54 protein-coding genes, 1 tRNA gene, 1 other RNA gene and 2 pseudogenes (1 of these 58 running past the window's edge) are annotated in these 56084 nt (G+C 63.8%); 40 read left to right on the top strand and 18 right to left on the bottom strand.

The window, feature by feature from the left end; all coding sequences use genetic code 11:
- The 8 genes from Q8M85_RS16790 to Q8M85_RS16755 all read left to right on the top strand — a co-directional run.
- Positions 1-490: the 3' portion of a substrate-binding domain-containing protein gene (locus Q8M85_RS16790; protein WP_305546691.1), read on the top strand. It extends 482 nt beyond the left edge of the window; 490 of the gene's 972 nt are visible here — the last part of the coding sequence; its start codon lies beyond the left edge, outside the window; the stop codon is at positions 488-490.
- A 77-nt stretch (positions 491-567) separates the two neighbouring features.
- Complete coding sequence (locus tag Q8M85_RS16785; protein ID WP_305546689.1) at positions 568-1572, top strand: ABC transporter permease; 1005 nt, start codon at positions 568-570, stop codon at positions 1570-1572.
- Complete coding sequence (locus Q8M85_RS16780; RefSeq protein ID WP_305546687.1) at positions 1572-2387, top strand: ATP-binding cassette domain-containing protein; 816 nt, start codon at positions 1572-1574, stop codon at positions 2385-2387. The genes Q8M85_RS16785 and Q8M85_RS16780 overlap by 1 nt, the downstream gene beginning before the upstream one ends.
- Positions 2388-2488: 101 nt before the next feature.
- Positions 2489-2800 carry a MocE family 2Fe-2S type ferredoxin gene (locus tag Q8M85_RS16775; protein WP_305546684.1) on the top strand — a complete coding sequence of 104 codons (312 nt, stop codon included), beginning with the start codon at positions 2489-2491 and terminating at the stop codon, positions 2798-2800.
- Position 2801: 1 nt separating this feature from the next.
- The gene (locus Q8M85_RS16770) at positions 2802-3575 is read left to right on the top strand and encodes a TIM barrel protein (RefSeq protein WP_305546682.1); all 774 of its coding nucleotides are present in this window, start codon (positions 2802-2804) and stop codon (positions 3573-3575) included.
- A gap of 18 nt (positions 3576-3593) precedes the next feature.
- Positions 3594-4403, top strand: a complete 810-nt coding sequence (locus Q8M85_RS16765; RefSeq protein WP_305546680.1) for a 3-methyl-2-oxobutanoate hydroxymethyltransferase — start codon at positions 3594-3596, stop codon at positions 4401-4403.
- 30 nt (positions 4404-4433) lie between these two features.
- A complete protein-coding gene (gene iolG / locus Q8M85_RS16760; RefSeq protein ID WP_305546678.1) occupies positions 4434-5435 on the top strand; it encodes an inositol 2-dehydrogenase in 1002 nt (333 codons plus the stop codon).
- Positions 5436-5665: 230 nt separating this feature from the next.
- Positions 5666-6532 carry a MurR/RpiR family transcriptional regulator gene (locus Q8M85_RS16755; protein ID WP_305546676.1) on the top strand — a complete coding sequence of 289 codons (867 nt, stop codon included), beginning with the start codon at positions 5666-5668 and terminating at the stop codon, positions 6530-6532.
- Here Q8M85_RS16755 and Q8M85_RS16750 read toward each other — a convergent pair.
- Genes Q8M85_RS16750 through iolD form a run of 3 tightly spaced genes read right to left on the bottom strand, consistent with a single transcriptional unit; the run spans position 6519 to position 10096 of the window.
- Positions 6519-7331 carry an SDR family oxidoreductase gene (locus Q8M85_RS16750; protein WP_305546674.1) on the bottom strand — a complete coding sequence of 271 codons (813 nt, stop codon included), beginning with the start codon at positions 7329-7331 and terminating at the stop codon, positions 6519-6521. The two genes, Q8M85_RS16755 and Q8M85_RS16750, sit on opposite strands and share 14 nt — an antisense overlap.
- Complete coding sequence (gene iolE / locus Q8M85_RS16745) at positions 7328-8221, bottom strand: myo-inosose-2 dehydratase (RefSeq protein WP_305546672.1); 894 nt, start codon at positions 8219-8221, stop codon at positions 7328-7330. Before iolE ends, Q8M85_RS16750 begins: the two co-directional genes overlap by 4 nt.
- A gap of 3 nt (positions 8222-8224) precedes the next feature.
- Entirely contained in the window at positions 8225-10096 is a 1872-nt protein-coding gene (gene iolD, locus Q8M85_RS16740) for a 3D-(3,5/4)-trihydroxycyclohexane-1,2-dione acylhydrolase (decyclizing) (RefSeq protein WP_305546670.1), read from the bottom strand.
- A gap of 108 nt (positions 10097-10204) precedes the next feature.
- Between iolD and iolG (Q8M85_RS16735) the strand changes: the two genes are divergently transcribed.
- From iolG (Q8M85_RS16735) to Q8M85_RS23430, 12 genes and pseudogenes are all read left to right on the top strand, one after another.
- Positions 10205-11212: an inositol 2-dehydrogenase gene (iolG, locus tag Q8M85_RS16735; protein ID WP_305546668.1), complete on the top strand. Its 1008-nt coding sequence runs from the start codon at positions 10205-10207 to the stop codon at positions 11210-11212.
- Positions 11212-12651, top strand: coding sequence for an NAD-dependent succinate-semialdehyde dehydrogenase (locus tag Q8M85_RS16730; protein ID WP_305546666.1), 1440 nt, complete (start codon positions 11212-11214; stop codon positions 12649-12651). The genes iolG (Q8M85_RS16735) and Q8M85_RS16730 overlap by 1 nt, the downstream gene beginning before the upstream one ends.
- On the top strand, positions 12648-13457 hold the full coding sequence (locus tag Q8M85_RS16725; RefSeq protein ID WP_305546664.1) for an HpcH/HpaI aldolase/citrate lyase family protein: 810 nt from the start codon (positions 12648-12650) through the stop codon (positions 13455-13457). Before Q8M85_RS16730 ends, Q8M85_RS16725 begins: the two co-directional genes overlap by 4 nt.
- Positions 13457-14431 carry a hydroxyacid dehydrogenase gene (locus tag Q8M85_RS16720; RefSeq protein WP_305546662.1) on the top strand — a complete coding sequence of 325 codons (975 nt, stop codon included), beginning with the start codon at positions 13457-13459 and terminating at the stop codon, positions 14429-14431. Before Q8M85_RS16725 ends, Q8M85_RS16720 begins: the two co-directional genes overlap by 1 nt.
- On the top strand, positions 14428-15546 hold the full coding sequence (locus Q8M85_RS16715; protein WP_305546660.1) for a Gfo/Idh/MocA family protein: 1119 nt from the start codon (positions 14428-14430) through the stop codon (positions 15544-15546). Before Q8M85_RS16720 ends, Q8M85_RS16715 begins: the two co-directional genes overlap by 4 nt.
- A complete protein-coding gene (locus tag Q8M85_RS16710; protein ID WP_305546658.1) occupies positions 15543-16517 on the top strand; it encodes a Gfo/Idh/MocA family protein in 975 nt (324 codons plus the stop codon). The genes Q8M85_RS16715 and Q8M85_RS16710 overlap by 4 nt, the downstream gene beginning before the upstream one ends.
- 18 nt (positions 16518-16535) lie before the next feature.
- The gene (locus Q8M85_RS16705) at positions 16536-17357 is read left to right on the top strand and encodes a TIM barrel protein (RefSeq protein ID WP_305546657.1); all 822 of its coding nucleotides are present in this window, start codon (positions 16536-16538) and stop codon (positions 17355-17357) included.
- A 198-nt stretch (positions 17358-17555) separates the two neighbouring features.
- The gene (gene xylF / locus Q8M85_RS16700; RefSeq protein ID WP_305546655.1) at positions 17556-18578 is read left to right on the top strand and encodes a D-xylose ABC transporter substrate-binding protein; all 1023 of its coding nucleotides are present in this window, start codon (positions 17556-17558) and stop codon (positions 18576-18578) included.
- Between the two features lie 78 nt (positions 18579-18656).
- The gene (locus tag Q8M85_RS16695) at positions 18657-19958 is read left to right on the top strand and encodes a sugar ABC transporter permease (protein WP_305546653.1); all 1302 of its coding nucleotides are present in this window, start codon (positions 18657-18659) and stop codon (positions 19956-19958) included.
- Positions 19955-20731: an ATP-binding cassette domain-containing protein gene (locus tag Q8M85_RS16690; RefSeq protein ID WP_305546651.1), complete on the top strand. Its 777-nt coding sequence runs from the start codon at positions 19955-19957 to the stop codon at positions 20729-20731. The genes Q8M85_RS16695 and Q8M85_RS16690 overlap by 4 nt, the downstream gene beginning before the upstream one ends.
- 43 nt (positions 20732-20774) lie before the next feature.
- Positions 20775-21845 (top strand): Gfo/Idh/MocA family protein, encoded by a 1071-nt coding sequence (locus Q8M85_RS16685; protein WP_305546649.1) that lies wholly within the window; start codon positions 20775-20777, stop codon positions 21843-21845.
- Positions 21846-22107: 262 nt separating this feature from the next.
- Positions 22108-22341, top strand: a pseudogene (locus Q8M85_RS23430) (inositol 2-dehydrogenase); the annotation flags it as partial.
- A gap of 344 nt (positions 22342-22685) precedes the next feature.
- Here Q8M85_RS23430 and ffs read toward each other — a convergent pair.
- Positions 22686-22784, bottom strand: an RNA gene (gene ffs / locus Q8M85_RS16680) — signal recognition particle sRNA small type.
- Between the two features lie 164 nt (positions 22785-22948).
- Here ffs and Q8M85_RS16675 point away from each other — a divergent pair.
- Together Q8M85_RS16675 and Q8M85_RS16670 are read left to right on the top strand one after the other, a co-directional pair.
- A complete protein-coding gene (locus Q8M85_RS16675) occupies positions 22949-24322 on the top strand; it encodes an aminopeptidase P family N-terminal domain-containing protein (RefSeq protein ID WP_305546647.1) in 1374 nt (457 codons plus the stop codon).
- 63 nt (positions 24323-24385) lie between these two features.
- Positions 24386-26410 carry an NADPH-dependent 2,4-dienoyl-CoA reductase gene (locus tag Q8M85_RS16670; RefSeq protein ID WP_305546645.1) on the top strand — a complete coding sequence of 675 codons (2025 nt, stop codon included), beginning with the start codon at positions 24386-24388 and terminating at the stop codon, positions 26408-26410.
- 77 nt (positions 26411-26487) lie between these two features.
- Here the strand turns inward: Q8M85_RS16670 and Q8M85_RS16665 are convergent, their stop codons facing one another.
- Positions 26488-26745, bottom strand: a complete 258-nt coding sequence (locus Q8M85_RS16665; protein WP_305546643.1) for an EF-hand domain-containing protein — start codon at positions 26743-26745, stop codon at positions 26488-26490.
- 370 nt (positions 26746-27115) lie between these two features.
- On the opposite strand from Q8M85_RS16665, the gene Q8M85_RS16660 reads away from it, so the two are divergent.
- Positions 27116-28021 (top strand): LysR family transcriptional regulator, encoded by a 906-nt coding sequence (locus tag Q8M85_RS16660; RefSeq protein WP_305546641.1) that lies wholly within the window; start codon positions 27116-27118, stop codon positions 28019-28021.
- 27 nt (positions 28022-28048) lie between these two features.
- Here the strand turns inward: Q8M85_RS16660 and Q8M85_RS16655 are convergent, their stop codons facing one another.
- Genes Q8M85_RS16655 through Q8M85_RS16645 form a run of 3 tightly spaced genes read right to left on the bottom strand, consistent with a single transcriptional unit; the run spans position 28049 to position 30427 of the window.
- A complete protein-coding gene (locus Q8M85_RS16655; protein WP_305546639.1) occupies positions 28049-28993 on the bottom strand; it encodes an OmpA family protein in 945 nt (314 codons plus the stop codon).
- A gap of 22 nt (positions 28994-29015) precedes the next feature.
- Positions 29016-29711: an N-acetyltransferase gene (locus Q8M85_RS16650; protein WP_305546637.1), complete on the bottom strand. Its 696-nt coding sequence runs from the start codon at positions 29709-29711 to the stop codon at positions 29016-29018.
- A complete protein-coding gene (locus Q8M85_RS16645) occupies positions 29708-30427 on the bottom strand; it encodes a molybdopterin-binding protein (protein WP_305546635.1) in 720 nt (239 codons plus the stop codon). Before Q8M85_RS16645 ends, Q8M85_RS16650 begins: the two co-directional genes overlap by 4 nt.
- 91 nt (positions 30428-30518) lie before the next feature.
- Between Q8M85_RS16645 and map the strand changes: the two genes are divergently transcribed.
- The gene (gene map / locus Q8M85_RS16640; RefSeq protein ID WP_305546705.1) at positions 30519-31352 is read left to right on the top strand and encodes a type I methionyl aminopeptidase; all 834 of its coding nucleotides are present in this window, start codon (positions 30519-30521) and stop codon (positions 31350-31352) included.
- 103 nt (positions 31353-31455) lie between these two features.
- On the opposite strand, the gene Q8M85_RS16635 is transcribed toward map, so the two are convergent.
- Both Q8M85_RS16635 and Q8M85_RS16630 read right to left on the bottom strand, forming a co-directional pair.
- Complete coding sequence (locus Q8M85_RS16635; protein WP_305546633.1) at positions 31456-32220, bottom strand: molybdopterin-dependent oxidoreductase; 765 nt, start codon at positions 32218-32220, stop codon at positions 31456-31458.
- Positions 32213-33004: a cytochrome b/b6 domain-containing protein gene (locus Q8M85_RS16630; protein WP_305546631.1), complete on the bottom strand. Its 792-nt coding sequence runs from the start codon at positions 33002-33004 to the stop codon at positions 32213-32215. Before Q8M85_RS16630 ends, Q8M85_RS16635 begins: the two co-directional genes overlap by 8 nt.
- Positions 33005-33140: 136 nt before the next feature.
- Between Q8M85_RS16630 and accD the strand changes: the two genes are divergently transcribed.
- Together accD and Q8M85_RS16620 are read left to right on the top strand one after the other, a co-directional pair.
- Entirely contained in the window at positions 33141-34061 is a 921-nt protein-coding gene (gene accD / locus Q8M85_RS16625; protein WP_305546629.1) for an acetyl-CoA carboxylase, carboxyltransferase subunit beta, read from the top strand.
- Positions 34062-34063: 2 nt separating this feature from the next.
- A complete protein-coding gene (locus Q8M85_RS16620; RefSeq protein WP_305546627.1) occupies positions 34064-35335 on the top strand; it encodes a folylpolyglutamate synthase/dihydrofolate synthase family protein in 1272 nt (423 codons plus the stop codon).
- A 55-nt stretch (positions 35336-35390) separates the two neighbouring features.
- Here the strand turns inward: Q8M85_RS16620 and Q8M85_RS16615 are convergent, their stop codons facing one another.
- Together Q8M85_RS16615 and Q8M85_RS16610 are read right to left on the bottom strand one after the other, a co-directional pair.
- A complete protein-coding gene (locus Q8M85_RS16615; RefSeq protein WP_305546625.1) occupies positions 35391-36017 on the bottom strand; it encodes a TetR/AcrR family transcriptional regulator in 627 nt (208 codons plus the stop codon).
- Between the two features lie 56 nt (positions 36018-36073).
- Complete coding sequence (locus Q8M85_RS16610) at positions 36074-36247, bottom strand: hypothetical protein (RefSeq protein WP_305546623.1); 174 nt, start codon at positions 36245-36247, stop codon at positions 36074-36076.
- A 155-nt stretch (positions 36248-36402) separates the two neighbouring features.
- Here Q8M85_RS16610 and mbfA point away from each other — a divergent pair, with 155 nt between their 5' ends.
- A complete protein-coding gene (mbfA, locus tag Q8M85_RS16605; protein ID WP_305546621.1) occupies positions 36403-37380 on the top strand; it encodes an iron exporter MbfA in 978 nt (325 codons plus the stop codon).
- Positions 37380-38072 carry a nitroreductase family protein gene (locus Q8M85_RS16600; RefSeq protein WP_305546619.1) on the top strand — a complete coding sequence of 231 codons (693 nt, stop codon included), beginning with the start codon at positions 37380-37382 and terminating at the stop codon, positions 38070-38072. Before mbfA ends, Q8M85_RS16600 begins: the two co-directional genes overlap by 1 nt.
- Positions 38073-38075: 3 nt before the next feature.
- Here Q8M85_RS16600 and Q8M85_RS16595 read toward each other — a convergent pair whose 3' ends face one another.
- From Q8M85_RS16595 to Q8M85_RS16585, 3 genes are read right to left on the bottom strand one after another with little or no spacing between them, the layout of a single operon-like run.
- The gene (locus Q8M85_RS16595; RefSeq protein WP_305546617.1) at positions 38076-39113 is read right to left on the bottom strand and encodes a protein phosphatase 2C domain-containing protein; all 1038 of its coding nucleotides are present in this window, start codon (positions 39111-39113) and stop codon (positions 38076-38078) included.
- Positions 39094-39939 (bottom strand): FHA domain-containing protein, encoded by an 846-nt coding sequence (locus Q8M85_RS16590; RefSeq protein WP_305546615.1) that lies wholly within the window; start codon positions 39937-39939, stop codon positions 39094-39096. Before Q8M85_RS16590 ends, Q8M85_RS16595 begins: the two co-directional genes overlap by 20 nt.
- Before the next feature lie 38 nt (positions 39940-39977).
- A complete protein-coding gene (locus Q8M85_RS16585) occupies positions 39978-41594 on the bottom strand; it encodes a serine/threonine protein kinase (protein WP_305546613.1) in 1617 nt (538 codons plus the stop codon).
- 373 nt (positions 41595-41967) lie between these two features.
- Here Q8M85_RS16585 and Q8M85_RS16580 point away from each other — a divergent pair, with 373 nt between their 5' ends.
- The 8 genes and pseudogenes from Q8M85_RS16580 to Q8M85_RS16545 form a co-directional block, all read left to right on the top strand.
- A complete protein-coding gene (locus Q8M85_RS16580) occupies positions 41968-42903 on the top strand; it encodes an AEC family transporter (RefSeq protein WP_305546611.1) in 936 nt (311 codons plus the stop codon).
- Entirely contained in the window at positions 42900-43730 is an 831-nt protein-coding gene (fghA, locus tag Q8M85_RS16575; protein ID WP_305546609.1) for an S-formylglutathione hydrolase, read from the top strand. The genes Q8M85_RS16580 and fghA overlap by 4 nt, the downstream gene beginning before the upstream one ends.
- On the top strand, positions 43708-44193 hold the full coding sequence (locus tag Q8M85_RS16570) for a CAP domain-containing protein (protein ID WP_305546607.1): 486 nt from the start codon (positions 43708-43710) through the stop codon (positions 44191-44193). The genes fghA and Q8M85_RS16570 overlap by 23 nt, the downstream gene beginning before the upstream one ends.
- A 131-nt stretch (positions 44194-44324) precedes the next feature.
- On the top strand, positions 44325-44780 hold the full coding sequence (locus tag Q8M85_RS16565) for a hypothetical protein (RefSeq protein WP_305546605.1): 456 nt from the start codon (positions 44325-44327) through the stop codon (positions 44778-44780).
- Between the two features lie 79 nt (positions 44781-44859).
- Complete coding sequence (locus tag Q8M85_RS16560) at positions 44860-45795, top strand: DMT family transporter (protein ID WP_305546603.1); 936 nt, start codon at positions 44860-44862, stop codon at positions 45793-45795.
- Positions 45785-46408 carry an HAD family phosphatase gene (locus tag Q8M85_RS16555; RefSeq protein ID WP_305546601.1) on the top strand — a complete coding sequence of 208 codons (624 nt, stop codon included), beginning with the start codon at positions 45785-45787 and terminating at the stop codon, positions 46406-46408. Before Q8M85_RS16560 ends, Q8M85_RS16555 begins: the two co-directional genes overlap by 11 nt.
- Complete coding sequence (locus Q8M85_RS16550; RefSeq protein ID WP_305546599.1) at positions 46405-47310, top strand: ornithine cyclodeaminase family protein; 906 nt, start codon at positions 46405-46407, stop codon at positions 47308-47310. Before Q8M85_RS16555 ends, Q8M85_RS16550 begins: the two co-directional genes overlap by 4 nt.
- A gap of 217 nt (positions 47311-47527) precedes the next feature.
- A pseudogene (locus Q8M85_RS16545) lies at positions 47528-47701 on the top strand (IS5/IS1182 family transposase); the annotation flags it as partial.
- Positions 47702-47810: 109 nt separating this feature from the next.
- On the opposite strand, the gene Q8M85_RS16540 reads toward Q8M85_RS16545, so the two are convergent.
- Positions 47811-50408, bottom strand: coding sequence for a DUF3131 domain-containing protein (locus Q8M85_RS16540; protein ID WP_305546597.1), 2598 nt, complete (start codon positions 50406-50408; stop codon positions 47811-47813).
- An 86-nt stretch (positions 50409-50494) separates the two neighbouring features.
- Between Q8M85_RS16540 and Q8M85_RS16535 the strand changes: the two genes are divergently transcribed.
- Positions 50495-53830 carry a polysaccharide deacetylase family protein gene (locus Q8M85_RS16535; RefSeq protein WP_305546595.1) on the top strand — a complete coding sequence of 1112 codons (3336 nt, stop codon included), beginning with the start codon at positions 50495-50497 and terminating at the stop codon, positions 53828-53830.
- Between the two features lie 19 nt (positions 53831-53849).
- Here Q8M85_RS16535 and Q8M85_RS16530 read toward each other — a convergent pair whose 3' ends face one another.
- Positions 53850-54443, bottom strand: coding sequence for a hypothetical protein (locus Q8M85_RS16530; RefSeq protein WP_305546593.1), 594 nt, complete (start codon positions 54441-54443; stop codon positions 53850-53852).
- A 430-nt stretch (positions 54444-54873) separates the two neighbouring features.
- Here Q8M85_RS16530 and Q8M85_RS16525 point away from each other — a divergent pair, with 430 nt between their 5' ends.
- The 3 genes from Q8M85_RS16525 to Q8M85_RS16515 all read left to right on the top strand — a co-directional run bounded on the left by Q8M85_RS16525 (position 54874) and on the right by Q8M85_RS16515 (position 55802).
- A complete protein-coding gene (locus tag Q8M85_RS16525) occupies positions 54874-55017 on the top strand; it encodes a hypothetical protein (RefSeq protein ID WP_305546591.1) in 144 nt (47 codons plus the stop codon).
- 117 nt (positions 55018-55134) lie between these two features.
- Positions 55135-55371 (top strand): transposase, encoded by a 237-nt coding sequence (locus tag Q8M85_RS16520; protein WP_305546589.1) that lies wholly within the window; start codon positions 55135-55137, stop codon positions 55369-55371.
- Positions 55372-55442: 71 nt separating this feature from the next.
- Positions 55443-55802, top strand: a complete 360-nt coding sequence (locus tag Q8M85_RS16515; RefSeq protein ID WP_305546587.1) for a hypothetical protein — start codon at positions 55443-55445, stop codon at positions 55800-55802.
- A gap of 144 nt (positions 55803-55946) precedes the next feature.
- On the opposite strand, the gene Q8M85_RS16510 is transcribed toward Q8M85_RS16515, so the two are convergent.
- Positions 55947-56023 (bottom strand) — tRNA-Met (locus Q8M85_RS16510).
- Positions 56024-56084: the final 61 nt, after the last annotated feature.

Raw genomic sequence — 56084 nt, 5'->3', positions numbered from 1 at the left:
GAACACCCTGCCCGGCGCGGCCAACACCGAAGCGCGCTGCAAGGGCGTGATCGAAGGCGTTGTCGCCGCCGGTGGCAAAGGCACGCAACTGCCGCTGCCGACCACCAGCTTCGGCGATGCGACTGCCGTGGCCGAGGCGATCAAGGCCGAGCTGATCAAGGACGGAACGGTCGACGGCGTCATCACCATCTCGGCAGGCGATGCGGACAGCGCCGCGATTGCGGTTTCGCAGGCCGGTCAGGCGGCCCCTGCGATGCTGGGGTCGTTCGACATGAACCAGGCCGGTCTGGACCGCATCAAAGGCGGCACGCAGGCGTTTGCCATCGACCAGCAGCCCTATCTGCAGTCGTTCCTGGCGGTCAGCCTGCTGGCATCGTCCATCGACTTCGGCACCGATCTGCCGGTGTTCCCGGTGCTGACCGGCCCGGGCATCGTTGATGCCTCCAACATCGACGCCACGCTGGCCGGTGTGAAACTGGGCGCGCGCTAAGACACCTCTGCCCGGCTCGCACACAGATGCGGGCCGGGTCTCGCCGACCTTTCCCAACTCAAAACAGGGGGCAGCCGATGTCCAGCATTTCCCTTGGCGGGCTCTTGCGCCGCCCCGAGGCAGGGGCCGCCCTTGGCCTGATCGCCGTCCTGATCTTCTTCGCCATCTTCGGCGGGCTGACCTTCCTGAAACCGGCGGGCATGGCAAGCTGGCTGAACGTCGCCGCGAACCTGGGCGTCATCGCCATTCCGCTGGGTCTGCTGATGATTGCCGGTGAACTGGACATCTCGGTCGGTGCCATGGTGCCGTTCGGAGCGATGACCGTGGCCGTCATCTCGGGCCACTACGGCCTGCCGATCTGGTTGGGTATCGCCGTGGCGCTGAGCTTTGGCATGGTGGTCGGCCTGGTGAACGGGTTTCTGGTCATCAAGACCGCCGTGCCGTCACTGATCGTCACACTGGGCAGCCTCTTCGCGGTGCAGGGCATCGTGCTGGGTCTGACGGTGCTGATCACCAAATCCACCTCGGTCGCGCTGACCACAGAAGGCCCGGCCAAGGCGATCTTTGGTGACTTCGTGATGGGCGGTCAGTTGCAGGTGATGGTGCTGTGGTGGCTGGCCCTGACGGCGCTTTACATCTTCTTCGTCCACTTCAGCCCCTTCGGAAACTGGATCTTCGCGATGGGAGGCGACAAGGTTTCCGCCCGCAACGCAGGGATCCCGACCGACCGGCTGACGATGATCCTGTTCGTCCTCTCCTCCACCTCGGCGGCCTTTGTCGGCATGTGCCAGGCGATCCTATACAACTCGGCGCAAGTGGCGGGCGGGCAGAGCTTCATCTTCAACTCGATCATCGCGGTCGTGGTGGGCGGGGTGCTGCTGACAGGGGGCTTCGGGTCGGTGGTGGGCATCTTCTTCGGCACCATCACCTTCGCGGTGGTCACCCAAGGCATCTACTACACCGATTTCGACCGGAACTGGTCGTCGCTGATCATCGGCGTCCTCCTCTTGGGCGCGGTTCTGATGAACAACACCTTCCGCAAGATGGCGCTGTCCTATGCGCCGAAGAAAGGGGGCAAGTGATGGCTGCTCCGATCCTCGCGCTCCGCGGTGTGAACAAAAGCTTCGGTCCCATCGACGTTCTGCACGACATCACGCTGGAGGTCCGCCCGGGCGAGGTCCTCTGCCTTCTGGGCGACAACGGCGCAGGCAAGTCGACGCTGATCAAGATCATGTCGGGTGTGCACCAGCCGACTTCTGGCGTTATCGAGATGGATGGCGCGCCTATGACCTTCCCCACCCCGCGCGCTGCGCAGGAGGCCGGTATTTCCACCGTCCACCAGTTCGGCGGAACCTTTCCGCTGATGTCGATCGGGCGGTCGTTCTTCGTGGGGGTCGAACCGACCAAGGGCTGGGGGCCGTTCAAGGTCTATGACAGGAAGACGGCCAACAGCGTCGCGGTGAAAGCCGTGCAGGATATGGGCATCACCCGCATCACCGATGGCGACCGGCTGGTCGGTGGCCTCTCGGGTGGCGAGCGACAATCGCTGGCAATCGCCCGCGCCGTCCATTTCGGTGCGCGCGTCCTGATCCTGGACGAACCCACGGCAGCTTTGGGCGTCAAGCAGGCCACCCACGTCCTGCGCATCGTGAACGAGGCAAAGCGCCGGGGCCTTGCGGTGATCTTCATCACCCATCAGGTGATGCACGCGATGGCCGTCGGCGACCACTTCGCCGTTCTGATCCGCGGGGCCGTCGCCGCTGACTTCAAGAAGGGCGAGAAGACCCGTGAAGAGATAACCGACCTGATGGCCGGTGGCGCCAGCATGGCCAGCCTGGAAGCCGAGATTGAAGGCTACATGGCTGCCCACGACGGCCACCCGCCTCCGCCCGCGTAACAGTCTACCCGTCGGACGCCTGGGCTTCCGCCCACGCGCCGACTTCTGCCCCGGCCCAGCCCTTCCCTCGGGCCGGGGCACTTTCAACCCCGAGAGAAGCCATGCCCAACTGGATCCGCGCCTGCGCCACCGACGACATCGACCTTGATGACCTGATCCGCTTCGACCACGGGTCGCAGACCTTTGTCCTCATACGCTCCGAAGATGACACCTTCCACGCGATGGACGGGATCTGCAGCCACGAGAAGGTCCATCTCTGCGATGGCCTTGTCATGGATGGCACCGTCGAATGCCCCAAGCACAACGCCACCTTCGACTACCGCACCGGCGAGGCCAAGCGCGCGCCCGCCTGCATCAACCTGAAAACCTTCCCCGTCCGCGTGCAGGACGGCGAAGTCTGGATCGAGGTCTGACATGACATTCCAACTTGCCGCCTGCGCCGAGATGCTGTGGCGCGACCGCCCGATCGCTTGGCGCGCCAGCCGCCTGAAGGAGATGGGCTTTGGCGTGGGCTTGTGGAACTGGCCGAACTGGGAGCTTGCCGCGCTGGAAAAGACCGGGGCCACGTTCACGATCATGAACGGCTACCTTCAGGGCCGCCTGACCGACACCGAGGGCTGCGAGATGCTGCTGGCCTCGGCCCGCGAAACCTCAAAGGTCGGAAAGCGGCTGGGCGTCCATCGGTTGAACCTGCACGGCACCGGCCTTGGCGACAAGGGCATCCCGATCCCGCAGATCGGCGCCTTTGCCCCCGGGATGGAGCAGCGCGCCCGCGACACCCTGCACCGCATCTGCGATCTGGCCGAAGCCGAGGGTCAGGTGTTCACTTTGGAAAACCTCAACCCCTTCGACCATCCAGGCTGCCCCTTCGGATCGACCTCTGCCGTCCTGGGCCTCGTCAGCGCCGTGAACCGCCCGCAGCTCAAGATCAACCTCGACCTCTACCACACCCAGATCGGAGAGGGCGACCTGATCCGCTGGTGCGAGGCCTGCCTGCCCTGGATCGGTGAGGTTCAGGTCGCCGACAACCCCGGACGCTGTGAGCCGGGGACGGGAGAGATCAACTATGCCGGTGTTGCCAAGGCGCTGAAAGCCATGGGCTACACCGGTCCCGTCGGCATGGAAGCCAACGCCAAGGGCGATGAGGAGGCTGCCCTCGAAGCCTTCCGTTCCGCCTTCACGGTTTAAAGGAGGCACGGTGTAATCATGGTCCACAAAGCCAACCGCCCCACCGTCCACGACATGCGCGCAATGAAGGCACGGGGGCAGAAGATCTCCATGCTCTACGTCACCACGCTGGAGGAAGCTGCAGCGGCAGACGCGGCCGGCATCGACATGCTGTCCATTGAGTCCCGCTTCTTCAGCCCCGAAATGCGCGAAGCAGCGGGCAAGTGCTTCGTTCAGGTCGGCCTGCCCTTCGGTCCCCACGGCAAGCTCGCCACCGCCGAGGACTACCTCCGCGCCGCCTTCCACTTCACCGCGATGGGCGGCGACTGCTTCTACTGCGCCGCCTCCTTGGACATCCAGAAGGCCCTTTGCGACAACCATATGCCGGTCGTCGCTCACGTCGGCCTGATCCCCAGCTTCATCACCTGGACCGGCTGGCGCGCTGTGGGCAAGACCGCGACCGAGGCGCGGGCCGTCTGGGACCACGTCAAGCAACTGGAAGCCATCGGAGCCTTCGGGGCCGAGTTGGAGGTCGTGCCCGACCGGCTTGGCGTGTTCATTTCGAAGAACACGTCGATGATCATGCTTGGCATGGGCGCAGGGCCGGGGGCGGACGCGCAATATCTTTTCGCCGAAGACGTCCTTGGCTGCACCGATGGCCACCGCCCACGCCACGCCAAGACCTACCGCAACTTCGCCGCCGAATACGCCCGCCTGCAAGCCGAACGCATCGCCGCGTTCAAGGAGTTCATCGCGGACGTCAACACCGGCGGCTACCCGCAGCCACAGCACAATGTCGCCATGGCGGATGCCGAATTCGAAACCTTCAAGGCCGGCCTCAATCAATAGTCTCGGTCACCAACCTCAAGGAACTCAACCATGCTGAAAGTCGGCCTTCTCGGCGCCGGGCGTATCGCCGGCGTCCACGCCACCGCCATCGCCACGAACCCTGGCTCGACCCTCGCCGCCGTGTCGGACATCAACACGGAAGCCGCCGCCAAGCTGGCCGCGCAATACGGGGCCGAGGCGCGCACGACGGACGCGATCCTGAACGACCCCTCTATTGACGCGGTTCTGATCGCCACCTCGACCGACACCCATTCCGACCTGATCGAACGCGCGACGGGGGCCGGAAAGGCCGTGCTCTGCGAAAAGCCGGTGGACCTGTCCCTCGCTCGCGCGCAAGCCTGCCAGAAGGTTGCGGTCAAGAACGGCAAGCCGGTAATGATCGGCTTCAACCGCCGCTTCGACCCGAACTTCGCCGCCCTGAAGACTGCATTGGACAAGGGCGAGATCGGCAAGGCCGAGCTTCTGTCGATCACCTCATTCGACCCCGCCCCGCCGCCTATCGCCTACATCAAGGTCTCGGGCGGGCTTTTCCGCGACATGATGATCCATGACTTCGACATGGCGAACTTCCTGATGGGCGCGGCCCCGGTGACCGTCAGCGCTGTCGGCTCCTCGATCGTCGACCCCGCCATCGGCCAGGCCGGAGACGTGGATACCGCTGTCGTGACCCTCACCTACGCCGACGGCCGCATCGCCGTGATCAAGAACTCCCGCCGGGCCGTCTATGGCTACGACCAACGGGTCGAACTGTTGGGTTCCGAAGGGCTTCTTCAGGCGCAGAACATGCTGGAGAACACCGTGGTGAAATCGACGGCCGCAGGCGTTACAGGTGCGAAGCCGACCTACTTCTTCCTGGAACGCTACATGCCCGCCTACGCGGCCGAGTGGGCTGCCTTCGTGACCGCGGTGAACGCAGGGTCGGCACTGCCGGTAACGCTGGATGACGGTGTGGCTGCCCTTGCGATGGCCGAGGCGGCAACGATGTCCGCAAAAACCAGAAGCCCGGTAGATCTCACTTCTATTCTGCCGTGACCTCTCAGCACACGTTGCATGAATCGATAACCTTGGAGGTCAGGGCCACGTATCCCGGCGAGACGAACTGTCGCTTTCCGGGATATGTTTTCTTGCCTGAGCAAAGGCGAGCCGTGTGTCGATCGCAGATCTGGCGGCAACTCCATTTCGCACCAATCAGTGCATTTCTGGCCAATTGACAAAGTTTTCTGCGCAGTGCTCCATATGCAAGGAATGAACTGGAGCTGTATATGTCTTTTCGACCACCGGAGACCTACGAGGAGTTGATCCGGCTGATCCACGATCGGTACGACGACATGTCCAAGTCCTACCAGAAGATCGCGCTTTACCTGACGCAGAATCCGAATGACGTCGCGGTGCTGTCAGTCAACGCCATCGGCGCGAAGTGCGGGATCCATGCATCCAGCTTTGTGCGGTATGCGCAGTCCCTGGGCTACAAGGGCTTCAAGGATCTGCAGGTCATTTTCCAGCGCCGCCTGACCACCGCGGCCCCTGGGTTTGATGCCCGTGTTCGCGCGCTGGAAACCGAACTTGGTGGTGCGCGTGAAGGCGAAATGGGGCTCCTGTCCGACCTTGTCACGCGAGACGTGGCATCGCTGCAGGAACTTCTTGCAAACATCGATCCCGATGCGCTTGCGAGTGCCGCAAACATGATCGAGGCGGCGGATACGATTTATCTGGTCGGCCAGCTGCGATCTGCCCCCGTAGTCGAGCTTCTGCGCTATGTGCTGACCATGCTGGGCAAGCGGACGGTGCTGCTTGACGCGAGCGGTGGTTTGGCCACGCATATGGCAAAGGTGGCGCGGACGACAGATGTCCTGTTCTTGGTGTCCTTCCGCTTCTACGCGACCGAGGTGGTCAATGTCGCCGAAGAGACGGCTGCGCGCGGCGTGCCGATCCTGGCGATCACGGACAGCACGCTGTCGCCCTACGCCAAGCTGGCGAAAGTGCTTTTTGCTGTGCCAGAGCATGAATACACCTTCTCGCGCAGTCTGGCTGCGCCGATGTGCCTGGCGCAGGCGATCTGTGTCGCCGTTGCGGCCCGGCTGCAGAAGGACAGCGCCGAGCCACGGATTCCGGTGGTCACAGGGCCATAGGGCCTTTCGGCACAGGCATCCCCTCGGCCACGGCACCCCAGACAGATTGGTCGAAGTTCACGATGGCCCCAGTCATCAGGCCCGCATCGTCCGAGACGAGGAAGTTCACGGCGCGCGCGGCTTCGTTCGGATCGACGAGGCGGCCAAACGGGAGAGTAGCGGCGGCCTTCTTCTCCCAGTCCGGGTCGCCGCCCTCGGCCTGGATCTCGCGTTCGTGGTCCGAGGCCATCCAGCCGACGTTCAACTGGTTCACCCGGATGCGGTTGGCCATGACGGAGAAGGCGGTGTTGGCGGTCAACGTGGTCAGAGCGCCCTTGCTGGCGCAGTAGGCGTTGATGAAGGGCTGACCCGCCAGGGCTGAAATCGAGCCTATGTTGCAGATCGCACCCTGGATGCCCTTGGCGATCATCAGCTTGATCGCCTCTTGCATCAGGAAGTAGGGGCCACGAACGTTGGTCGCGAACAGAGCGTCGAAGGTCTCGGGCGTGGTGTCGATGATGGTGCCGCGCGCGGTCGATGCCCCGGCGTTCACCAGCACGTCGAGGCGGCCGAAGTGGCGGTCGGTCTCGGCAATGACCCTTTGGCAGTCTTCGATGCGGGCGAAGTCGGCCTCCACGAATAACGCCGGGACAGAGTGGCCATCGATGATGCTTCGCGCGACGGTCGCTCCTCGATCGGCGTTGCGGCCAGTGATGACCACGGCCTTGGCCCCGGCGGCGGCAAGCCTGCGGGCAATCGCTGCCCCCAGGCCCTGCGTGGCACCAGTGACGACGCAGACCTTGCCGTCCATCCGGTTCATTGCACGACCTCGTATCCAGCCGCGGCCATGACACGTAGAAGTTCCTTGTGGCCCTTCTTGGCCATCTCCAGGGGCGGCGAGACCTTGGGGTCCTGTTCCGCCTCGACGACGAACCAGCCCTCGTAGCCTTTGCCTGCCAGCGCCTTGACAATGGCCTCGAAGTCCAGCGACCCGTCGCCGGGGACGGTGAAGGCACCTTTCACCACGGCGTCGAGGAAGCTTTCCTTTGTGCGGTCCAGCCCGTTGATGACGCCCATCCGCACGTCTTTGGTGTGGACATGAGTGATGCGCTTCCAGTGGTTTTCGATCACCCGAAGGTTGTCGCCGCCGCCAAAGGCCATGTGACCCGCGTCGAACAGCAAGGGCACCGTGGAATGCTTCATGAAAAGGTCCAGCTCGGGCTCGGTCTCGATCACGGCGGCCATGTGGTGATGGTAGCTGATCGGCATGCCGTTGGCGGCGCACCAGTCCGCAAAGTCGCTGATCTTGCGGCCATAGACGGCCACTTCAGCCTCGGTCAGCCTGGGCTTGGTGGCCAGGGGGGCGGACTTGATGCCCTGAACCGAGCGCGCGGTTTCGCCGTAGACGATGCAGGGTGCCTTGGCCGCCTTGAAGAACGTGTGCTGCTGGGCGATGCGGTCCTTCTCGACCTCGATGTCGCCGTCCAGAAGCAGGCCCGAGAACCATCCGCCGCAGACCGAGATACCGTATTTCTGCAGGATCGGGCCAAGCTCGGCCATGTCCATCGGGAAGCGGCGGCCGGTTTCCATGCCGGTGAACCCGGCGCCCGAGGCCTGACGCAGACATTCCTCCAGGCTTACATCGTCGCTGAGTTCCGCCAGGTCGTCGTTCCACCAGGCGATTGGGGCAATTCCAAGTTTCGCTTTCATTCTTCAGACTCCAACGCGCTGCTTGGCGCGAATTTCTTCCTGATGGGCGCGGGCCTTGTGGACGCTTTCGCGGTCCGAGACCTCGGGCACCCCCACATCCCAGTCGGCATCGCCCGGCACCCAGGCGTAGGCGTCGGTCACGATGGAGATGACGGTCGTCCGGTCATTGCCCTTGGCCCACTCCAGAGCGGCCTCAAGATCGGCCAGGCTTTCGCAGCGGCGCGCGGCGGCTCCCATCGATTCCGCATGCTTGGCAAAGTCGACGTGCAGGGGGTTGGCCTTGTCGGTGATCCGGCAGTCCTTCAAGAGGTTGTTGAACCCCGGCACGCCCTTGAACTGCTGCAAGCGGCTGATGACCGCGTAACCGCCGTTGTCGCAGACCACGACGATCATCTTGTGGCCGGAAAGCACCGTCGAATAGATGTCCGAGTTCATCATCATGTAGGTGCCGTCGCCCAGCATGACGATAGGGGTGCCGCCCAAGCCGCCCGGCCCGGATTGCGCCATCGCGCAGCCCCAGCCTGCAGCGATCTCGTAGCCCATGCAGGAGAAGCCGAATTCCAGGTCGAACGAGTTCGGTGCCTTCACGCGCCAGCCCTTCGCTACCTCGCCCGGAATTCCACCGGCGGCGGCGATCAGGGTGTCCTTCTCGCCCGCGGACTTGTTCACGATGTTCACGACCTGGGCATAGGTCGGGATCGGGGCGTTGGTCGGCGTCTGGTGGTCGTCGAGAAGCGCGTCCCATTCGGCGAAGATCGCCTTGGCGTGGGGAAGGTGCCCGGCGGGTGCTTTCCAGGCGCCAAGGTTGGCGTCCAGGTCGTTCACGCCTTCCAGCGCATCCCCCACGACCGCGAGGGCACGGTGCTTCAGGGCGTCGAAGCGGGCCGCGTTGATCGAGATGAAGCGGGCATCGCGGGAGAAAGCAGTCCACGAGCCGGTGGTAAAGTCCTGCAGCCGGGTGCCGATGGCCAGGATCACGTCGGCCTCGGCCGCCAATGCATTGGCGGAAGTGGAGCCGATGATGCCGATGGGGCCTGCGTGGACCGGATGGTAATGGGTCAGGCCACCCTTGCCAGCAATGGTCTCCACGACCGGGATGCCGCGTTCGGCCGCAAAGCGGGCGAGGGCACCTTCGGCCCCGGAATAGCGCACGCCACCACCGGCGATGATCAGCGGCTTCTTTGCGGTCTTCAGCAGGGCTGCGGCATCGGCCACTGACTTGCGGTCAGGACGCGGGCGCGGGATGGCCCAGGTGCGTTCCGCGAAGAACTCGACCGGGTAGTCGAAAGCCAGCTCCTGCGTATCCTGCGGCAGGGCGAGGAAAGCCGGGCCGCAATCGGCTGGGTCGAGCATGGCGCCAACGGCCTGTGGCAGCGACTGGATGATCTGCGCCGGATGGGTGATGCGGTCCCAGTAGCGGGTGACAGCCTTGAAGGCATCGTTCACCGTCAGGGTCGGGTCGTTGTAGTGTTCCACCTGCTGCAGAACGGGGTCCGGCAGGCGGGTGGTGAAAGTATCCCCGGCGATCAGAAGGACGGGCAGCCGGTTCGCGTGGGCCGTGCCCGCCGCCGTGACCATGTTCAGCGCGCCCGGCCCGATGGAGGACGTCGCGATCATGATCTGCCGTCGGCGTTTGGCCTTGGCGAAGCCGATCGCCGCAAGGGCCATCGACTGTTCGTTCTGACCGCGCCAGGTGGGAAGGGTGTCCTGCACCGCCTCTAGCGCCTCGGACAGGCAGGTCACGTTGCCATGACCGAAGATGCCGAACACCCCGGCGAACAGGGGGATGCGCTGCCCGTCGATCTCGGTCATCTGCGCGGTCAGCCAACGCACCAGCGCCTGCGCCATAGTCAGGCGAATCGTCGAGTGTTCCATAAGCCATCTCCTCCCTCGAATGTGGAGACAGCATAACCGCATGCATTATGGGTTGACAATAGACGTTAATGGCAATGAGTATTGCGCCATTGAATCGGGAGGACGAAAATGATCCGGATCGCTGTGCTCGGCTGCGGGCGCATTGGCGTGATGCACGCTGCCAATATCGCGGCGCACCCGCGGGCCACCCTTGCGGGAGTCTTCGACATCCACGCGCCCGCTGCACAGGCGGTGGCGGCGAAAACCGGTGCCAAGGTCTTTCCGTCGGCGGAAGCGATCTTTGCATCGGCGGACGTTGACGCGGTGCTGATCGCCACGGCCACGGATACCCACGCCGATCTTCTGGAGCTGGCCGTTGCGGCCGGCAAGCCGATCCTGTGCGAAAAGCCCATTGACCTGAGCCTTGCCCGCGTGAACGCATGCGCAACGAAGATTGCGGGAGCGCAGGTTCCGATCCAGCTTGGCTTCGTCCGACGCTTTGATCCGGGCCACGCCGCCGTGCGCAAAGCCATCGAGGCTGGTGATATCGGCAAGGTGCATCAGGTTGTCATCACTTCGCGCGATCCGGGGCTGGCCCCGGAAGCCTATCTGCAAGTCTCGGGCGGCATCCTGCGCGACATGACCATTCACGATCTGGACATGGCGCGCTTCATCCTGGGTGAGGAGGTGACCGAGGTCTTCGCCACCGGCTCGCGCCTCGTCGACCCGGCGCTGATGGAAAAGCTGGGTGATCATGACACGGTGACCGTGGTCCTGAAGACCGCAAGCGGCAAACAGGCGATCATCACCAACTCGCGTCGTGCGACGTATGGCTACGACCAGCGGGTCGAGGCTCTCGGCACCAAGGGCATGGCAATCTCGGAAAACCGTCGCCCGCATGAGATGACGCTGCATAGCGCCGATTTCACCGACCGGGCGGAGCCACTCCTGAACTTCTTCATCGAACGCTACCGCGAAGCCTTCGACGCCGAGATTTCCGAATTCGTGGAGGCGATCGAACAGAAACGGGCCCCGTCGGTCGGCTTTGAGGATGGGCGTCTGGCACTGGTGCTGGCGGAAGCTGCACTGAAGTCGATAAACGAGGGCCGCGTCGTGGCCGTGAAGGAGCTGTCCTGATGTATGCACGGTTTGGACTTTTCATCGGCGGTGAATGGCGCGCGGCGGCCGACGGCCGGACTTCGGCCGTGCTCAGTCCAGTGACCGAGCAGTCGCTGGGCGATTGCCCAGTTGCCTCCGTAGCGGATACCGAGGCGGCCCTCGTCTCGGCCGCAACGGGCTTTTCAGCCTGGTCGAAGACCCCGGCGTTCGAACGCGCCGACGCGCTGCACCGGATCGCGGATGAGATGTTGCGGCGCACAGACGAAGGCGCCCGCATGATCAGCCTGGAGACGGGCAAACCCATCGCACAAGCCGGGCGCGAATGGGGCCTTAGCATCGACCAGTTCCGCTGGTATGCCGAAGAAGCCCGCCGCATCTATGGCCGCATCATCGAATCCCGCGTGCCGGGTGGCCGGTTCGAGGTTCACCACGAACCCGTCGGTGTCGTGGCGGCCTTTACCGCCTGGAACTTTCCTGCAGCCCTGATCGCGCGAAAGGTGGCTCCCGCCCTAGCCGCAGGATGCTCCACCATCATCCGCCCGTCGAAGCAGACGCCGGGCGTGGCGATGGTGATGGTTGACTGCGTCCGTGCGGGTGGTTTGCCCGCCGGCGCAGTCAACCTGGTTGTCGGCCCGACCGAGGCCACCTACGGGCCGCTGATGACGTCGAACGTGGTGCGCAAGGTCAGCCTGACCGGCTCCACCCGCGTCGGCCAGCAGATGATCCGAGATGCGGCGGCGACCTTGAAGAAGGTGTCGATGGAGCTGGGCGGCAACGCGCCGGTCATCGTCTATGATGACGCGGACCTCGAGTCCTGCCTGAACGCCGCCGTGCCGACGAAGTTCGCTAATGCGGGTCAGGTCTGCGTGACGGGCGACCGCTTTTATGTGCATGAACGGTTGCATGATGCCTTCGTCGAAGGCTTCGTGAATCGCGCGCAGGCGATCAAGTTGGGCGACGGGCTGGACCCTTCGGTCGGCATGGGGCCGCTGATCAGCGCGGACCGGCTGACCGAGATGGAACGGATCGTTGCGGGGGCCGTCGCTGCAGGTGCTACGGTCGCGACGGGGGGCAAGCGGGCAGGAGGCTTCAACGCCGGGCATTTCTATGAACCGACCGTCCTGACCGGTTGCACCGACGACATGAGCGTGATGGCCGAGGAAAACTTCGGCCCCATCGCCGCGATCACCCAATTCTCCAGCGAAGACGAGGTGCTGGCCCGCGCCAATGCTTCGGACATGGGTCTGTCGGCCTATGCCTTCACCACCAACCCCGCCCGCGCCCGCCGCACCGTTTCGGCGCTGAAGGCGGGGATGGTCGGCATCAACTCCTTCGCGATGGCGGCCAGCGAGGCGCCCTTCGGTGGCACCAACCACTCCGGCATGGGCCGCGAGGGCGGGATCGAGGGCATCCGCGATTACCTTGACGTCAAATCCAGCCAGATGGTGTGGGCATGATCCCGAACCGGTTGAAACAGCTTTGGGCCGAAGGCAAGCCCACGATCAACGGGTGGTGCAGCATCGGCAACCCCTTCACCGCCGAGATCATGGCGGCGCAGGGGTTCGACAGCGTTACCATCGACATGCAGCATGGTGCGTTGGATTACTCCAACGTCCTGCCGATGTTCCAGGCGATGCGGGCCAGTGGCGCGACGCTGATGGCCCGCGTGCCGTGGCTGGAGCCGGGCATCATCATGAAGGCCCTGGACGCCGGGGCCTACGGGATCATCTGCCCGATGGTCAACTCGGCCGAGGACGCCGCCCGTTTCGTCAGCTACCTGCGCTATCCGCCGCTGGGCCAGCGTAGCTTCGGCCCGACGCGCGTGTCCTTTGCGGCGGGCGCCAACTACGCGGGCGAGGCGAACGACAACATCCTCGGCTTTGCGATGATCGAGACGGCAGAGGGGATGGCGAACCTTGACGCCATCGCCGCGACGCCGGGACTGGACGGGATTTATGTCGGCCCCGCCGACCTGACCCTAAGCCTGACGCAGGGCCGCCTTGCCCCTGGCTTTGACCGAGAAGAGCCGGAGATGATCGCCGCCCTGCACACCATCCTTGCTGCCTGCAAGAAGAACGGCATCCGCGCCGCCCTGCATTGCGGGACGCCGGACTATGCCGCGAAGGCCATCAGCTGGGGCTTCGACATGACCACTGTGGGAGGGGACAGCCGCTTCCTCGCCGCCGCAGCCGGGGCCGCTGTCGCGGGCTTCCGCAAACTGACCGACGGGGCGGCAGCCAAGACCGAGAAAGGGACCTACTGATGCCGCATCTTCTGGTCGCCGGCAAACTGCATCCCTCGGGTCTGGACCTTCTGCGCTCGGCTCCCGTGACTTTCGACTATGTCGAGGAGATCTCGGAGCCGTCCTACCAGGCGCATCTGCCGAAGGCGGAAGCGCTGGTGATCCGCACGCAGCCTCTGACGGCGGCTTCCATCGAAAGGGCACCGGGGCTGAAGATCGTCTCGCGCCACGGGGTCGGCTATGACGCGGTCGACGTGCCCGCCCTGAACGCGCGCGGAATCCCCCTCTGCATCGTGGGGGACGTGAACTCCTCGGGCGTGGCGGAACATGCGATGATGCTGATCCTGGCCGCGACGCATCGCCTGATCGCCGCCGACCGCGCCACGCGGGACGGCGACTGGGGCTGGCGGAACGGGCTGCAGACGCATGAGGTCGCGGGCAAGCGCCTACTGATCCTGGGCTTCGGGCGGATCGGGCAGAAGCTCGCCGCTCTGGCCCGCGCCTTCGGGATGGAGGTTCATGCCCATGACCCCTTCATACCCGCCGAAAGCTGGCCCGAGGGCGCTGCGCGGGCCAGCGATCTGGCACAGGCGCTGGCGCAGGCCGATGCGGTGTCCTTGCACCTGCCGCGTGCGGACCGGGCAGTGCTTGGGACTGCAGAACTGGCGCTGATGAAGACAACCGCTGTCGTGGTAAACACCGCGCGGGGCGGGTTGTTGGATGAGGTCGCTCTGGCCGACGCCCTGCGGGCGGGCCGGTTGGGCGGCGCGGGGATCGAGGTCTTTGACGCCGAGCCTCCGGGAATGGACCACCCGCTCTTCGGCCTCGACCAGGCGGTCCTGACCCCGCACAACGCCGCACTCACCGTGGAGTGCGCCGAACGGATGGCCATCGCCTCGGTGCAGAACGTGCTGGATTTCTTCGCCGGTAAACTTGACCCGGCGCTTGTCGTGAACGCTGCCGCGATCGGCGGCTTGAAGGAACTTGCGAAATGACCAAACCCCGCCTCCGCATCGGCCTGATCGGCACCGGCTTCATGGGCAAGGCCCATGTCTTCGGCTTCACCTCGGCCCCCCGGGTGTTCGAACTGGCTTATGACCTGGACCTCCACACCGTCGCCGACATCACCCCCGAGGCCGCCGAACGTGCCCGCATCACGCTGGGCTTCGCCAAGGGCACCGCGCGCTGGCAAGATATCATCGAGAACCCCGAGATTGACCTCGTCTCGATCACCGCGCCGAACGCGCTGCACAAGGAGATGTCGCTGGCGGCCATCGCGGCGGGCAAGCATGTTTATTGCGAGAAGCCGCTGGCCCCGTTGGCATCCGACGCGCTGGAGATGACGCTGGCCGCCGAGGCCAAGGGCGTGCAGACGCAGGTCGGGTTCAACTACCTCTGCAATCCGATGCTGCAGACCGCGCGTGAGATGATCCGGGCGGGAGAACTGGGCGAAATCCGGGGTTATCGCGGCATCCACTGCGAAGACTACATGGCCGACGCTAACGGCTCCTTCACCTTCCGGCATGACCCGGCGGGTGGCGGGGCGCTGGCAGACATCGGGTCGCATGCCTTGGCGACAGCTGAATTCCTGTGCGGGCCGGTGACTAAGGTCATGGGCGACTGCGTGACGATGATTGGCGAACGTCCCGACGGACGCGGCGGCCGCAAGACCGTGACGGTCGATGACGTAGGCCGCGCCTTCCTTCGGTTCGAGAATGGGGCTTCCGGCAGCATCGAGGGCAACTGGATCGCCACCGGTCGGAAGATGCAGCACGACTTCGAGGTCTACGGCACCAAAGGCGCGCTGGCGTTCAGCCAGGAGCATTTCAACGTCCTGCACTACTTCGACACCTCCGACCGCAAGGGTCGTCAGGGCTTCCGGCGCATCGAAGCCTCACCCGACCACGCGCCATATGGGTTGTTCTGTGTCGCGGCGGGGCATCAGATCGGCTTCAATGACCTGAAGGCGATCGAGGTCGCGGGTTACATCAACGCCATCGCTGGCAAGTCGGATGAGCCGTTCAACTTCCGCGCCGGGCTGCGCATCCAGACGCTGGTCGAGACGATCCAGTCCTCGTCGCGTGAACAACGCTGGCTTGACGTGAAATGACCCTTTCGGTCGGCGTAATCGGCACCGGGGTGATGGGAGCAGAACATGTCCGCATCCTGCGCGACGAAACGGCCGGAGCGCAGGTCGTCGCTGTCTGCGACGCGGATATCGACCGCGCCCGCGCTGTGGCGGGGCATGGGGAAGCCTTCTCCGATCTGCTGGCGCTGATCCGTGACCATAGGGTGCAGGCGGTGGTCATCGCCTCACCCGACGCCACCCACGCCGATCTGGCGCTGACCTGTCTGGCGGCCGGGAAGCCGGTGCTGTGCGAAAAGCCGCTGGCAGCGACGGCCGAGGATGCGCTGCGGGTGGTTCAGGCCGAAGTCCAGTTGGGCAGGCGGCTGGTCCAGGTGGGATACATGCGCCGCTTCGATCCGGCTTATGTCGAGATGCTGCGCGTGCGGGCATCGGGCGCGATTGGCGAGGCGGTGCTTCTCCACAACACCCACCGCAACGCTGCGGCGCCCGACTGGTTCACCGGGGCGATGGCGGTGACGAATTCCTTCGTCCACGAGATCGACATCAGCCGCTGGCTGTTGAACACCGAGCCGACTCTGGCCCGGATCAGCGCGGCGCCCGGGGGTGATCCGCTGATGATCACGCTGGAGACGGAAAGCGGGGCCATCGTCTCGACCGAAGTCCACATGAACGCGCGCTACGGCTATCACGTCCACGCCCAGCTTGTCGGGCGGGAGGGCACGGTGGAGATGGCAGCACCAACCGTGACCCTGACAAACCACGTGGGGCAGCACGGCCACGTCTGGTCGGAAAACTGGGTCCCCCGCTTCCGCGACGCCTACCGCATCCAGATGAACGGCTGGGTCAGGTCCATCGCCGACCAGCATCCCGTGGGCGCTTCGGCCTGGGACGGCTACGTTGCAACAGCCATTGCGGAACAGGTCGTGACCGCTTTGCAGACCGGCAACCCGGTGCGGCTGACCTTCGGCCAACGGCCCGACCTTTACCTCTGATCCGAACGGAACCCCGCCATGTCGATCCGCTTTGCCCTGAACCGAACCTGCGCTCCGCAACTGCCCCTGGACGCGTTCATCGCGCTTGCGACCTCGGTCGGGGTGCAGGCGGTGGAAATCCGCAATGACATCGAAGGACGTGAGTTCGCCGATGGCACCCCGGCGCGCGATGTGCTGGCACGGTTGCAGGATGTGGGGCTTGAGGTCGCGTCGGTCAACGCGCTGCAACGGTTCAACGACTGGTCCCCGACCCGCGCCAAGCAGGCGGAGGCGATCATCGCCTACGCCTCTGCCCTAGGGGCACCGGGAGTGGTTCTGTGCCCAGTTCACAACGAGGATCACGGCTGGACCGACGCGCAAGCCGAGAAGAACTTGCGCAACGGGTTGCGGCAGCTACGGCCGATCCTGCAGGTGCACGGCATCACGGGTTATGTCGAGCCTCTGGGGATGAAGGGCTCGACCATGAAGCGGCAGGACATGGCTGTGGCGGCGGTCACTGATATCGACGGCTGGGATGATTACAAGCTGTGCTATGACACCTTCCAGTATTTCCGCTGCGGCGATACGCGGCTTTTCCCCCAGCACATCGGTCTGGCCCACATGTCCGGCATCGCGCGCACCGACCTTTCGCCGGGCGACCTGGTCGAGCCGGACCGGGGCTTGGTCTTCGTCGGCGACCGGGTGGGCAACATCGCGAAGCTGCGCGGATTGAAGGCGGCCGGATACGAAGGATTCGTCTCGATGGAGCCGTTCAGCCCCGAGGTGCAGAATGATCCCGAGCTTGTCGCGCACCTTCGCGCAAGCCTGGAATACGTCTCGACCCTGTTGAAAGCGGCGTGATTGCGGCGCGTCCAGAGCCGTGAGGCATGGGGCCTCGCCTCTGTCCGGCTGTAAGTTCGAGGCCGCAATGAATCTTGTCATGCAAGAAAAGTTGCCAAATAAAATAATTGACAAAGATGATGCGTCTGCGTCAGATCACTGCAGGCGATCGTCGCCAGACCGGCAGCAAAAGCCGATGATTCCCAGGGAGGAACTGGAATGAAAAGAACCCTTCTGCTCGCATCCGTTGCGATTGCGGGCTTGACCTCGGCGGCTTCGGCCCAGGATCTGAAAGTCTGCGTTTCGTGGTCGAACTTCCGCGAAGAGCGTTGGAAGACCGACGAAGCCGCGATCAAGGGCGCTCTGGATGCCGCTGGCGCCGAATACGTCTCGGCTGACGCGCAGACCTCGGCCTCCAAGCAGCTTGCCGACATTGAAGGCATGATCACCCAGGGCTGCTCGGCGTTGATCGTCCTGGCGCAGGACTCGGCCTCGATCGGGCCGGCTCTGGACGCCGCTGCCGACGCCGGTATCCCTGTCGTGGGTTATGACCGCATGATCGACGACCCGCGCGCCTTCTACCTGACCTTCGACAACGTCGAGGTTGGTCGGATGCAGGCCCGTGCCGTTCTGGCAGCGATGCCAAAAGGCCGCTACGTGATGATCAAGGGCTCGCCCGTTGACCCGAACGCAGACTTCCTGCGCGGCGGTCAGCAGGAAGTGCTGCAGGCAGCCATCGATGCCGGTGACATCACCATCGTCGGCGAAGCCTACACGGACGACTGGCAGCCCGCCAACGCCCAGAAGAACATGGAGCAGATCCTGACCGAGACCGACAACGGCGTTGACGCTGTCGTCGCGTCGAACGACGGCACCGCAGGTGGTGTTGTCGCGGCGCTGACCGCTCAGGGCATGGCCGGGATCCCGGTTTCGGGTCAGGACGGCGACATGGCCGCACTGAACCGCGTGGCGCTTGGCACCCAGACCGTTTCAGTCTGGAAAGACAGCCGTGCGCTGGGCAAGGCGGCCGGTGAAATCGCCGTCGCCCTGGCTTCGGGCACCGCAATGGACGCCGTCCCGGGTGCGGGCAAGTTCACGTCGCCGGGTGGCAAGGAACTGACCGCGGTTCTGCTGGCTCCGCAGCCGATTACCAAGGATAACCTGAACCTCGTGCTGGACGCGGGCTGGATTGCCAAGGACGTCCTTTGCGCTGGCGTGACCGGCGTGGCCGTCTGCGAGTAATCCGACAAACAGCCAAGAACAGGCGGCGTCCCACAGCATCGGGGCGCCGCCACACTGAAGCGGAGAGGGAGGACCACCATGTCGCAGTCAGGGCTTGCGCCCCAGGAAATCACGTCCCGGCGCAGCGTGATCGATACGCTTGAGCTGGATGTGCGGCTGTTGGGCATGTTGATGGCCTTCGCCGCCGTCGCACTTGTGTTCACGATCTGGACGGGCGGCACCTTCGTCGGCCCGCGCAACGTGTTCAATATCGCCGTGCAGACCGTTCCGGTGGCGATCATGGCCTGCGGCATGGTCTTCGTGATCGTGGCCCGACACATCGACCTTTCCGTCGGCTCGATGCTGGCGATGTGCTCGGCGGTGATGGCCATGTGTCAGGCGACCTGGCTGCCGAACCTCTTCGGGACCACGTTCGGCAATCCGTTTGTCCTGGGCCTGACGATCCTGATCGGCTTTGCGGTCGGCACTGCGATGGGCGCGATCACCGGCTGGTTGGTCGGCTACCAGCGTATCCCGTCGTTCATCGTCACGCTGGGCGGGCTGTTCGTCTGGCGCAACGTCAACTGGTTCACCACCAACGGGCAGTCGGTCAGCCTCACCGACCCCAACCTCCTGATGTTCGGCGGCACCGAGGGCGTCCTTGGCGCAACTGCAAGCTGGATCTTCGGCCTCGTCGCCTCGGGTTTCGCGGTCTGGGGCATCTTCGCTTCGCGCCGCAACAAGCAAAGCCACGGCTTCGTGGTCAAGCCCCTGTGGGCCGAGGGCGTGATGGCCGGATTGATCGTTGGCGCGATCCTGTTCTTCGTCGGTTGGTTGTCGCGCTATCCGATCCCCGAGGCCAAGCTGAAGCGGCTGTTCGAGGCCAAGGGTCAGGTCATGCCCGAAGGTTATACCGCCATGCACGGCGTGCCGATTTCGGCCCTGATCCTGATCACCGTGGCCGTCGTGATGACCGTGATCGCCCGCAAGACCACCTTTGGCCGCTACATCTTTGCTGCCGGCGGCAACCCCGACGCGGCCGAGCTGTCCGGCATCAACACCCGCGCTTTGACGGTGAAGATCTTCGCGCTGATGGGCTTCCTGTGCGCCCTGGCTGCGCTGATCGCTCAGGCCCGTCTGCAAAGCCACGGCAATGACATCGGCATGCTGGAGGAGCTTCGCGTCATCGCCGCTGCGGTGATCGGCGGCACGGCTCTGGCCGGGGGCGTCGGCACCATCTACGGCGCGGTCCTTGGCGCGCTGATCATGCAATCCCTGCAGTCCGGCATGGCCATGGTCGGCGTCGACACGCCGTTCCAGAACATCATCGTCGGCCTCGTGCTGATCATCGCCGTCTGGGTCGACATCCTGTATCGCAAGCGATTGGGGCTTTCCAAATGACCATGAACCGCACCGTCAATCGCACTGGCACCCCTCTGGTCGAACTGCGCGACATCTCGATCTCGTTCGGCGGGATCAAGGCCGTGGACCACGTCTCGGTCGACCTCTACCCCGGCGAAGTGGTGGGCCTTCTGGGCCACAACGGTGCGGGCAAGTCCACGCTGATCAAGTGCCTGTCGGGGGCCTACAAGGCCGACAGCGGGCAGACCCTGATCAACGGGCAGGAAGTGGAGATCAACAACCCCCGCGATGCGCGCGACCTGAATATCGAGACGATCTACCAGACGCTTGCGCTGGCGGATAACCTCGACGCTGCCTCGAACCTGTTTCTGGGACGCGAGATCAAACGCCACGGCATCGTCGACGATGCCAAGATGGAGGCGGAGACACGGAAGATCATGGGCCGTCTGAACCCGAACTTCCGCAAGTTCAACGTCCCCGTCTCGGCCCTTTCGGGCGGTCAGCGTCAATCAGTCGCCATCGCCCGCGCTGTTTACTTCAACGCCAAGATTCTGATCATGGACGAACCCACCGCCGCCTTGGGCCCGCACGAAACCCAGATGGTTGCCGAGCTGATCCAGGAGCTGAAGGCGCAGGGCCTTGGCATCTTCCTGATCGAGCACGACATCCACAACGTCATGAAGCTGTGCGACCGCGCTTCGGTGATGAAGAACGGCCAGCTTGTCGGCACGGTGAACGTGGACGAAGTGACGGACGACGACATCCTGGGCATGATCATCCTGGGCAAGAAGCCTGCCCATCTCGCGGCCTGAAGGGCGCCAGACGGTCCTCAGTCTCTTTATCCAGGGTGAACCCATGATACGCTACGCTGTCGTTGGCGCGGGTTGGATCTCGCAGGAAGCTTTCATGCCTGCCGTTGCCGTCACCGGGAACTCGCGCATGCAGGCCATCGTGTCAGGCAGCCCCGAAGTTGCGCGACAGTTGGCGGACTTCCATGGCGTGCCCGAAGTTGTGGACTATTCCGGTTACGATGACCTCATCGCCAGCGACCGCATCGACGCGGTCTACATCGCGCTGCCGAACTCGATGCATGCGGACTACACGATCCGCGCGCTGAAAGCGGGCAAGCATGTGATGGTCGAAAAGCCGCTTGCGACGTCCATGTCCGAAAGTGAGGCAATGGTCGCCGCGACCAGGGAAAGCACTGCCTTCCTGATGACCGCATACCGACTGCACAACGAACCGGGCACGCACGGCATGATTGAAGCCATCCGGTCGGGCAAGATCGGCGAACCGGTATTTTTCACCTCCACCTTCGGCTTCCAGTCGCTATTGGGCAACCACCGCCTGCAAGCCAACCACTGGGGCGGTGCGCTGCCGGATGTCGGCGTCTACTGTCTGAACGCCGCGCGCCATGTCTTTGCCGCTGAACCCATCGCGGTGCAGGCCATGGCAAGCCGCCCCTCGGGCGATCCGCGCTTCGCCGAGATCGACGCGGGTCTTGCCGTCACGCTGAGGTTTCCCGGCGACCGGCTGGCGCAGTTCTTCTGCTCTTTCGGTTCGGGAACATCTGAATCGATCCGGGTTGTCGGGTCATCCGGCGAGTTGATCCTCGACCCCGCGTTCAAGTTCGACTCGGCGCTCCGGTTGACCGTCCGTGCCGACGGAAAGGAGACGATCATTCCGTTTCAGCAGGTGGATCATTTCTCGGGTCAGATTGCCTACTTCTCGGACTGCATCCTGACCCGAACCCCGCCGGAAGCGAATGGCGAAGAGGGGCTGGCTGACATGCGCGCGCTACTTGCGATCGACGAGGCCGCACGATGTGGCAGCACGGTCCGCCTGGATCCTCAGTCGTTCAAGGCGGGCATCAGCACATCGATGCTGAGGTCGTTCTCTCCCACAACCAGGCGACTGCTCGTCTGATCGCCACGATACCTTCTGTCCGATATGTAGCAAACGGCCGACAAGGCATCACCGTCCGACGTTTGAACTTCACTTACCCGCGCAGGATGGCGCGCAACAAGGTCCAGCCTGTCGGCCGGATCACGCCCAGCCTGGTTTACACCCGCTACAACTGCGCCATCCAGTAGGGCCTAGAGGGATCAGCTTGCTGTCGGGAATCGGCGGCGCGACCTGGTAAGCACACCAGACCGACTGGTTGAAGGGGATCACTGCGCCGGTCATCATGCCAAGTTCGGATGAGAGCAGGATCAAGGGCACCAAGCTGCCGATCCAACTGAGTTTCAACCGCCGTTACGATTCCGGCCACAGTGCCGCGCGGGCTGCGATGCTGGCGGGCGAGATTGGGGACCTGCATCAGGTGATCATCACCTCGCGCGATCCGGGACCGCCACCGAAAGCCTACCCGGTTGCGGTGGGAGGCCTCTTCCGCGACATGACGATCCACGACTTCGACCTGGCCCGTCGCATGCCCGACCGAGTAGTACAACCGCCGGCCTGCCAAATTCTGGAAGAACACATCGCCCCATCGCAAAATGCGAAGATCCAATCGAGCCAGTTAAAAGATCAGTGTTCCGCACTGTCCCGCCGTGTCCAGCCAATGGTCTGCGGCGGCCCTACCGCTGCACGTCTCCGGCATCGGTCTGTTCCTGTTTCCCATACAGGCCCGCCATTCCCCCACACGTGCCGAACGTGTTTCATGCTGCCGGACCCCTTACTGTGTAGCAGGTTCTTTATCAGTGTGTGTAGCGTACCCCTTGAGTACAAGGGCACTCAACAAGTGACGGTCTGCGCAAGTGGGAAGGGTGAGAGGCTGGACAACGACCCAAGCGGGGCTCGTTACGGCTGCTTCCTTCCGGACCTGACCGGGTTGGCGAGGCGCCTGCCCGCGCCAACCTCTCAAGCGTCATATAGGCGGGGGCAGCAGGATTCGCAAGGAAGCTCTCGGGTTGTGTCGTCGTCCACTTCGTGTCCTCCTTCGCAAACCGAGCGAGGGAGTCAAGGAATTCTCGACGAGCGGGATCGGGGAGTGCGATCCTGAGAGCCGTAACCTGGGGGAGACCAAGATGACGCGACTGCAACGCCTGGACTGGCCGGACAACGGCACGCCGGACCTGCCACCCCGGTTCACCCTGGCGGAGGCCGACCAGCGTATGATGGCGGTGCGGGCAGCCATGTCGGCAGCAGGCTATGCGGCGCTAGTGGTCTATGGCGACCGCGAGCATGCGGCGAACCTGCATTGGCTGACCGGATTTGACCCGCGCTTCGAGGAGGCGGTGCTGGTTGTGACCGAGGATGACGCGCTGCTGATCACGGGGAACGAGTGCCTGGCTTATACCGCTGTCTCTCCTCTTGTCGCAGCGGGGCGAGTGCGGACCGGGCTCTGCGCCTCGCTGTCGCTGCCAAGCCAGCCGAGAGACTCGCGGCGGTTATGGCAGTGGCTGGAGGAGGTCGTGCCGTCGGACGCGAAAGTCGGCGCGGTGGGGTGGAAGTGGTACGGCTCGGACGAACTGGCCCCCGGCCATGATCCGGCGCTTGCTTTGGACATCCCGGCATTTCTGGCCGACCCACTGCGTCAGCGGGCAGGGCGGGTCGAGAACGCGACCGCAGTTTTCATGCATCCCGGACATGGATTGCGGGCGCGGGTGACCGCCGACGAAATCGCGCGTCTGGAGTATTCGAATCATCTCGCGGCATCGGCCCTGCGCCGAATGATGTTCAGTTTCCGCGACGGCATGACCGACTTCGCCGCAATCGAAGCCGCACGGATCGGTGGCCTGCCGCTGGGGTGCCACCTGACGTTTGCGATGGGAGAAACTCCGGGTCTGTCCGGGCCTATCGGCGACCGCATCCGGCTGGGGGTCCCCGCCAGCTTCAACATCGCGCATTGGGGATCGAACATCTGCCGCGCGGGCTGGATGGCGCGCGGGGACTATGACCTTCCGGCTTCTGCTGCGGGCTATCTGGAGGAGTTCGTCTTCCCTTATATCCAGGCCTTGTCGGACTGGTGCGGGATGATGCGGCCAGGCGTGGCAGGGGGCGCGGTCTGGGCAATGATCCATGACCGGTTGCCCGCTGAGTTCGGGATCACGCTGAACCCCGGCCACCTGATCGGGGTTGATGAGTGGATGTCCTCGCCCATCATGCCGGAATCGGGCATCCCCTTGGCATCCGGCATGGCGATGCAGATGGACGTGATCCCGGCACATCCCCACTGGGGCTCGACCCGGATGGAGGATGGATATGTGATCGCGGACGAGGGTCTACGCGAGGAACTGGCGCAAAAGCATCCCAATGTGGCCCGGCGCTGCGCGTTGCGGGCCGAGTTCATGGTGCGCGTCATCGGGATGGAGGTGCCCGAGACCTTGTTGCCGCTGGCGGACACGTGCGGGATCATCGCGCCCTGGCTTCTGGACCCGGCACAGGTGGTGGTGCTGTGACGCCGCGTTCGTGGTGACGTTCGTGTCGGTCTTCGCCATTCTCCGCCCGCAAGGGGGACCATCATGACCGACTATCCGCATCTATTGTCGCCGATCACGCTGGCCGGGGTGACCTTGAGGAACCGGAGCCTGATGGGCTCGATGCACACCGGGTTGGAGGAGACGGGCGACTGGGGCCGGGTCGCGGCCTTCTATGCAGCGCGGGCGCGGGGCGGGGCGGGGCTGATCGTGACCGGGGGCATGGCGCCGAACCGCGAGGGCGGGGTGTTTCCCGGAGCGGCTGGGCTGTACACCGATCAGGACATCACCAATCACCGCCGTGTGACCGACGCGGTCCATGCCGAGGGCGGCCATATCGCCATGCAGATCCTGCACGCGGGGCGCTATGCCTATGGCAAAGAATGTGTCGCTCCGTCCGCGATCAAGTCCCCGATCTCTCCGTTCCCCCCGCGTGAACTGGACGAAGAGGGGATCGAAAAGCAGATCGCCGACATCGCCACGGCAGCGGCGCGGGCCATCGAGGCAGGCTATGACGGTGTCGAGGTGATGGGGTCCGAGGGCTATTTCCTGAACCAGTTCCTTGTGACCCACACCAATCGGCGGTCGGATCGTTGGGGCGGGTCGTATGAGAACCGGATGCGCCTGCCGGTCGAGGTCGTGGCCAGGGTGCGCGCGGCCACGGGCCCGGGGGCGGTGCTGGTCTACCGGATCTCGCTGATCGACCTGGTGCCGGATGGGTCGACCTGGGATGAGGTCGTGGCGCTTGCGAAGGCGATCGAGGCGGCGGGGGCCAGTGTCCTGAACACCGGGATCGGCTGGCACGAGGCGCGCGTGCCGACGATTGCCACCTCGGTTCCCCGCGCGGGATTTGCGCATCTGACAGCACGGCTTCGGCCCGAGGTTTCGATCCCGGTGATCACCTCGAACCGGATCAACACGCCCGAGGTGGCCGAGCGGCTGCTGGCGGACGGGGCATCCGACATGGTGTCGATGGCACGGCCCTGGCTGGCGGATGCGGAGTTCATCATGAAGGCGGCCTCCGGGCGGGCGGCCGAAATTGCGCCGTGCATAGCCTGCAACCAGGCCTGCCTGGACCATACCTTCAGCGGCAAGCTGACCTCTTGCCTGGTGAACCCCCGCGCCTGCCACGAGACCGAGCTTGTATATACACCAACTGACAACCCGAAGCGGGTGGCGGTGGTGGGGGCTGGCCCCGCGGGGATGATGATGGCCATCGTTGCAAGCCAAAGGGGCCATCAGGTCACGCTGTTCGACCGGGCAGAGCGGGTCGGCGGGCAGCTGAACCTTGCGAAACAGGTGCCGGGAAAGGAAGAGTTTCACGGGCTGGTCGATTGGTTCCATACCATGCTTCAGGCGCCGGGGATCGAGGTGCGGCTGGGGCAGGATGCCACAGCAGAGGACCTGGACGGCTTCGACGAGGTGGTGATCGCCACCGGGGTTGTTCCACGCGATCCGGGGATTCCGGTCGAAGCGGGGGCAACGGTGCTGTCCTACATCGACGTGCTGAAGGGTGCGCCTGTGGGGCGGCGAGTGGCCGTGGTGGGCGCAGGCGGGATCGGTTTCGACGTGGCCGAGACGCTGGTCCAGGACGGGGTCAGCCCGACGCTGGATATCGGTCGCTGGCGGGAAGAATGGGGCGTCAGCACACCTTGGCAGGACCGTGGCGGCCTGGCACCCGAGGGGCCGCACCCGCATCCCCCCGCGCGCGAGGTTCATCTATTGCAAAGGAAGACCGAAAAGCCGGGGCGGCATCTGGGCAAGACGACGGGATGGATCCACCGGGCCAGCCTGGCGATGAAGCGGGTCAAGATGCAGGGCGGGGTGAACTATGAGCGGATCACGCCCGAGGGGCTGGTGATCAGCCACGGGCCGAACCGGGACGGGGAAGAACTGCTGGCGGTCGACGCAGTGGTTCTTTGTGCCGGGCAGGAACCGGAGCGGAGGCTGTCAGCAGAGCTGGAGCTGCGTGGCATCCGCCACCACCGGATCGGCGGGGCGGATGTCGCGGCCGAACTGGATGCCAAGCGCGCCATCGATCAGGCAGCTCGCCTGGCGGCACGGCTATAACGAAAGCCGTCTCGTGCGACTTCGTCTCCTCGTCGGACATCAGCGACGGGTGACGCAGTCATCGACGGGGTAAAGGGTCAGCCGCCTGAGGCTTCGCCCGGCGCTGCAATCACGCCGCTGTCCAGCGCGGCCTGAAGCTCGGTCGCATCGACTGCACCGTCGGCGCTGGTGTCAATGGCGGTAAAGGTCTCTTCGGTCAGATCCGCCCAGACCGCCTGAAGTTCGACCAGCGACCAGCTGCCGCTGGAGTCGGTGTCGGGCACATCCGGCAGGGTCTGCGCGAAGGCGGCCGAAGCCAGGGCAAGCGGTGCAAGGGCGATTGCGAAGCGTTTCATGGAAGTCTCCTTTTCTATCCACGATTGCAGGGCAGCGCTTTTGCCGCCCTGGGGGTCAGCTAAAGGGTCGCGGAAGATCATTCCATAGAGTCGAAACAATGGCTGGAAAACGCGCCAAAACTCTGCCTATATCGGGACAATCGTGGAACGATTTCCCGCCGAGCCGGGCATCGCATCCCTTTCCTTGCGTATCGCCGGGGGTGGTTCTGGCAAGCAGTTGCCGATCCCCTGGCACCGTCCAGAGTTTCTCTGCCATCAACGATCCCCCACAATACCCCGGATCGGACGCCTGATTGCCGCCTTCCTGCCCGATTTGGAAGTGAAACCTGTTTGTAACAAAACCGGCGTGTCTGCTCCCGAAGAGGACAATATGGATCGACTGACAGAGATGGAGGCCTTCGCCACGGTAGTGGATCAGGGCGGCTTCACCGATGCAGCCAAGAAGATGGGGATTTCGAAATCCGCTGTCTCGAAACATGTGTCTGCCTTGGAAGCCCGACTCGGCGCCCGGTTGCTGAACAGAACCACCCGCCGCGTGTCGCCGACGGAGATCGGCCTGGCCTATTACGATCGTGCTCGTCGCGTGCTGAACGACGCCGGCGAAGCCGATGCGCTGGTCACCTCTATGCAATCCGCGCCCTCGGGCCTGTTGCGCGTGTCGGTCGCGACGGATTTCGGTGTGAACCTCTTGTCGCCGATCCTTGGCGATTTCCTGCTGGAATACCCCGACATCACCGTGAACATGGTACTGAACAACCGCTACGTCGAACTGATCAGCGAAGGCTTCGACATGGCGATCCGCGTGGGCGAACTTGAGGATAGCTCGCTGCGCGCCCGGAAGCTGACGGAAACCACGAAGCGGATGATCGGCGCGCCGTCCTACTTCCAGAAGTTCGGGCGACCGCAAAAGATCGATGATCTGAACGACCACAAGCTTCTGCACTATTCCAACCAGGCCAATGGCAACGTCTGGAAGATCACGGCACCTTCGGGCGAGAAGCGGCAGGTCCGGTCCGTGGGCTGGCTGACGGTGAACGACGGGCAAAGCTTGCTGAACGCCGCGATCTCCGGCCTGGGGATCGCCTACCTGCCCTCGTTCCTGTACGCCGACGCAATGCGGCAAGGCCTGGTCGAAGAAGCAATCCCCGGCCTGCCGGTCGAAGTGCTGGGCATCTACGCAGTCTATCCGCCGGGGCGTTTCACCCAGCCCAAGGTGCGCGCTTTCATCGACTTCTTGGCGCGGCGCTATGCCGACAAGGGTCCTGACAACTGGTGACGTCTCTCCCCCTCAGAGGCGCGTCCGCTAGCGGGTCGAAGTGACAATCACTTCGACCCGTCGGTTTTTCTGCCGACCTTCCTCGGTCTGGTTGGTCGCCCGGGGGGCCAGGAAGCCCACGCCATCGGCCGACACGCGCGCCGGGTCAGCGCCGTAGGTGCGGATCAGCGCAGCCGCCACCGCTTCGGCGCGACGTTCGGACAGCGCCTGGTTGGCGGCAAGACTTCCCGAAGCATCGGTGTGGCCGACAAGGGCAATGGTGCCGCGAGGGTTGGCCTCCAGCCAGGCCGCAACAGCGGCAAGCGAGGGATAATCGCCATCGGTGAGCGCGGCCGCGCCGCTGGCAAACACGAGGTCCTCCAGAACCGCTGCGCCTTTCGCATCCAGCGAAGCGGCAATGTCCGCGGCTTGGCCCGGCCCGTCAAAACTTCGCGGGATCTCGGGTTCAGCAAGGTCCACCGGCGTCTTTATCGACACTGCTGGCAGCGTGGCAGCCGAGACCCTGGTGATCTGGATATACCCCGCGCCCGAACTGCGGCTGACCAGGATCGACACCGCCTCGGTCCCCTTCTGGGCCGAGAGGAACCGGAAATCGCCCAGGTCGACGTGCATGTCCGGTTCGGGCATGACGTCAGTGTTGAACCGGAAATCGAAACCGCCGCAGGCGCGCGCCTCACATTCGAAGATGATCTCATAGCCCGCGGCACGAACCTGGTCGCGCAGCGGAGCCAAGAGCGCAAGCGTGGTCGCGCCCGGAGCCTCCAGCCGATAGGCACGCTGGTCCAGTGCCCCCTCGACCGGACGTGCGGGAACCGTCGTGCCGTCGAACGGCGCGGTGGGCAAGGCATAGGCGCCAGGGATCTCGCTGCGCGTTTCCTGGCCCAGGACCTTGGCTGGCAGGTCCAGAGTCAACGCGGAAACGGGATCGGCCAGTGCGGCGGCCAGGAAGAGAGGAAGGTAAGCCTTTGGCACTGCCGGGGGTCGCTTTCCGCGATCATTTCATTCGGTAGTGGTACTGTCCCACAACTTCCATGCCAAGGCGAGCATAGAGCGCACGCGCGGCGGCGTTCTGCCGGGTGACGACCAGCGATAGTCGGGTGGCCTTGTTCTCGGCTGCCCAGTTGGCCGCGGCGTGCAGCAGGTTCTTTCCCAGACCTTGGCGACGGTGGCTCTGCCGGACCTCGAGCGCGTGCAGCATCGCCTCGTCGCCGTGGCAGGCGATAAAGGCTACGCCAGCCGACCGATCATCGATCCGACCGAGCAGGGCCGCCTTGGGGCCTTGAACCCGCTCCATCACCGCGATACGGGCGGGGCCGATGCCACCTTCGGCCCAGACCGAGCGGGCAATTTCCAGCGGTGGCCAGTGCGGGAAGGCGGTAAGCCGTGGAAGATCGGTGACCAACCGCGCGACCGGGGCGGCATAGGCGACGACCGGGTCGACGATCCGCCAGCCACGGGAGTCAAGCGCGGCGTCCAGTTCGGTCTCTCCGGCGCGGATCAGCATCAGCGGCGCAGGCATCGCCGCTTCCAGCGTATCGAGGTCGGCCTTGAAGAAAGGTCCGTCCAGACTGGCCGCAGTGACACGTTTCCCGCCCCCCGCTCCATCGCGCAGGGTAAAGGGGCCAAGGGTCCACCGGCTGGCCGGGGGCCAGGTCGCCTCCATCACCTCGGCCAGCAGGGCGGGAGTCATCCGAACAGCTGGGTCAGTTTGACCATTGCCGCGTCCAGCCGACCTGGGTCGGTGCCACGCACCACGAGGTTCGCGCCATGCGCCCCGTTCTGGATGAACGGGTAGGACCCCATCGACAGGTCCGGAAACTCGGCCGCCAGCGCACCGAAGGGGCCGGCGATTTCGCCTTCGCCCCGGTTGACGCGAAGCGATTGCGACAGAAGCGGTGGCCCGCCGGTCAGCGTCGGCAGGACCGAGGCGACCATTGCCTGGAAGATGTTCGGCACCCCGGCCATGACATGCACATTGCCGATGGTAAAGCCTGGCGCGGTGGAGACCGGGTTGTCGATCAGCGCCGCCCCGTCCGGGATACGCGCCATGCGTTGACGCGCTTCGTTGAAGGGCAGGCCAGAGCGGTCGTAATGCGCCTGCAAAAGCGCCATCGCATCGGCGCGGTGGGAGATCGGGACACCCATCGCCTCGGCCACGGCGTCGGCCGTGATATCGTCGTGGGTCGGACCTATCCCTCCGCTGGTGAAGAGGTGGGTGTATTTCGACGACAGCGTGCGCACGGCATCGACGATTTCAGAATGGATGTCGGCCACGATACGCGCTTCGCACAGGGTGATGCCGAGGCGGGTCAGCTCTCCGGCCAGAAAATGCAGGTTCGAATCGCGCGTCCGGCCCGAAAGGATCTCGTCTCCGATCACCAGGATTGCGGCTGTCGGGTTGGTCATGGCCTGGCTCCTTGCGGTCTTTGGGTCGGGTATAGCCTTCGCGCGCGGGCTTTCAAACCCCGGCCTCTGGCCAATTCCGCGCGAGGCACTTATGTATTGCCCAAGGAGACTGCCGTTGGACGACATACGTGCCCGGATTACCAAGGATGGCATCCGCATCTACGAAGATGCGGACTTCGTCGGCATGCGCACCGCCGGTCGCGTGGCCGCGGAAATCCTGGATGCGGTCGCCCCGCTGGTGGTGGCGGGAACCACCACGGCGGTCATCGACGACTTCATCACCGATGAGATCAGGCGTCGTGGTGTCACCTCGGCCACCATTGGCTACAAGGGCTACAAGCACGCCTCCTGCATCAGCGTAAATCACGTGGTCTGCCACGGGATTCCGGGCGCGAAGGTGCTGATGGACGGCGACATCCTGAACATCGACGTCACGGTGATCGTCGATGGCTGGTATGGCGACACGAGCCGGATGTACGTTGCCGGGCAGCTTGCCCGCAAGGCCGAGCGGCTGATTGAAGTCACGCACGAAGGTCTGATGCGGGGGATTGCGGCGGTCAAACCGGGCAACACCTTTGGCGACATCGGACATGCGATCCAGACCTACGTCGAGGCGCAGCGCATGTCGGTCGTGCGTGATTTCTGTGGCCACGGGCTTGGTCGGGTGTTCCATGCTCCACCAAATGTGCTGCACTATGGCCGCCCAGGTTCGGGGCCGGTGCTGGAGGAAGGCATGTTCTTCACGATCGAGCCGATGGTGAACCTGGGTCGCCCGGAGACAAAGGTTTTGGCCGACGACTGGACGGCCGTCACCCGCGACAAGTCGCTGTCCGCGCAGTTTGAACATTCGGTGGGCGTCACGGCCACGGGTTGCGAGATCTTCACCCTCTCCCCTTCTGGAAAGTTCCACCCGACCTGGGGGTGAGTCTGCGGGTGAGTCTGCGGGTCGCCTCCTCGTGCGACTTCGTCTTCTCGTCGGTGACGGTCCGCCCAGCGAGGAGCGACACAGTCGACGACGAGCGGTCCGTCTAGATCCCCGCGTACCATTCATAACCCCGGTCGGCCCAATAGCTGCCCTTGCCGTATCCCAAAGAAGCCAGGCTGTCGGTCAGTGCAATGGTATGGACATACTTCGCCATCTTGTAACCCAGCTGCCGTTCGACCCGCAGGCGCAAAGGCGCGCCGTTGGCCACCGGAAGGGCCGCGCCATTCATGGCGTAGGCCAGGATCGTCTGGGGATGGAAGGCATCGATCAGGTCGATGCTCTCATAGTAGAAGACCTCTCCCGAAAGGCTGCGCTCGATGGCGTCGAAGCAGTGAAAGACGACATAACGGGCGGTAGGCTTCGGGCCTGCCAATGTCAGGACCGTGCCAAGCGGCGCGCCCTGCCATTTGGCTATGCAACTCCACCCTTCGACGCAGTCATGCCGGGTGATCTGGGTGCGCGGAGGGAGCGCGGTGAGGTCGGTGAGTGACAAACTCTGTGGGCGGTCGACCAGGCCAGTGACGGTCAGCCGGTAGTCGTGGAAGCCATTTGCGGCCAGACCGCGATAGTCCCTGCTGGCGGGATCGGTTGAACCGTTCGGACGCATCCCCTGGCGGATGTCAGTCTCGGAGAATTCGGGGGCAAGGCGATCCCCGATCAAGGCGCGCTGGGCGCTTTGGGTCAGGCCCTCGTGGCTGGCGAACAGCTTGCGCAAGGCGCTGTCGCTGGCTCCGGCGCCGTCGAAGACCTTGCAGCCGGAAAGCGCCAGTGCGGCCCCGCCGAGAAGGAATTGGCGTCGGTCAATCATGGGGAGCCTCATCGGTGCGATACCAGCCGGTCGTGATCGACCGAAGCGCGTTGAAGGGACCGGCGAGCAGGATCATCGCCATGTGGACTGCAAAGAAGCCGATCAGGGCAAGCATGGTCAGGAAGTGGATCGTGCGCGCTGTCTGGCGGCCCTGGAACAGATCCAGCAGCCAGGGCGCTGCGGCGTTGAAGCCGGGGGACATGGACAGGCCGGTCAGGATCATCAGCGGCAGGGCGACAAACAGGACTGAGGCATAGGCCAGCTTCTGCAGGACGCCGTACTCTCCTGTGTGGTGGAACAGCAGGCGGGCATGGTCGGCAATGTCCTGCGGCAGGGCCTTCAGGTCCGCCAAAGTGGGGATCAGCTGGCGCATGTGGCCGTTCAGACCTGAGACCACCAGCCAGAGGGTCAGCGCCCCCACCAGCGCCCAGGCGAAGAAGAAGTGGATCACCCTGCCCGTCGCAAGGCTTTGATAGGACGGGATGGTCAGCGCCGCCGGGATGGCGCGTGCCTCGCCGTTCGAGACGCCAAGAACGCCCGTGGTGTCGAACTCGACCCCCAGAACGCGCGTCACGCCGCGCAGGGCTTCGCCCTTCTGCTGCGCGCCGATCTGAAGGATGGCGTTGTCATAGGCGAAGCCGACCTCTTGCCCGATATGCAGGCTGGGATGGGCGTTGAATATCTGCAGGCCGCTCAGCATCAGGAAGAACAGGCTGACGGCCCAAACCCAATGCGTGATCCGGGTCAGCAGTTTTTGGCTATAGACAAGCGGGCCTTGCGGCATTGCGATCCTCCGGTTCGATGCAGAAGGAACGGGGCCGGGCCGGGAAAGTTTCGCCGCGCCCGGCGGATCACCGCTGATTGCATTTGCCGGCCCTCCGGCTTATTTCCAAGGCTGACCCAAAGGGCAGCAGGCGCGCATGAACTGGATCACCAACTACGTCCGTCCGAAGATCAACTCGCTTTTCTCGCGCCGCGAGGTGCCAGAGAATCTTTGGACCAAATGTCCAGAGTGCGGGACGATGCTGTTCCACCGCGAGTTGGCGGCGAACCTGAACGTCTGCAGCAATTGCGAACACCACATGGCGATCAGCCCGCGCGAACGGTTCGGTGCGCTGTTCGACGGCGGAATATTCACCGAGGTCAAGGTGCCCGACCCGGTGGTGGACCCGCTACATTTCCGCGATCAGAAGAAATACACCGACCGGATCAAGGCGGCGCAGAAGGCCAGCGGCGAGAAGGACGCCATGCTGGTGGCCGAGGGTGAGATAAATCGCACGCCCATCGTTGCCGCCGCGCAGGATTTCAGCTTCATGGCTGGGTCGATGGGCATGTATGTCGGCAACGCGATCATTGCAGCGGCCGAGCGGGCGGTGAAGCTGAAGCGCCCGCTGGTCCTGTTCAGCGCCTCGGGCGGGGCCCGGATGCAGGAGGGGATGCTGTCCCTGATGCAGATGCCGCGGACCACTGTCGCGGTGCAGATGCTGAAGGAAGCGCGCCTACCCTATATCGTCGTGCTGACCCACCCAACGACGGGGGGTGTCACGGCCAGCTATGCCATGCTGGGCGACGTGCAGATTGCCGAGCCCAACGCCCAGATCGGCTTTGCCGGCGCCCGGGTGATCGAACAAACCATCCGTGAGAAGCTGCCGGAAGGCTTCCAGCGCGCGGAATACCTCTTGGACCACGGTATGCTGGACCGCGTCGTTCACCGCAAAGCGATGAAGGACGAACTGGTCACCCTGGTGCGGATGCTGACCGGCCTACCCCCGGCGATCAAGGGTGATCTGCCCGCTCCGGTCGAAGCGCCCGCTGTCGGCAAAGCCGAGGCGAGCGCCTGATCATGACACAAGGCTCTGACGTCATCCTGGAACGGATGATGACGCTGCACCCCAAGGTCATCGACTTGACCCTGGCGCGCGTCGACCGGCTGCTGGCCGCGCTGGGAAACCCGGAGCGGTCGCTTCCCCCCGTGATCCATATCGCAGGGACGAACGGAAAGGGCTCGACCCAGGCGATGATCCGGGCGGGACTGGAGGCAGGTGGCGAGACGGTCCACGCCTATACCTCGCCGCACCTCGCACGGTTCCATGAACGCATCCGGCTGGCGGGAGAGCTGATCTCGGAACCCGCGCTGACAGCTCTGCTGGACGAATGTGTGCGGGTGAACGGGCCGGACGAGATCACCTTCTTCGAGATCACCACCTGCGCGGCCTTCCTGGCCTTTGCGCGGACGAAGGCGGATTGGACCTTGCTTGAGGTCGGCCTCGGCGGACGTCTGGATGCGACGAACGTGGTCGAAAAGCCCCGGCTGACGATCATCACCCCGGTCTCGATGGACCACGAATCCTTCCTGGGCGATACGCTGCCCCGGATAGCGGGCGAAAAGGCCGGGATCATCAAGCGCGGTGTTCCTTGCATCGTCGGGCCGCAGGACCCCGACGGTCTGGCGGTGATCGAAGGAAAGGCGGCGGCTCTGGGCGCTCCACTCTGGGTCTTTGGCCAGCACTGGAATGTCTGGGAAGAACGCGGGCGGCTGATCTATCAGGACGAGAACGGGCTGCTCGACCTGCCCCTGCCGAACCTGCCCGGCCCGCACCAGGTGCAGAATGCCGGCGCGGCGATTGCCGCACTTCGGCTGCTGGGCAAGCCCGAAGCGGCCTGCGAGGCAGCCGTGACCCGCGCTTTCTGGCCCGCCCGTATGCAGCGGCTGCGGCAGGGGCCGCTGGTGGACATGGCACCGCAGGTGGAGCTTTGGCTTGACGGCGGCCACAACCCGGCGGGGGGCGAGGCGGTGGCAGCGACGCTGGCGCGGATGCCGAAACGCGAGACGCATCTGATCTGCGGGATGCTGAATACAAAGGACGTGACCGGCTACATGCGCCTCTTGGCACCGCAGGTAACGCGTCTGCACGCGGTGTCGATCCCGGGCGAGAAGAACACTCTTCCGGCAGAAGTCAGCCGCGATGCAGCGCTGTCGGTCGGGATCGATGCGCTTACGGCCGGGTCGGTGGCCGAAGCGCTGTCCGCAATCGCCGCTACGTCTCCGGAAGCACGGGTGCTGATATGCGGCTCGCTCTATCTTGCGGGATCAGTGCTGCGCGAGAACGGCTGAGTCAAAATCCTTCGAAGGATTTTGCAAAAGTTTTCGAAAACTTTTGCGCCAGACGTCAGGCGGTGGACCCGTAGCGGGCGAGGAACATGTCCACCGCGCCATGCACGGACCGGTGCGCCAGTTCAGGCGTGATCGTCTCGGTCATCCCGAAGATCAGCTTTTCGTGGATCGTCGCTTTGCAAAGCTGCGCAAACTGGTCGGCGGCCAGGTCAAGATCGTCGATCTTCAACTGACCGTTTGCAACATAGCACCCCAGGTGATGCACCAGCCGCTGGTGGATAAGTCCCGGTCCGAAATCGTAGAACTGGCGGCCAAGCCCCGGGAAACGCTCACCTTCGCCCACCACGATGCGGAACATGCGCTGACCGAAGTCCGACAGCTGGAAGGCCACGATCCGTTCGGCCGCGATGGTCAGTGCAATCCGCACCGGCGCATCGCCTTCGACCATCGCCTCGGCCTCTTCGGTCTGGCGATGGCATTCGCACCGGGCGACTTCCAGGAACAGAAGCTGCTTGTCGGGGAAGTAGGCGTAGATGGTGGCCTTCGAGACGCCCGCCTCGCGCGCGATGTCGTCGACCGAGGCGCGCTCGAACCCGTCGCGCATGAAGATCTTCCGGGCGCCGTCTAGCACCTGGTCGAACTTCCGGCCGCGCCGGACTCCGTGATCCTGAATGGCGTTCATCGCATCCCCCGCAAGGGACCATAGACCATCGCGATCCGGCGCGGCAAGCGCAGGGGTCACTCGGCCAGCTGGCAGGTGGTCTGGGTCTTGGGGGCTTCGCAGCCTTTGGTCGAAGTCGTGACGGTTTCAGTCGGAAAGGTCAGCCTCGGCAGCAGGACCGTCAGCGAGTCCGCTGCCACGGGGGCTGCGAAGGCAAGGCCAGTGGCAAGCGCAAGGGCGAATCGGGTCATCGTGATCTCCATTTTGAACTCCACAGTACAGATTTGAAGCTAAACCGGAGAGTTCATTTCGGCAAGCAGAAAGTAAACTCCAAAGTTCAGATTATGCCGTTGCAGCCGCCTGTTGGTGAGATAGATTAGAACTATTCCAAACTAAGGTGCCTGCCGTGCTCTCTGCCCTGACCTTCCGCCGCCGTTTCAGCGATCTGACCGAGCAGGAGGTCTTGGCGCTGGCGATCTCCTCGGAAGAGGACGACGCCCGCATCTACCGCAGCTTTGCCGAGCGTCTGCGCTCTGATTACCCCGCCTCGGCGGCCGTCTTCGACGGGATGGCAGTGGAAGAGGACGGCCACCGCCAGCGCCTGATTGACCTGCACCGGACGCGGTTCGGCGAGGTGATCCCGCTCTTGCGGCGTGAGCATGTCGCGGGATTCTATGCCCGCCGCCCGATCTGGCTGTCGCAGAACCTTTCGCTGGAGGTGATGCGCGGCGAGGCGGCGACGATGGAAAAGACGGCGCATGACTTCTACCTGCGCGCCGCCGCCCGCACTCAGGACGCGGCGACCCGCAAACTGCTGGGCGACCTTGCCGCGGCCGAGGCCGGGCACGAACGCCACGCCCAGCGGCTTGAAGAGACGCACCTGCCGCAAGACGCGCGGGACGAAGAGAACCAGACCGCCAAGCGGCAGTTCATCCTGACCTGGGTGCAGCCGGGACTGGCGGGGTTGATGGACGGTTCGGTGTCGACCCTGGCCCCGATCTTCGCCACAGCCTTCGCGACACAGGACACCTGGACCACATTCCTTGTGGGCACGGCGGCGTCCGTGGGTGCAGGTATCTCGATGGGCTTCACGGAGGCCGCGCATGACGACGGGGTGCTTTCGGGCCGCGGCTCGCCGCTGAAGCGTGGTATCGCGTCGGGCGTGATGACCACCATCGGCGGCCTTGGCCACGCCCTCCCCTATCTGATCCCAGATTTCTGGACTGCCACCACCATTGCGATGATTGTGGTTTTCGTGGAGCTTTGGGCGATCGCCTGGATCCAGAACCGCTTTATGGAGACACCCTTCCTCCGCGCGGCCTTGCAGGTCGTCCTTGGCGGTGCCTTGGTCTTTGCTGCGGGGGTGTTGATCGGGGGCGGGTGATGTATCGCAAGGGTGAGGTCAGCTATCAGCCGCTGCAGTTGCCTGACCGGGTGCAACTGGACGACGATGCGGCGCTGGCCTCGGTAGAGCGGTTCCGGGACTACATGAAGAAGCGCCATTCGGTGCGCGACTATTCCCAACGTCCGGTGCAAGAGGCGGTGATCGCAGCCTGTATCGCGGCGGCTGGCACGGCGCCGTCAGGGGCGAACCATCAGCCCTGGCATTTCGTGGCGATCAGCGATCCTGCCATGAAAGCCCGCATCCGCGATGGGGCCGAGGAGGAGGAACGTGCCTTCTACCAGGGCGGCGCGGGGGACGAATGGCTGTCGGCCCTGGAACCCATCGGGACCGGCGTTTCGAAGCCGCACTTGACCGATGCCCCGTGGCTGATAGTCGTCTTCGCGCAGCGCTACGGGATGACCGAGGATGGCGCGCGCTACAAGAATTACTACGTCCCGGAAAGCGTGGGCATCGCGACGGGGATGCTGATCACCGCGATCCACCATGCGGGGCTGGTCTGCCTGGAGCACACCCCTAACCCGATGAAATTCCTTGGGCCGTTGTGCGGGCGACCGGACCATGAAAAGTCAGTGATGATCCTGCCGGTGGGCTATCCAGCCGAGACGGCCACAGTCCCGGCTGTGGCCAAGCGGAAGAAGCCGCTGGACCAGATCATGAGCATCTTCCGCTAAGGCCTAGCCGAGGGCAGCGATCCTGCGGGGGATGACCAGCGGTCGCGCCTCCAGGGATTCGGGATCAGCCTCGGTCGGAGTCGGTTCTGTCGCACCATCGACGATGGCTTCCGGTGCTGGCCGGTGCGGCGGTTCGGCCACGGGAAGCGGCACCAGGACCGGCTCGGCGACCACGGTCGTCAGTCGACGGGGCCGGGTGGTGACCGCAAGGGCCTCTCGCTCAGGACGGTCGTGCTGGGGCCTGACCGAGGCATCGTTCACCTTGATCACTGTGAAGCTGATGTTGTCCTGGTCGGGGTCGTCCAGTCGAACCAGTTCTTCCAGCAGCCGTTCCGCGATCTCAGTCGACCGGGACTTGCGGTAGCGGGCGAGTACCTTCTCGATCTGGGTGTTGGTCAGGTACTGCAAGCCGTCCGAGGAACAGACCACGATGTCGCCCGCCTTCAGCTCGAACGGCCGCGACGGGCAGTCGATCTTTGCCACTTTCGCCCCCATCAGCACCGAGACAAGGCAGTTGCGGTCGGGATGGGACGCGGCAGTCTCGGCGTCCAAGAGGCCCGCCTGGACCATAAGGTCGATCTGCGGCGCCATTGAATGATCCTCGTTCAGCTGGCTAAGCTTGCCATTGCGGAAGAGGTATAGCGGAGAATCTCCGATCGATATCCACCAGAGCCGGTTCTCGACCAGAGCGGGAACGACAAGAGTGGCCCCCATGCCGCTGGTCTCGGGATGGGTCCGCGAATGATGACGCAGGGTCTCGTTCGCCAGGTCGGCGACCCCGCGCAGGATCTCGGGCGCGCGGGCCTCGAACGATGCGACGTTGGCGAAATGGAACTTCAGTTCGGAGTAGACCTCGGTCAGGACGATCTTCGAGGCGACATCGCCTGCGGCGTGGCCCCCCATCCCGTCGGCCAGCACCACGAAGCCAGCCTCGGCCCCGACTGGAAAGTCGGCCGTGATGGCGTCTTCCTGATAGTCACGCGCGCCCTGGCTGATACCCGAGGCGACATCGTAGCGGGGTTCACGCGATCGCCATATCATGCCCGTCTCCTTCGGCCTCGAAAGATGACCAGTTGAATTCGGGCGAACACAGGACTTTCAGCACCAACGTCGTTTCACCGATCTGGATCTCGTCGCCATCGGCGGCAGTCTCGGTGGCCAGTAGCGGGTGGCCATTCAGCCGCACCAGGTTCGACTTGCCGCCGTGACCCACATAGAACGCGTGTGTGTCAGGATCGTAGGCAATCGCGGCATGGTTCTGGCGCGATATCGCCATGTCACCGAAGTCCAGCGATATGGTCTGATCGGAACCCCGCCCGATCTGCGAGATACCTTGGCTTAGCGCGAACGACGCGCCCTTGCCGGGGCCGTCCTTGACCACCAGCCAACCTGCGGGGAACATCGCATAGCCCTTGCCCGGTGCCGGTGTAGCGGGGGCGATGGCAGGCGACTCGATGCCATCGAACAGCGGGACGACAGCAGTGGGTTGCGCTTCGAAGCCAAGGACACGGGTCTTGGTCCGGGTCGGTCGGCGCGGTGGGTCTGCGTAAACAGCGGGTTCGGCGGCGGGCTTCGGGGTATCATCATCTTCGAGATCCCAGATGCCGCGACTCGGCAGGGTGACGCCTTCGGGCAACGAGGCCTTGGCCTTCACGACCCGGCTAGGACGAGCGACTGTCGTAGGGGACGTCGCCTCGGGCTCGGGTTCCAGGGCCGGGGGCGGTGAAGCTGCGGCCAGCGCTTCGCGCAGGCGCTTAACCTCAAGCTCGGCCAGTGCGGCCATCACGGGGTCGGGACCGGTTTCCACCGGACCAGCGGCATGGCCGGTCTCGTCATTCTCGCGAAAGATCGTGCGAAGGAACTTCAAGGCTTTGTCTCCCCGTTTTCGTGTTTCGGCAACGGCAGTCAGCCGGCCACCCCAAGCCGGAACTCTGCTTCCACTGTACTGTCACCACGGCGAACTACAAAACTGTAAGTTGTGATTCCATTTGCAAACTCGCGCTGAAGTATCGCCCGCAGCGCAGTCGCGGTAGCCAAGGTCTCGCCCGTGGGGGCATAGACCAGCAGGATGTCACCCACCTGGATCGAGCCTTGCAACTCGGCCGGCAGTTCGGAAACCACGGTCTGCGTTGCGGTCGGCGTCTCGACCACGTCGAAGGTATAGCCGCCGGGCAATCGCAGAACATTGGTGACCGGCAAAAGCTCGTCGGCGCGCGGGGCCGGTTCAGCTGGAGTCGGCACGACCAAGGCCAGCGTTTCGGTTGGGGAAGTGGACGCTGTTGCGGGCAGGGCGACGCCGTCGGTCCCGCGGCTCAGCAGGTTGGGCAGCGACAGGAGCCCGACCAGCAACAAGACCGCTGCTGCCGAGGACATCAGGAAATCGCGTACATTGCGCGGGGCCTGGATCACCACGATGGGGGCCGGGCTGGCCGCCACTGCGGGTTCGGGTGCGACCGGGACACTGGGAGCCTTGGCCTGCTGTGGGGCAACAGGCGGCAGGGCCGCGGGTGCCACGTCGGCATGAGGCGGCGCCGAGACCGCCCGGGCGACCGAAGCCGCAGGGACCACGGGTTCCGAGACCGGACGGGCGGCATCCCCGGTAAGCATCGACCGCCAGTCGTCAACGGACTGCAGCCGGTCGCGCGGGAAGATCGCCATTGCCTTGTCGATGGCATCGAGAAAACCGCGCGGATAGGTCTTGAACCGGCCAGCCAGCGGGCGCAGCGGATCCCCTTCGCGCCCGGCTATGGCCGACAGCCGCTCTTGCGATGTCTTTGGCGTCTCGCCGGTGATCAGATGGTAGAAGCTGGCGGCCAGCGCATAAAGATCGCTGCAGGGCGCCTGCTTGCTGCCGCTGACATAGAACTCTTGCGGGGAATAGCCGTCCTTGACCACGCGCAGGCCCGAAAGAGCCCGGCTTTTCCGCGTCACTTCCTTCCGCGAGGCACCGAAGTCGATCAGGATCGGTTGGCCCGAGGCCTTGTTCAGGATCATGTTGTCAGGCGAGATGTCGCGGTGCAGAAGTCCGCGTTCGTGCACATGGCCCAGCGCATCCAGCATCGTGTGCAGGAACGACACGATCTCTTTCGGTGTCAGCGGTCGCGCCGTGCCCTCGACCGTCTGCAACAGGTCCGGTCCGTCAATGTAGTCCATCGCCATATAGGCGGTCTCATTGTCCTCGAAGACGTGATGGACCTTGATAATGTTGGGATGGTTCAGCTGCGAAAGCGTCACCGCTTCCTGCATGAAGCTTTTCACCGAAGCGCGAAATTCGTCCTGCTGTGCCCGCGACCGCGCGCCGACCGTGCTGCCGATCCGGCGGCAGAAGGTCGAGGGGAAACACTCCTTGATGACCACCTGCCGGTCCAGCGAGTCGCGCGCGATATACACGATCCCGAAGCCACCGCTGTTGACGAATGACTCAATGGTGAATTGTCCGAAAAGCAGCTTCGTCCCTGGGGCCAGCTCGTCGGCTGTGGTCCCCAGATCGACAGAGTCAAACTTGCGCGCAGCAGCGGTCATCATTAATCACCCATACCCGCGTCCATCTTGCCCCCATGAAGGACCTGCGGTTCTTCACGTGTAACCAATGAGTTGGGCCAAAACGTGAAGGGTTTCCGGTCGTTTTTCGCCACAATCGCGTGCGTTCGTGGATTGTGACTGGTGCCTGCAAGCCGCCGAATTTCGGAAGATATGCCTCCAGGCCCCTTGATTGGCGCAAGATGTGGAAACAGTTACACGGTCCGGCCCCTGGGAATGGGGCTGGGGCTTGCCCTGCTTTTGCCACATCGTCGCGTGCGAATGTTTCGAGATACTGTGACGGTGTACCGGAAGAACCGCCGATTCCCGCCCACCGACCTTGCCCTTCCCTCCCACCCGTGACACCACGGGCGTCATGCTGGCGATCTTTCTGAAGACACTGCCGTTCTTTGCCCTGATCGGGGTCGGCTACCTGGCCGGGCGCACCCGGTTCTTCTCCGAGGAGGCGACGGCCTACCTTACGCGCTTCGTTTTCTATTTCGCGCTGTCGGCCATGCTGTTCGGCTTTGCCGCGAACCTGGACGTGTCCGCGATCTTCAGCTGGCCCTTCGTTTTCGCCTATCTTCTTGCCACCACGGCCGTCTGGCTGATCGTGGCCGCAGTCGCCCTTTCACGGGGCGTCAGCCAGGAAGAGGCCGTGTTCGAGGCGCATACCGGGGTCATCGGCAACGTCGGCTTTCTGGGCATCCCGATGCTGGCGCTGCTCTTGGGACCGCAGGCCGTGGGACCGGTTCTGCTGGTGCTGGCGGTCGACCTCATTGTCTTCTCTTCGATCCTGACCATGGTGATCACCGGCCTCCGGGCTGGCCGGGTCAGCGCACAGACCTTCGGCATCCTGGGCATGGGGTTGGCGAAGAACCCGATGATCGTCTCGGTCGGCCTTGGCATCCTCTGGGGCGCGACCGGACTGCAACTGCCGGTCCCGGTCAACGAATTCCTGACCCTTCTGGGCGCTGCCGCCACCCCTTGCGCCCTTTTCGCCATCGGAGCCTCGCTGGCGGGGCGCTCGGCGGAACGGGTCGAGGTCGCAGCCTGGCTGTCGTTCTCAAAGCTGATCCTGCACCCGCTTGCGGTGGCGGGGGCCTGCTGGCTTTTTGGGGTCACGGGCTACCAAGCCGGCGTCATGATCGCCGCCGCAGCCTTGCCGGTGGCGGGCAATGTCTTCATCCTGGCGCAGCACTACCGCGTTGCGCCACAACGGGTTTCCACTGCGATCCTGCTGTCGACCGCCGGGTCGGTTCTGACCGTGACAGCCGCGATCGCCCTGATCGGCCAGGGGGGCTACTTATGAAAACCATCTCCGAAAACCGTGCCTTCGGCGGTGTCCAGGGGGTCTACACCCATGCCTCCCAGTCAACCGGCTGCGACATGACCTTCGGGCTCTTCCTGCCGCAGCAGGCCGAGGAGGGGGCGGTGCCACTTCTGTGGTTCCTGTCGGGTCTGACCTGCACGCACGAGAACGCGATGATCAAGGCGGGGGCGCAGCGATGGGCGGCGGAAGCCGGGATCGCGCTTTGCTTTCCCGACACCTCGCCGCGCGGCGAAGGTGTGGCGAACGACGCGGATTTCGCCCTTGGGCAGGGGGCTGGGTTCTATCTGAACGCCACGCAAACCCCTTGGGCACCGCATTTCCGAATGTGGGACTACATCACCGAGGACCTGCCCCGCGTCCTGTTCAACGCTTTCCCGCTGGCCGAGGAGGTGCAGGGGATCACTGGCCATTCGATGGGTGGCCACGGTGCGCTAACCATCGCGATGAGCTTTCCAGGCCGCTTCAAGTCGGTCTCGGCCTTCGCGCCGATCTGCAACCCCACCGCGAGCGATTGGGGCCGTCCGCAATTTTCTGCCTATCTCGGACCTGACGAGTCGTCATGGGCTGCACATGATGCGACCTTGCTCATGCGGCGCCGGGGATTCGACGGCCCGATGCTGATCGACCAGGGGACGGCCGACCAGTTTCTCGACAAACTCCGCCCTGAAGCTCTGGCCGAAGCGATGGCCCTGGCGCGACAGGGTGGCACGTTCCGTATGCAGAAGGGCTATGATCACAGCTATTTCTTCGTTTCGACCTTCATGGAGGACCATGTGTCGTTCCATGCGCAGGCTTTCCTGGGCTAAGGCCCTGTTCCTTGCACTTGCGGTCGCGGGATCGCCCGCTGCGGCACTCAGCCCGGCCGAGACGGTCCTGTCGGCGGTTAACTCCGCCCGGGCCAAGGCGGGATGCCAGCCGTTGCGGCTGAATCCCCGGCTGACGGCAGCTGCGAAGGCCCACGCCGCCGCAATGGCCGAGCAGAACTTCTTCGGACATGCCGGAAAGGATGGCAGCAAGTTTTCCTCCAGGATCAAGCGGCAGGGCTACAGCTACCGCACCGCCGCAGAGAACATCGCGGCGGGGCAGCGGACGGCGATGCAGGCAGTCACAAGTTGGCTGAAAAGTGCGGGCCACCGGCGCAACATGCTGAACTGCCGGATGACGGAGACCGGGATAGCGGTGGTCTACCAGGCGGACGACCGGCCGATCCGGGGCAACTCGGCCCCGCTGCGGTACTACTGGGTGCAGGTCTTCGCGGCGCCCGGCTGACCTTTCTGTGACGTCGTGGACTGCTCGTCCCCGCCTACCGCGAGCGGGCAAGGCGCGGGGCCTGTTCGCTTGCCTGTTGTGCGGCAGGCGGGGTTGCGGGTAGCGTCGGTGCAAACACGGGGGGTGTGACGATGCGGAATCTGCTGACAATGGTGCTGGTCGTGGTGGCGGCGATCCTGGGGTTCTTCGCCTACCAGTCCAGCCAGAAGGGCAATGCCCTGGGTGCGGATCTTGCAGCCAAGACCGAAGCGGTCACCGCGCTGCAGGCCGAGAGGGCAACCCTGACCGCAGAGCTTGCCGCATTGAAGGCCGAGGGCGAGGCGGCTGTGAAGGCTGCCACCGACGCTGCGGCGACGGTTCAGGCCGATGCAGCAGTCATGCTGGAGAAGGTCAGCTCTCTTGAAGCCGAAAATGCGGACCTTGCAGCGAAGGTCGCGGCACTTGAAGCAGATGCCGCGCAGGCCGCCGAAAGTGCGCAGGCAGAGCTTGCCGCACTCAACGACAGGATTACTGGGCTTGAGGCCGAGAGGGCAGTCCTGCAAGCGCAGGTCGACGCATTGACGGCAGCCGCGCCCGCCAACCCCTGACCATCTCGCCTCGCCTGCCTGCGGCACCTATGTCGCGGGTAGGACAGACGGAACCCGCGCCGCCGGATCACCTGCCAGCATGGCACGTTCTCAAGCCCTGACCGGCATCCTTTTCGCCATCGGCGGCACGCTGATCTTTTCGGTCAACGACGTCTCGATCAAGTTCCTTTCGGACGGCTATGCGCTGCATCAGGTGATCCTGATCCGGGCCTTCGTGGCGATGGCCTTTATCCTTGCGGTGATCGGCTGGTCCGACCGGGGCTTCGCGCAACTGGTCACCGGCCGATCCCGGATGCACCTGGTGCGGGTCGTCATCGTGATGATCTCGAACGTCACCTACTTCGTCGGCCTTGCCACCCTGCCTTTGGCCGATGCCGTGGCGGTGGCCTATGTCAGCCCGATCATCATCACGCTTCTGTCCATCGTCTTTCTGGGCGAGAAGGTCGGCCCCCGCCGTTGGGCGGCGGTCATCATCGGGATGGTCGGAGTGATCGTCATGCTGCGCCCCGGCGCGGGGGTGATCCAGCCCGCGGCCCTCCTCGTCCTGGTTTCGGCCGTAATGTATGCCGCTGGCAACCTGCTTGTGCGGCACATGGGCGGCACCGAAAGCGCGATGACCCTGTCCTTCTACGTCCAGGCCGGGTTCATCGTGGTCAGTCTTGGCATGGGCCTCTGGGTCGGCGACGGACACCTTGCGACCGACGAGGGGCTTTGGGCCTTCCTGTTCCGCCCGTGGATCTGGCCCCCGCTGCACGACTGGCCGGTCTTTCTGGCGACCGGGCTGTCCGTGGGCATCGGCGGGATGATGGTGACGCAGGCCTATCGCACCTCCGAAGCGGGACTGATCGCGCCGTTCGAATATGTCGGGATGCCGCTGGCGATCCTGTGGGGGCTTGTCGTGTTCGGGACTTTCCCCGACGCGGTGTCATGGGCAGGGATTGCGCTTATCTGCGGGTCCGGCCTTTATGTGATCTGGCGGGAAACCGTGCGGAAACGGGAAGGCGATGCAACCTGAGGCAGTGATCTTCGACATCGGCAACGTGCTGACCCGCTGGCAGCCCGAAGCCTTTTACGACCGCGTTCTGGGCGAAGACCGCCGCCGAGCCCTGTTCGGCGCCGTGGACCTGCACGGCATGAACGCGCTGGTGGACGACGGGGGCCTGTTCCGCGAGACGATCTATGACTGGGCCGACCGCCACCCGGACTGGGCCCCGGAAATCCGGCTGTGGTACGACCGCTGGATTGAGCTTGCCAGTCCCCGCATCGAAGGGTCCATCGCGCTTCTTCGGGCCTTGCGGGCCAAGGGTGTGCCGGTCTTCTGCCTGACCAATTTCGGCAGCTATTCCTATGACGAAGCCCGCGACAAGCTGGATTTCCTGGGTGAGTTCGACCGCGAATATGTCTCGGGCCGACTGAAGGTCTCCAAGCCCGACCCGCGCATCTATCAGGCGGTGGAGGAGGATTGCGGTCTGCCGGCTGACCGGCTTCTGTTCACCGATGACCGGGCCGACAACATCACCGCCGCCGCCCGCCGGGGCTGGCGCACGCATCAGTTCGAAAGCTGGCAGGGCTGGGCCGAACGGCTGGTGGCCGAAGAGCTTTTGACCAGAAAGGAAGCAGGGTTATGACCGTCGAAACCATCGGGCAGGATGCAGAGCGCTTTCTGGACTGGCAGGGCCTTACCCGGGCGCTGGAGGCAGGACACCGGCTGCCCAAGGCCGAGATTCAGGACATCTTCCTTTATCGCCGCGACGACACACTGCTGGACCGCGCGGCCTGGATCGACGGGCTGGGGTCGCTGGTCAAGATCGGCACCATCGTTCCGGGCAACGCGAACCGGGGAAAGCCCACGATCAACGGGATCGTCAACCTCTTCGACGACGTGACGGGCGAGCTGACCGCATTGATCGACTTCCACCTTGTGACCAAGTGGAAGACGGCGGGGGACAGTCTTCTGTCGGCAAGTCGCCTGGCGCGGAAGGACAGCCGCAACATCCTGCTGGTTGGCGCCGGAGTCGTCGCGCAGAACATGGTGCAGGCCTATTCCAGCATCTTCCCCGAGGCGCGCTTCACCACCTGGAGCCGGACGCGCAAGACGGCCGAGGCGATGGGCCTGCCCGTCGCCGATGATCTTGAAGCAGCCGTGCGGGCCGCCGACATCATCTGCTGCGCCACAATGGCAAAGGCTCCCCTGATCAAGGGCGACTGGCTGCAGCCGGGCCAGCACCTTGACCTGATCGGTGCCTATACCCCCGCCATGCGTGAGGTCGATGACCATGCGATGGCTCGCGCCCGGATCTTCGTGGACAGCCGCGCCACCACGATCCACCACATCGGCGAGTTGATCGACCCCATCGCCTCGGGCGCGATCGGCGAGGCCGATGTGATTGCCGATTTCTACGACGACCCGGCCCTGTATTCCCGCCGGTCGGAGGACGAGATCACCATCGCCAAGAACGGCGGCGGGGCGCATCTGGACCTGATGACCGCGACCTACATCGCCGAGTGCTGGCGCCGCCGCAAAGGATAGCGGGCGGGTCACTGGCGGTCCAGGCGAGCGCCTGCTTTGCAGCCTAACGTCAGAGTCCGCAGACCGCGCGTTCGATGAACCGCTTGACGCGCTCCGGCTCCACCGGGTTCCAGCAGGCGCCGCCCACTTTCGACGACGATGGGCTCTGTCTCACAAATCCCGTGAGGGATTCATCTTGTGAACCCAGCGCGATAGCTCGAAGTTATGAGTAGACCGAAGCGGCTACCACCGCCGGAGCCGCGTAGAAACCAAGATGCACTGTGTTAAATTGCTGGGTCAGCGTCTTATGGCCCGGGACTTCGATGGCCAGGTCACGGAGTTCCAGGTTCGTGTTGCCGTGCTGAACGGCTACACCTCCCTCGGCATCGCTGTCACAAAGGTCGCAGCATAGGTCTGTCCGGGGAGAGGGGCAGTCCGGCCGTCAGCAGGTTTGTGCAACAGAGCCCCATCGAGGCAGCGCCGCTTCGGATCGCTTGCCGAGTGAATGACGAATCCAGAGCCTAACCAAGACGCCGTTTGCGACCGCGCAGGATGAACGCTATTGCCTCGAGAACGACGCCGTTGGTGTTGATATCCGCATACCCGGACATGCCTTTGCCCGTGGCCAAGAACACGCCCGGCGAAAAGCCCACGCCGTCCAGTCGTGCCCGCATCCGCACATGCCTTGTGAGAAGGGTCGAATAAGGGCCAGGCTTGTGGGCCGCCCAAAGGTAAGCGGCTTTGGTGTTCACGAGCGACGTCTCTTCTCTGAATTCTGGCGTGTCGAACCTGACATCTTCAGTTGCGGCGGTCACCATCCATCTGTCCTCTGCCGCAGAGATGTTTAACCCCTGATACGTGAACCACGGCGCACGATTGAGGGGAGACTCCGAGGCGCAATACAGGTTGCCGGTCCTTTCGAAGCCATGCTTTTGCGCGCTGAACAGCACCGAGGCGAGCAGGTTTGAAGGCTTGGACATCCCCATTTCGAGAGCCTCGAACAGAAGAGGCTCGGCACCCAGGGCACCAAGATCGCCCACCGACTGCAAAAGCAGCATATCGCGGTCCGTCTGGGATGGCATGTCCGGCACCTCATATGGGGAGGCGACGTCGAAACCCCGGTCCCTGAACGCCCGGGCTGTATAATGCGCGCAATGTGACCGGAAACGATCGCGCAGCACACCTCGGACAACCGAATGGACGTGCTTGTCTACGACGACGCTTTCCAGGTCCCACCGCCTTGTCTTTTCTTGCGCAAGTCCAAGTGTCAGGGGATGGGCATCGAGTTCGCGCAAGACGCTCAGCAGTCGTCCAGTGTCACAGGCGTTGAAATCGTTCGAAAGTGACTTGCCTGTTTCGGAAGAGATCACCTCGCTTGGAAGCAGCCGCCCGCCAATCACCGCAACCGGAAGTGCCCGCACCAGCTGCTCTGCCCGGGCAACGAACACCGCGTCTGGGGTCAGGCCAAGTTCATGCGCCGCCATGACGCCAGCAATCAAGCTTCCAAGGTCCCACATCGTGAGTTCCCGGTGCAGCCACATATCGGTGCCCTGAACATCGGCCGTATCGACACACAACCCGGTGGAAGCGTTCGAGAAGCGTTCAAAGAAGGTCCATGCTTGCCGGGCGTCGGCCATCCAATCTTCGGCAGAAAGCGGTTCGGGGTCCGCCGGTTCAACAGCATCGTGGCGACTGCCGCGCAAGAGGTCAAAAATCACGTCGGATGTGACCGTCGCCCGCAGAAAGCCGGAAAGATCGACGAGCTTTGTCGCCGGGTCGGCCTGAAACCGGCGCAGCATTTCTAGCGTTTTCCCATATGCGGCAGGCGTCCCGTAGTCTTCCGATCTGATCGACAGAATAGCGTCGCGCATCCTGTCAGTGTCCTCCAGCAAGATCGCTGCCTCGACTATGGGTGTCTCACCTCGGATCAGAAGTCCACGTTCGTCGAATGCAGCATTTGCTTCCGGGACGGCGAGCAGGTCGATCGACGCCGCGATAGCGGGCGGAAGGCTGTCGGTCGGGCTGAGTGATGTGGCGCACAACGGGCCGGCAGAACGGGGGACATCAGTGGCGTCTGAGCCGTCCAGGTATGCCGTGGAAAGGTTCAGGCAGGCGCCCTCGGGCCATTGGTCGCCAGTCTGGGCACCTGGCTGGATGGTGTCGCTAAAGGGGATGCCAAGTGCCTTCATCTCGGCCGTAAGACTGGATCTTGCCGCAGCGCTGGTGTCGGACATGCCTGCAAGCCGTATCGCAACGTAGCGCGACTGATCCTCTCCGAACCAGAGGGCATGGTCGCGGGGAAGAGCGATGAATCGACGACCGCGTTCCAGTTCGCGGGCGATGGCATCGACGGCGCGTTGTCCACGCAGCCGCACGTCGGCAACCGACTCCTGCCCAATCCCGGCAAGAGAAAAGACGATCTGTGTCCACCCCGGCCTGTCGAGCGCGGAATTGATCGTGCTGGCCGGGTCGGAGGTGCTGGCTATCGCAACTGTCGTGACGCCATTCAGACAGACCGTAAGCCTGGCGCATCCGGTCGATGAAACCGGTGGCGGCGAGCCAAGGTTCAGAACAGCGCGAATCCCAAGGCAGCGCAGAGCGTCAAAATTGGTAAGCGTGAGTGCGTCCGTTGCTATCGTCAGAGGCAGAGGATGCGTCGCGTCAGCAAACAAACTCGAAAGCCATTGCATGCTTTCGCTTGTCGCACGCCTTTGGAAATAGGGGGACAGCTCGGCCAGGCCCGGGAGGAAAAGCACGGGTTCCACCATGTCAGGAGCTGACCCAAGCATATGGCGAAGAGTCTCTGCAACGGTGACAGGCAGATCGGGGTCGGACACCGAGGGTGCAGACAAGACCAACCCAATCGGGACTTCGCCTTCAAGGAAGGGGTCGACAAAGGCACTCAACCGGTCCGCAGGGGTGGCGGGGCCAATGCCGTCTACAAGCAGGAACAGCGCATCATCGGCCCCCTGTGCCGCGACCCAAAACGCGGTGCCAGGAAGCAACAGCGGCGGGGCCATGAGTTGCAGGAAACCCCGGCGGTTCACCTTCATCTGCATCGTTAAAGTCCCTTCCGAACAGAGCAACTGTGCGGACTGCGAAAGACCTGTCAATTCCACAATGAGGCCTTCAAGTGGGCCTACAGGTCTGGCAACGGGCGAAAGCAGCTGGCAATCTGAACAGGTTGCAGGGAACTGGCACAAAAATGGCAAAGGAAAGGACCAGAACGCGTTCCCGCAAGCGCCATCCGGTCTTTCTGGACGTGCGGCAGCGTCGTGGACACTGGCTGAAGATCATTGCTGCGATTTCCGCTTTTGCGCTTCTGGCCTGGCTGACAACCGTCGCGCTTGGCATCTATTACCTGGATATCCTGCCAAAAAGCGCCAAGCTGGAGGGGATCCGCCAAGGTTCGGCTGCAACGGATGTCGTTGCACACCCGGGGGCACTGCTGACTGAAGCGGCTTGCCCCGGCAGTCTGGAATCCAATTCGCGCACCGCCAGAGGCGCCAGTGTCGCATATCTAAGAAGTGCGGCGGATCTGTCGTCAACGACTCGCGCGAAGAACTGTGTAGAGATCAGCGGTCTACTGGTCGAGGCACTGGCGATCGATGCCGCAGCTCAGACAGTCGACTGGCTGGACAAGCCGTCACTCGATTCTGCAGTGCGCGACCTGACAGGTGATGCGCCGCCCCCCGGGATCGAGCTGGTCGCGATGTTCCCTTTGCCGCCGATCGACGGAGTGACTCCTTCGGTCCTGGACAACCCGGATGCGCGCGCGCGTATCATTGGAGCCTTGACGGCGCAGGTTGCAGGTAGTGGTGCGTCGGGCCTTTGCCTTTACCCCTACCAGTTCGAGTTCGGGCATCTAGCAGGGCTGCAAACCTTGCTGGCAGAATTGCGCGCCGATCTGGCCCCGGATGTGACGACATGTCTTTTGGCGGACGCGGAAGGTCCGCTCTGGCGGGATGCCAGGCTGATCGACGCGGTGGATTCTGTCGTTCTACGGGCATTTCGCGAACCTGATCGGGACGCTCCGCCCGGTCCGCTCGCGCCGCAAGACTGGTTCGACACCCTGATCGGGGACGCCATCGCGGCCACGGGGACAGGGAAACTGAGGGTCGCACTTGGATCGTTCGGCTACATGTGGACCGAAGGCACCAGCGGGACGATAAACCTGCCGTTTGCCGAGGCCATGCGTCTTGCGTCGGCCCACAAGGCCACCATTGCCGTGGATGAGGCCTCGCTCAACACGCGCATCACGTTCGCGAATGCAGAGGGCAAGGCGTCCGAGATCTGGCTTCTGGATGCAGTCACCTTTAACAACCAGTTGCTTTCCCTGACCAGGAAAGGCGCCTCGGGCAACATTCTGTGGTCTGTTGGTCAGGAAGACCCTGCAGCCTGGGATCTGTTCGCCCGAGGCCCAGGGCTGATCCCTGCAGCGCAGGTGGAAGCGGTCTCGTTCCCGGATGTCGTGAGCTACGTGGGAAGCGGACCCTTTCGCAAGGTCATCGGGCGTGCCGCTGCGGGCCTACGCAGGTTCTCTCGCGATCCTGTAACTGGCTACATCACCGGCCTGACCTACGACGCGATCCCCCTGCCGTTCACGGTTGAACGGTTTGGTGCGCTGGAGGGAAGGGCCGTGGCGCTTACCTTCGATGACGGTCCGGATGATCCCTACACGACCGAAATTCTTGACACACTGAAGGAGCAGAAGGTTCCTGCCACGTTTTTCGTGATCGGCGCAAATGTGGTGAAATATCCCGACCTGGTCCGCCGCATGATCGACGAGGGCCACGAGGTCGGCTCACATACGTTCTTCCATCCAGACGAAACCGCAACCGGGGCCGAGCGCATGCGGCTGGAACTGAACGCGCTTCAGCGGTTGCTGGCCGGTGTGACAGGGCGCACGACATACCTTTTCCGCGCGCCGTACGGGCGGAGTGAAGGTCCGATGACCCGAAGCGAAGCCGAGCAGCATCTCGTTGTCGAGGAAACCGGGCTTGTGGTGGCCGGGGGCGACATCGTCCCGCGCGACTGGGAGAAGATGACCGCCGGGGAAATTGTCGAATACGTGATGAACAACCTCACGGAAGGCGGTGGTCAGGTCATTGTCATGCACGATGCGGGCGGGGATCGGTCCGAGACCGCCGCCGCGGTCCCCCTGTTGATCGAGCGGCTACGGGCAAAAGGCTATGGCTTCGTTCCGCTTTCAAGCTTCATCGGGTTGTCGCCGGACGAAGTGATGCCCTACGCCGCGGACATGCTTACCCCGCTGGACCGGGCTTATTATGCCACCCTAGCAACCGTCGGGCACGGCTTGATCTTGATCTTCGGCGGCGCGATTGCCTTTGGTGTTGGCCGGACGCTGTTGGTCCTGGCCTTGGCTTTGCTAAGACGTCGCCATTCCCAACCATCTGGCGAACCTCATGTCGCCGTGGCAATCGTCATCCCGGCCTACAATGAAGAGTTGGTGATTTCCGACGCGATCAAGGCTGCTCTCGCCAGTGACTATCAGAACTTCAAAGTGATCGTCGTTGATGACGGATCCACCGACGACACGGCAGCAATCGTGCAGCGCGATTTCGGCGACGATCCCCGTGTCCACCTGATCCAGCAGGCAAATGGCGGAAAGTGGAGTGCGCTCAACGCTGCTTACGCTGCGCTTCAGGCCGAGGTTGTCGTCGCGGTCGATGCGGACGCGATCCTTGATGCCGAGGCGGTCAGGCTTCTAGCCGATCACTTCGGGGATCCTCGGGTGGGTGCGGTTGCAGGCACTGTGAAGGTCGGCAATCGCCGCGGGCTTTTGCAAAGGCTTCAGGCACTGGAATACATCACCGCACAGAGCATCGACCGCCGTGCGGCCGAGCGGCTGAATGCAATGCTGGTCGTTCCCGGAGCAATCGGTGCCTGGCGGGTCGAGGCAGTGCGCAAGGTTGGTCTTTATTCCTCCGACACCATGACCGAAGACGCCGATCTGACGATCGCGGTCATTCGGGCCGGGTACCGCGTGGTTTTTGAGGAGAGGGCAACCTGCACCACCAATGCCACCGAGACGCTACGTGCTTTCATGAAGCAGAGGCTTCGTTGGTCATTCGGGATGATGCAGACTGCTTGGAAACACCGCCGTTCCGCTAGAACGGCCAAGGGCGTTGGGCTGTTCTCGATCCCCGATCTTTGGCTGACGGGTGTTCTGCTTGGCCTGATCGCACCGTTCGTCGACGCAGTGGTGGCGGGCGTGCTGATCAAGTTTGCCATCGGTTTCGCACAGGGGCTGCCCATTCAGGCCGATGTCGTATCAGTTTGGGTGCTTGCCGGCTGGATCGCGCTCCCGCTGCTTGATCTTCTGGTGGCCTTGACTGCCTTCGGCTTCGACCGTCGCGAGCAGTGGTCGCTTGTTCTGCTTACGCCACTTCAGCGCCTGGTCTACCGGCCGCTGCTGTACATCACGGTCTATCGCGCCGTCGGATTGGCATTATCCGGCCGCATCGCGAGCTGGGGCAAGCTGATCCGACTTGGCCGAGTGGAAAAACCAACTCCCTGAGCGACTCGGCCAAGTACTGCTAGCCGTAAACCTTGCAGCCACTGCCGACGATTTCGCCCTTTTGAACCGGAAGATTCCTTGGAGGATCAAGGATGATCGGCTGGACCGCCGTGATGCGGCGCGCACATTCGTCGGCCTCGGCGGCGGATACGCCTTTGCCGCCGATCCAGATGTCCAGCCACGGGTGTCCGTTGTATCCGGAATGGCAGGGCCCGTTCTGCGGGGTCGCGCCGTCGCCGCACACATCCTCGACGATGGCATACTTCTGCAATCGCGGCAGGTAGAACCGCGTGCCAGCCGGGTAGTCAAGCGTCTGGCGACCGTTCTCGATCCTGTGGCCGACGGCGATGGTGATCGGGCTCTGCCAGGTTCCGGTACCGCCTGCCTTGTTGCGCAGAACCGGTCGGGCAATCTCGGCCGAGCCGGGTGGTGTGTTGTCCCAGTATGTGTATCCGGTCAGATAGACGTTGAATCTTCTCAAAGCATCCACCTCCTCCACGTCCGTCGCGGCCACGGTCAGCAGACGTTCTTGTGCCTGTGCGTCCGGTGTTACGACCGACGTCGCAAGGAAAACACAGCTTGCCGCCGCCCAACCCTTTCGTGACTTCTTCATCATCGCCTGCGCCTCTGCCCTCGTTTCAAGAAAGTTGCAGCCTCAATCCAAATTTCCACGCACCTGCAAGTTGCCACTGCTTAGCCGCCTGGTCGGGGCGGCAAACCGTGGTCAGATCTCAATCCGCTTGCCCGACTCCCTGTCGAACAGGTGCATGTCTCTGCGCGAAAAAGAGAGCCGCGCGCGTTCGTCGGCAATCACATGGGAATACTGCGGCAGAGTTGCAAGGACGGGAATACCATTCAAACGAGAGAAAGCGACTGCGCCGGGCGGGCATACGGCCGATCCTTGGGCAGACATGTTCAGCGCCGCGCACCGAAACGCTGAGCGAACCGGCGATCTGTAGCCCCTCTGGGTGCTGAACGGGCCCACCAAGGTAAAGCGCCATATCCTGGCGCTCCCTTTCAGCCGTGAAGGGACGCGGCTATCCTTGCTGCACCGTTCAGTGGCGCAGTATCGGCTGGCGTTGGGGCAACCGCGGCAGGATGATCTTCTCGCTTTGCTGGCTCAGGTGCGGGACGAGATCGCGCCTGAGCTGCTTGCCCAATTGGAGATCAGCCTCCATCTCGAGTGATCGCGCTCTTCTGCGGTTTTCGCATGTTCCGTAACCGTCCGGCCTGACTGCTCTGCCGGTGCCACTGCGTAGCGGATAGTGTCCACTATCGGATAATGGACACTATCGGGGTTGCTTGTGACGAAGCGTCGGGTCTGGTCTGACGACGAAAAGCGGATGATCTGCGGGCAGACGCGTGTGCCGGGCGTGTCGGTGAGCCAGGTTGCGCGGCGGTATGATGTGAACGCCAATCTGGTCTTTTCTTGGCTGCGCGATCCCCGGTTTGCGGATGCTGCCGCGTCCGATGTCGTGCGCTTTCTGCCGGTGGAGATCGTCACGGAGGCGAAGGCGCCAGTTGCAGCGCTTGCGTGGTGATCTAATCAAGATCATTTGGTGTGACCTGCCCCCCGGCCGTCCCTCGTTCATAACGAGGAATTCAGAGCCCTGTGAAAAACCTCGCGGCGGGCTTCCAGCTGCGCCCCGACATCACCATTCAGAGCAAAGTTGAGACCGTTGCCATTCTCGATGCAAAATGGAATCGCCTCGATCTCGGCGAAGCAAACTCCGGCGTCTCGAGCGGCGACGCGTATCAGATGAACGCCTACGCCAGTCGCTACCGCTGCAAGCGACTCGGGCTCTTTTACCCGGCCTCGAGGGACTGCCCGCCTGGAAGGATCACCGAGTTCGTGCTCATGACCGAAGAGCGGCCGGTACTGGATGTCGTCGCGGTCGATGTTCGAGAGCTCGCCTTTGGAAGCGGGATTCCGGCCGGTATCGATGCGATGATCCCGATCGAGCCGCACTGAAAGCAACGGTCATCGCAGGCACCGATTTACGAAGCGGTATGAAGGACTTCGGCCCCTCTTGCTTCCACAGTGCTTCCACGGGTGTTGGAAACGCAAACGCCGCCCCGGAGTGCGGCGTGTAAGCATTTGATAAGCGAAGTTTTTTGGTTGCGGGGACAGGATTTGAACCTGTGACCTTCAGGTTATGAGCCTGACGAGCTACCGGGCTGCTCCACCCCGCGCCAGGGTTTGTCCGGGACTGATCGGACCGGTATTGGTATCGTTTTGAGTGAGGTGTCTCTT

Origin of the sequence: Tabrizicola sp. (genome assembly GCF_030694085.1) — a bacterium.
Classification (GTDB): domain Bacteria; phylum Pseudomonadota; class Alphaproteobacteria; order Rhodobacterales; family Rhodobacteraceae; genus Tabrizicola.
Note: the sequence above shows the minus strand (reverse complement) of the source record. Positions and strands in the feature narration are given on the sequence as shown.

Bases quoted from the DNA above. Each gene is read 5' to 3' on its own strand.
- Q8M85_RS16785 (WP_305546689.1), top strand. From the start codon at position 568: ATGTCCAGCATTTCCCTTGGCGGGCTCTTGCGCCGCCCCGAGGCAGGG.
- Q8M85_RS16780 (WP_305546687.1), top strand. From the start codon at position 1,572: ATGGCTGCTCCGATCCTCGCGCTCCGCGGTGTGAACAAAAGCTTCGGT.
- Q8M85_RS16775 (WP_305546684.1), top strand. From the start codon at position 2,489: ATGCCCAACTGGATCCGCGCCTGCGCCACCGACGACATCGACCTTGAT.
- Q8M85_RS16770 (WP_305546682.1), top strand. From the start codon at position 2,802: ATGACATTCCAACTTGCCGCCTGCGCCGAGATGCTGTGGCGCGACCGC.
- Q8M85_RS16765 (WP_305546680.1), top strand. From the start codon at position 3,594: ATGGTCCACAAAGCCAACCGCCCCACCGTCCACGACATGCGCGCAATG.
- iolG (WP_305546678.1), top strand. From the start codon at position 4,434: ATGCTGAAAGTCGGCCTTCTCGGCGCCGGGCGTATCGCCGGCGTCCAC.
- Q8M85_RS16755 (WP_305546676.1), top strand. From the start codon at position 5,666: ATGTCTTTTCGACCACCGGAGACCTACGAGGAGTTGATCCGGCTGATC.
- Q8M85_RS16750 (WP_305546674.1), bottom strand. From the start codon at position 7,331: ATGAACCGGATGGACGGCAAGGTCTGCGTCGTCACTGGTGCCACGCAG.
- iolE (WP_305546672.1), bottom strand. From the start codon at position 8,221: ATGAAAGCGAAACTTGGAATTGCCCCAATCGCCTGGTGGAACGACGAC.
- iolD (WP_305546670.1), bottom strand. From the start codon at position 10,096: ATGGAACACTCGACGATTCGCCTGACTATGGCGCAGGCGCTGGTGCGT.
- iolG (WP_305546668.1), top strand. From the start codon at position 10,205: ATGATCCGGATCGCTGTGCTCGGCTGCGGGCGCATTGGCGTGATGCAC.
- Q8M85_RS16730 (WP_305546666.1), top strand. From the start codon at position 11,212: ATGTATGCACGGTTTGGACTTTTCATCGGCGGTGAATGGCGCGCGGCG.
- Q8M85_RS16725 (WP_305546664.1), top strand. From the start codon at position 12,648: ATGATCCCGAACCGGTTGAAACAGCTTTGGGCCGAAGGCAAGCCCACG.
- Q8M85_RS16720 (WP_305546662.1), top strand. From the start codon at position 13,457: ATGCCGCATCTTCTGGTCGCCGGCAAACTGCATCCCTCGGGTCTGGAC.
- Q8M85_RS16715 (WP_305546660.1), top strand. From the start codon at position 14,428: ATGACCAAACCCCGCCTCCGCATCGGCCTGATCGGCACCGGCTTCATG.
- Q8M85_RS16710 (WP_305546658.1), top strand. From the start codon at position 15,543: ATGACCCTTTCGGTCGGCGTAATCGGCACCGGGGTGATGGGAGCAGAA.
- Q8M85_RS16705 (WP_305546657.1), top strand. From the start codon at position 16,536: ATGTCGATCCGCTTTGCCCTGAACCGAACCTGCGCTCCGCAACTGCCC.
- xylF (WP_305546655.1), top strand. From the start codon at position 17,556: ATGAAAAGAACCCTTCTGCTCGCATCCGTTGCGATTGCGGGCTTGACC.
- Q8M85_RS16695 (WP_305546653.1), top strand. From the start codon at position 18,657: ATGTCGCAGTCAGGGCTTGCGCCCCAGGAAATCACGTCCCGGCGCAGC.
- Q8M85_RS16690 (WP_305546651.1), top strand. From the start codon at position 19,955: ATGACCATGAACCGCACCGTCAATCGCACTGGCACCCCTCTGGTCGAA.
- Q8M85_RS16685 (WP_305546649.1), top strand. From the start codon at position 20,775: ATGATACGCTACGCTGTCGTTGGCGCGGGTTGGATCTCGCAGGAAGCT.
- Q8M85_RS16675 (WP_305546647.1), top strand. From the start codon at position 22,949: ATGACGCGACTGCAACGCCTGGACTGGCCGGACAACGGCACGCCGGAC.
- Q8M85_RS16670 (WP_305546645.1), top strand. From the start codon at position 24,386: ATGACCGACTATCCGCATCTATTGTCGCCGATCACGCTGGCCGGGGTG.
- Q8M85_RS16665 (WP_305546643.1), bottom strand. From the start codon at position 26,745: ATGAAACGCTTCGCAATCGCCCTTGCACCGCTTGCCCTGGCTTCGGCC.
- Q8M85_RS16660 (WP_305546641.1), top strand. From the start codon at position 27,116: ATGGATCGACTGACAGAGATGGAGGCCTTCGCCACGGTAGTGGATCAG.
- Q8M85_RS16650 (WP_305546637.1), bottom strand. From the start codon at position 29,711: ATGACTCCCGCCCTGCTGGCCGAGGTGATGGAGGCGACCTGGCCCCCG.
- Q8M85_RS16645 (WP_305546635.1), bottom strand. From the start codon at position 30,427: ATGACCAACCCGACAGCCGCAATCCTGGTGATCGGAGACGAGATCCTT.
- map (WP_305546705.1), top strand. From the start codon at position 30,519: ATGTATTGCCCAAGGAGACTGCCGTTGGACGACATACGTGCCCGGATT.
- Q8M85_RS16635 (WP_305546633.1), bottom strand. From the start codon at position 32,220: ATGATTGACCGACGCCAATTCCTTCTCGGCGGGGCCGCACTGGCGCTT.
- Q8M85_RS16630 (WP_305546631.1), bottom strand. From the start codon at position 33,004: ATGCCGCAAGGCCCGCTTGTCTATAGCCAAAAACTGCTGACCCGGATC.
- accD (WP_305546629.1), top strand. From the start codon at position 33,141: ATGAACTGGATCACCAACTACGTCCGTCCGAAGATCAACTCGCTTTTC.
- Q8M85_RS16620 (WP_305546627.1), top strand. From the start codon at position 34,064: ATGACACAAGGCTCTGACGTCATCCTGGAACGGATGATGACGCTGCAC.
- Q8M85_RS16615 (WP_305546625.1), bottom strand. From the start codon at position 36,017: ATGAACGCCATTCAGGATCACGGAGTCCGGCGCGGCCGGAAGTTCGAC.
- Q8M85_RS16610 (WP_305546623.1), bottom strand. From the start codon at position 36,247: ATGACCCGATTCGCCCTTGCGCTTGCCACTGGCCTTGCCTTCGCAGCC.
- Q8M85_RS16600 (WP_305546619.1), top strand. From the start codon at position 37,380: ATGTATCGCAAGGGTGAGGTCAGCTATCAGCCGCTGCAGTTGCCTGAC.
- Q8M85_RS16595 (WP_305546617.1), bottom strand. From the start codon at position 39,113: ATGATATGGCGATCGCGTGAACCCCGCTACGATGTCGCCTCGGGTATC.
- Q8M85_RS16585 (WP_305546613.1), bottom strand. From the start codon at position 41,594: ATGACCGCTGCTGCGCGCAAGTTTGACTCTGTCGATCTGGGGACCACA.
- Q8M85_RS16580 (WP_305546611.1), top strand. From the start codon at position 41,968: ATGCTGGCGATCTTTCTGAAGACACTGCCGTTCTTTGCCCTGATCGGG.
- fghA (WP_305546609.1), top strand. From the start codon at position 42,900: ATGAAAACCATCTCCGAAAACCGTGCCTTCGGCGGTGTCCAGGGGGTC.
- Q8M85_RS16570 (WP_305546607.1), top strand. From the start codon at position 43,708: ATGCGCAGGCTTTCCTGGGCTAAGGCCCTGTTCCTTGCACTTGCGGTC.
- Q8M85_RS16565 (WP_305546605.1), top strand. From the start codon at position 44,325: ATGCGGAATCTGCTGACAATGGTGCTGGTCGTGGTGGCGGCGATCCTG.
- Q8M85_RS16560 (WP_305546603.1), top strand. From the start codon at position 44,860: ATGGCACGTTCTCAAGCCCTGACCGGCATCCTTTTCGCCATCGGCGGC.
- Q8M85_RS16555 (WP_305546601.1), top strand. From the start codon at position 45,785: ATGCAACCTGAGGCAGTGATCTTCGACATCGGCAACGTGCTGACCCGC.
- Q8M85_RS16550 (WP_305546599.1), top strand. From the start codon at position 46,405: ATGACCGTCGAAACCATCGGGCAGGATGCAGAGCGCTTTCTGGACTGG.
- Q8M85_RS16535 (WP_305546595.1), top strand. From the start codon at position 50,495: ATGGCAAAGGAAAGGACCAGAACGCGTTCCCGCAAGCGCCATCCGGTC.
- Q8M85_RS16530 (WP_305546593.1), bottom strand. From the start codon at position 54,443: ATGAAGAAGTCACGAAAGGGTTGGGCGGCGGCAAGCTGTGTTTTCCTT.